Origin of the sequence: Collinsella aerofaciens ATCC 25986 (assembly GCF_964239575.1) — a bacterium.
Taxonomy (GTDB): domain Bacteria; phylum Actinomycetota; class Coriobacteriia; order Coriobacteriales; family Coriobacteriaceae; genus Collinsella; species Collinsella aerofaciens_BQ.
Genome location: NZ_CAXSQQ010000013.1, coordinates 1 through 47053 on the forward strand (window position 1 = coordinate 1; position 47053 = coordinate 47053).

38 protein-coding genes and 1 tRNA gene are annotated in these 47053 nt (G+C 61.0%); 17 read left to right on the top strand and 22 right to left on the bottom strand.

Annotation, left to right across the window (positions count from 1 at the left end):
* The first annotated feature begins 162 nt into the window (after positions 1-162).
* Positions 163-1344: a pyridoxal phosphate-dependent aminotransferase gene (locus ACESUZ_RS06900; protein ID WP_373199213.1), complete on the top strand. Its 1182-nt coding sequence runs from the start codon at positions 163-165 to the stop codon at positions 1342-1344.
* Between the two features lie 140 nt (positions 1345-1484).
* Positions 1485-2375 (top strand): ROK family protein, encoded by an 891-nt coding sequence (locus ACESUZ_RS06905; protein WP_373199215.1) that lies wholly within the window; start codon positions 1485-1487, stop codon positions 2373-2375.
* Between the two features lie 114 nt (positions 2376-2489).
* Here ACESUZ_RS06905 and ACESUZ_RS06910 read toward each other — a convergent pair whose 3' ends face one another.
* The 4 genes from ACESUZ_RS06910 to argS all read right to left on the bottom strand — a co-directional run bounded on the left by ACESUZ_RS06910 (position 2490) and on the right by argS (position 9616).
* Positions 2490-2939: a VanZ family protein gene (locus ACESUZ_RS06910; protein WP_373199217.1), complete on the bottom strand. Its 450-nt coding sequence runs from the start codon at positions 2937-2939 to the stop codon at positions 2490-2492.
* A gap of 7 nt (positions 2940-2946) precedes the next feature.
* Positions 2947-4347: a hypothetical protein gene (locus ACESUZ_RS06915; RefSeq protein WP_373199218.1), complete on the bottom strand. Its 1401-nt coding sequence runs from the start codon at positions 4345-4347 to the stop codon at positions 2947-2949.
* Positions 4348-4660: 313 nt separating this feature from the next.
* Positions 4661-7078 carry a transcription termination factor Rho gene (gene rho, locus ACESUZ_RS06920; RefSeq protein WP_373199220.1) on the bottom strand — a complete coding sequence of 806 codons (2418 nt, stop codon included), beginning with the start codon at positions 7076-7078 and terminating at the stop codon, positions 4661-4663.
* 684 nt (positions 7079-7762) lie between these two features.
* Entirely contained in the window at positions 7763-9616 is a 1854-nt protein-coding gene (gene argS, locus ACESUZ_RS06925) for an arginine--tRNA ligase (protein ID WP_373199222.1), read from the bottom strand.
* Between the two features lie 342 nt (positions 9617-9958).
* Between argS and ACESUZ_RS06930 the strand changes: the two genes are divergently transcribed.
* Entirely contained in the window at positions 9959-10444 is a 486-nt protein-coding gene (locus ACESUZ_RS06930; RefSeq protein ID WP_006235480.1) for a CarD family transcriptional regulator, read from the top strand.
* A gap of 355 nt (positions 10445-10799) precedes the next feature.
* Positions 10800-11558: a transposase gene (locus tag ACESUZ_RS06935; protein WP_158567237.1), complete on the top strand. Its 759-nt coding sequence runs from the start codon at positions 10800-10802 to the stop codon at positions 11556-11558.
* Between the two features lie 169 nt (positions 11559-11727).
* Here the strand turns inward: ACESUZ_RS06935 and ACESUZ_RS06940 are convergent, their stop codons facing one another.
* Positions 11728-12327, bottom strand: coding sequence for an HD domain-containing protein (locus ACESUZ_RS06940; RefSeq protein WP_373199224.1), 600 nt, complete (start codon positions 12325-12327; stop codon positions 11728-11730).
* 171 nt (positions 12328-12498) lie between these two features.
* The gene (locus tag ACESUZ_RS06945) at positions 12499-13785 is read right to left on the bottom strand and encodes a glutamate-5-semialdehyde dehydrogenase (protein WP_373199225.1); all 1287 of its coding nucleotides are present in this window, start codon (positions 13783-13785) and stop codon (positions 12499-12501) included.
* A 113-nt stretch (positions 13786-13898) separates the two neighbouring features.
* On the opposite strand from ACESUZ_RS06945, the gene ACESUZ_RS06950 reads away from it, so the two are divergent.
* Positions 13899-15317, top strand: coding sequence for an alpha/beta fold hydrolase (locus tag ACESUZ_RS06950; RefSeq protein WP_373199227.1), 1419 nt, complete (start codon positions 13899-13901; stop codon positions 15315-15317).
* 287 nt (positions 15318-15604) lie between these two features.
* Here the strand turns inward: ACESUZ_RS06950 and proB are convergent, their stop codons facing one another.
* The 5 genes from proB to ACESUZ_RS06975 form a co-directional block, all read right to left on the bottom strand.
* Positions 15605-16732 carry a glutamate 5-kinase gene (gene proB / locus ACESUZ_RS06955; protein ID WP_373199229.1) on the bottom strand — a complete coding sequence of 376 codons (1128 nt, stop codon included), beginning with the start codon at positions 16730-16732 and terminating at the stop codon, positions 15605-15607.
* A gap of 121 nt (positions 16733-16853) precedes the next feature.
* Positions 16854-18359 carry a nicotinate phosphoribosyltransferase gene (locus tag ACESUZ_RS06960; protein ID WP_373199231.1) on the bottom strand — a complete coding sequence of 502 codons (1506 nt, stop codon included), beginning with the start codon at positions 18357-18359 and terminating at the stop codon, positions 16854-16856.
* Positions 18360-18440: 81 nt separating this feature from the next.
* Entirely contained in the window at positions 18441-18899 is a 459-nt protein-coding gene (locus tag ACESUZ_RS06965; RefSeq protein WP_373199233.1) for a hypothetical protein, read from the bottom strand.
* 64 nt (positions 18900-18963) lie between these two features.
* Positions 18964-19036 (bottom strand) — tRNA-Ala (locus ACESUZ_RS06970).
* Between the two features lie 151 nt (positions 19037-19187).
* Positions 19188-20126 carry a radical SAM protein gene (locus ACESUZ_RS06975; protein WP_373199235.1) on the bottom strand — a complete coding sequence of 313 codons (939 nt, stop codon included), beginning with the start codon at positions 20124-20126 and terminating at the stop codon, positions 19188-19190.
* Between the two features lie 524 nt (positions 20127-20650).
* Between ACESUZ_RS06975 and ACESUZ_RS06980 the strand changes: the two genes are divergently transcribed.
* Positions 20651-21850 carry an MraY family glycosyltransferase gene (locus ACESUZ_RS06980; RefSeq protein ID WP_055310678.1) on the top strand — a complete coding sequence of 400 codons (1200 nt, stop codon included), beginning with the start codon at positions 20651-20653 and terminating at the stop codon, positions 21848-21850.
* A gap of 159 nt (positions 21851-22009) precedes the next feature.
* Entirely contained in the window at positions 22010-23059 is a 1050-nt protein-coding gene (gene trpS / locus ACESUZ_RS06985; protein ID WP_152067982.1) for a tryptophan--tRNA ligase, read from the top strand.
* Positions 23060-23452: 393 nt separating this feature from the next.
* On the opposite strand, the gene ACESUZ_RS06990 is transcribed toward trpS, so the two are convergent.
* The 6 genes from ACESUZ_RS06990 to ACESUZ_RS07015 form a co-directional block, all read right to left on the bottom strand.
* Entirely contained in the window at positions 23453-23773 is a 321-nt protein-coding gene (locus ACESUZ_RS06990) for an MGMT family protein (protein WP_035137247.1), read from the bottom strand.
* Positions 23774-23853: 80 nt separating this feature from the next.
* Entirely contained in the window at positions 23854-24708 is an 855-nt protein-coding gene (locus ACESUZ_RS06995) for a DegV family protein (RefSeq protein ID WP_373199236.1), read from the bottom strand.
* Between the two features lie 119 nt (positions 24709-24827).
* Complete coding sequence (locus ACESUZ_RS07000) at positions 24828-25277, bottom strand: MarR family winged helix-turn-helix transcriptional regulator (protein WP_196032736.1); 450 nt, start codon at positions 25275-25277, stop codon at positions 24828-24830.
* Between the two features lie 170 nt (positions 25278-25447).
* The gene (locus ACESUZ_RS07005) at positions 25448-26167 is read right to left on the bottom strand and encodes a B3/B4 domain-containing protein (RefSeq protein ID WP_373199258.1); all 720 of its coding nucleotides are present in this window, start codon (positions 26165-26167) and stop codon (positions 25448-25450) included.
* Positions 26168-26394: 227 nt separating this feature from the next.
* Positions 26395-28065, bottom strand: coding sequence for a phosphoenolpyruvate carboxykinase (ATP) (pckA, locus tag ACESUZ_RS07010; protein WP_373199238.1), 1671 nt, complete (start codon positions 28063-28065; stop codon positions 26395-26397).
* Positions 28066-28343: 278 nt separating this feature from the next.
* A complete protein-coding gene (locus ACESUZ_RS07015) occupies positions 28344-29915 on the bottom strand; it encodes an L-lactate permease (RefSeq protein ID WP_373199240.1) in 1572 nt (523 codons plus the stop codon).
* A gap of 180 nt (positions 29916-30095) precedes the next feature.
* Between ACESUZ_RS07015 and ACESUZ_RS07020 the strand changes: the two genes are divergently transcribed.
* Positions 30096-31676 (top strand): lipopolysaccharide biosynthesis protein, encoded by a 1581-nt coding sequence (locus ACESUZ_RS07020; protein ID WP_373199242.1) that lies wholly within the window; start codon positions 30096-30098, stop codon positions 31674-31676.
* 316 nt (positions 31677-31992) lie between these two features.
* On the opposite strand, the gene ACESUZ_RS07025 is transcribed toward ACESUZ_RS07020, so the two are convergent.
* Positions 31993-32832: a metallophosphoesterase family protein gene (locus tag ACESUZ_RS07025; protein WP_373199243.1), complete on the bottom strand. Its 840-nt coding sequence runs from the start codon at positions 32830-32832 to the stop codon at positions 31993-31995.
* A 253-nt stretch (positions 32833-33085) separates the two neighbouring features.
* Here ACESUZ_RS07025 and ACESUZ_RS07030 point away from each other — a divergent pair, with 253 nt between their 5' ends.
* From ACESUZ_RS07030 to ACESUZ_RS07050, 5 genes are all read left to right on the top strand, one after another.
* Positions 33086-34687: a potassium/proton antiporter gene (locus ACESUZ_RS07030; protein WP_373199245.1), complete on the top strand. Its 1602-nt coding sequence runs from the start codon at positions 33086-33088 to the stop codon at positions 34685-34687.
* A 226-nt stretch (positions 34688-34913) separates the two neighbouring features.
* Positions 34914-36038 carry a 3-phosphoserine/phosphohydroxythreonine transaminase gene (gene serC, locus ACESUZ_RS07035; protein ID WP_373199246.1) on the top strand — a complete coding sequence of 375 codons (1125 nt, stop codon included), beginning with the start codon at positions 34914-34916 and terminating at the stop codon, positions 36036-36038.
* Positions 36039-36107: 69 nt separating this feature from the next.
* Positions 36108-37271 (top strand): phosphoglycerate dehydrogenase, encoded by a 1164-nt coding sequence (locus tag ACESUZ_RS07040; protein WP_373199247.1) that lies wholly within the window; start codon positions 36108-36110, stop codon positions 37269-37271.
* Positions 37272-37448: 177 nt separating this feature from the next.
* On the top strand, positions 37449-38669 hold the full coding sequence (locus ACESUZ_RS07045) for a M20 family metallopeptidase (RefSeq protein WP_373199249.1): 1221 nt from the start codon (positions 37449-37451) through the stop codon (positions 38667-38669).
* Between the two features lie 39 nt (positions 38670-38708).
* Positions 38709-39389, top strand: coding sequence for a DUF1015 family protein (locus tag ACESUZ_RS07050; protein WP_195445930.1), 681 nt, complete (start codon positions 38709-38711; stop codon positions 39387-39389).
* Positions 39390-39518: 129 nt separating this feature from the next.
* Here the strand turns inward: ACESUZ_RS07050 and ACESUZ_RS07055 are convergent, their stop codons facing one another.
* From ACESUZ_RS07055 to ACESUZ_RS07065, 3 genes are all read right to left on the bottom strand, one after another.
* Positions 39519-40154: a histidine phosphatase family protein gene (locus ACESUZ_RS07055; RefSeq protein ID WP_138374914.1), complete on the bottom strand. Its 636-nt coding sequence runs from the start codon at positions 40152-40154 to the stop codon at positions 39519-39521.
* Positions 40155-40171: 17 nt separating this feature from the next.
* On the bottom strand, positions 40172-40714 hold the full coding sequence (locus ACESUZ_RS07060; protein ID WP_035137274.1) for a histidine phosphatase family protein: 543 nt from the start codon (positions 40712-40714) through the stop codon (positions 40172-40174).
* Between the two features lie 82 nt (positions 40715-40796).
* Positions 40797-41468, bottom strand: coding sequence for a nitroreductase family protein (locus tag ACESUZ_RS07065; RefSeq protein WP_195445928.1), 672 nt, complete (start codon positions 41466-41468; stop codon positions 40797-40799).
* 235 nt (positions 41469-41703) lie between these two features.
* Between ACESUZ_RS07065 and ACESUZ_RS07070 the strand changes: the two genes are divergently transcribed.
* Positions 41704-42306 carry an HdeD family acid-resistance protein gene (locus ACESUZ_RS07070; RefSeq protein ID WP_035137275.1) on the top strand — a complete coding sequence of 201 codons (603 nt, stop codon included), beginning with the start codon at positions 41704-41706 and terminating at the stop codon, positions 42304-42306.
* Complete coding sequence (locus tag ACESUZ_RS07075; RefSeq protein ID WP_055310731.1) at positions 42307-42789, top strand: YaiI/YqxD family protein; 483 nt, start codon at positions 42307-42309, stop codon at positions 42787-42789.
* Between the two features lie 169 nt (positions 42790-42958).
* On the opposite strand, the gene ACESUZ_RS07080 is transcribed toward ACESUZ_RS07075, so the two are convergent.
* Entirely contained in the window at positions 42959-44053 is a 1095-nt protein-coding gene (locus ACESUZ_RS07080; RefSeq protein ID WP_373199253.1) for a putative manganese transporter, read from the bottom strand.
* Positions 44054-44224: 171 nt separating this feature from the next.
* Between ACESUZ_RS07080 and ACESUZ_RS07085 the strand changes: the two genes are divergently transcribed.
* Together ACESUZ_RS07085 and ACESUZ_RS07090 are read left to right on the top strand one after the other, a co-directional pair.
* Positions 44225-45193 (top strand): 3'-5' exonuclease, encoded by a 969-nt coding sequence (locus ACESUZ_RS07085; RefSeq protein WP_373199255.1) that lies wholly within the window; start codon positions 44225-44227, stop codon positions 45191-45193.
* Between the two features lie 351 nt (positions 45194-45544).
* Positions 45545-46735, top strand: a complete 1191-nt coding sequence (locus ACESUZ_RS07090; RefSeq protein WP_373199257.1) for a putative endonuclease domain-containing protein — start codon at positions 45545-45547, stop codon at positions 46733-46735.
* The last annotated feature ends 318 nt before the right edge of the window (positions 46736-47053 follow it).

The window sequence follows — 47053 nt, forward strand, 5'->3', positions numbered from 1 at the left end:
GAGCTATTTCCGCGTTGCGCTAGCTGCGGAAACGCGGGGTCCGTTCAGGCTGTTGCGTTGAGATTGAAAATCAACCAAAGAGTTTTTCGGATCCATTTCGAGCATTTCCCACCGGTTTCATAGGAGTAAACTTGCCCCACCCCGATGTTCGAAAGGACAACCATGAAAGAACTCTCCAATCGCACGGCAACGTTTACCGATTCGGTCATCCGCCGCATGACGCGCATCTCCAATAAGTACGACGCCGTCAACCTCTCGCAGGGCTTCCCCGACTTTGATCCCCCGGCGCAGCTGCTCAATAGCCTGAGCACCATCGCCAGCGACCCCAAGCCGCTCTACCATCAGTACTCCATCACTTGGGGCTCCCAGGCCATGCGCGAGGCGCTTGCCGCCAAGCAGGAGCACTTTATGGGCATGCCGATCAACCCCAATGAGAACATCGTGATCACCTGCGGCTCCACCGAGGCAATGATGGCCGCCATGATGACGGTCACAAACCCCGGCGACAAGGTCGTCATCTTCTCGCCGTTCTACGAGAACTACGGCGGCGACACGATCCTTTCGGGGGCCGAGCCCATCTACGTGCCGCTCAACCCGCCCACATTCGACTTTGACCGCGAGACACTCGAGGCGGCCTTCCGCGACAACGACCCCAAGGCCATCGTCCTGTGCAACCCTTCCAACCCCTGCGGCAAGGTCTTTACACGCGATGAGCTCACCTTTATCGCCGACCTCTGCAAAAAGTACGACACCTACTGCATCACCGACGAGGTATACGAGCACATCGTCTACGCGCCCCACGAGCACGTCTATATGGCCACGCTGCCCGGCATGTTTGAGCGCACCATCAGCTGCAGCTCGCTGTCTAAGACGTACTCCATCACCGGCTGGCGTCTGGGCTACACTATCGCCCCTGCCGAAATCACCGAGCGCATCAAGAAGGTCCACGACTTCCTCACCGTGGGCGCCGCCGCTCCCCTGCAGGAAGCCGTCGTCACCGCCCTCAAATTCGACGACAGCTATTACGATGAGGTCCTCGACCTCTATACCGCCAAACGCGACCTGTTCTGCCAGGGACTCGACAGCATCGGTCTTGAGCATAACGAGCCGCAGGGCGCCTACTACGTGATGATGGATATCTCAGAGTTTGGCTACGACAGCGACCTCGAGTTCTGCGAGGACCTGGCCTCAAAGGTGGGCGTGGGCGCCGTGCCCGGCTCGAGCTTCTTCCGCGAGCCCGTCAACCATCTGATTCGTTTCCACTTTGCCAAGCGAGACGAGACGCTTAACGCGGCGCTGGAGAACCTCAAGTCGCTACGTGATAAAATCAAGCCGCGCGGGTAAGGACGGCCCGCAACTAAAGCAACCAAAGAAGCCTCGCACCGCCCGCCGCGTTGCGAGGCTTCTTTCTATAGCGCTTTCTTAAATGGTTTAGAGCTCTATACTTTAGTCACGGAGCAACTCGTCCCAGAGAGAGGAATACTATGGCAGAGCAGCAGCTTATCGGAGCGCTCGAGGCCGGTGGCACCAAGATGGTCTGCGCCACGGGCTATGCGGACGGTACGGTCCTAAAGCGCGAGCAGATCGCGACCACGACCCCGCAGGAGACCGTCGAGGCCGTCAACGCATGGTTTGCAGACAAGGGCATCTCCGCCCTGGGCATCGGCGCCTTTGGCCCCACCGCGGTCAACCCCGCCTCGCCCCAATACGGCAAGATCCTGGAGACGCCCAAGACCGCATGGCGCTACTTTGACCTGCTGGGCACCATCCAAAACGAGCTCAACGTCCCCTGCGGCTACGACACCGACGTCAACGTCGCCTGCCTCGGCGAGGTCACCTTTGGTTGCGCCCAGGGCCTCACTGACGTTGTCTACCTGACCATCGGCACCGGCGTGGGCGCCGGCGTGCTCTCGGGCGGTCAGCTCGTCCACGGCATGATGCACCCCGAGGCCGGTCACATCCTGGTCACACGCGACCCGCGTGACACCATCGGCGAGCACAGTGCCTGCCCCTTCCATGACAACTGCCTCGAGGGCCTCATCGCCGGTCCCGGCGTCAAAAAGCGCTGGGATGGCAAGAGCGCCGGAGACATGGCCGATGACCCGGAGGCCATGGATCTGCTCGCGGGCTATCTGGCACAGGCACTCATGACCTACACGCTGTGCTACGCGCCGCAAAAGATCATCATCGGCGGCGGCGTGGCCGACCACACCCCCATCGTGCCGCTCGCGCGCAAGAAGTGCGCCGAAATGCTCAACGGCTATATCGTCACGCCCGAGGTCAACGACATCGATAACTACATCGTCAACAACAGCCTCGAGGGCAAGCAGGGCATCATGGGTTGCCTGGCCCTGGGCGCACAGGCGCTTCAGTAGCAGACGCACCCACAGGGCGTGGCGCGCCCGGTAAATCCGACCTACGGAACGACGCCACCACGCCTCATATAAGCCCTCAAATAAAAAAGGCCGCCTAGGACCAAACAATACGTCCTAGGCGGCTTTTTTGGCGTACATCAGCGACCGTAAGAAATATCGGAGCACAACGCCCGTTGCCGCTCCACAGCAGTCGATCATCACATCGGTGATCATGCCGGCGCGTCCCGGCACAAAGAGCTGAATCGTCTCGTCGATCGAGGGAATCAGCAGCAGGAACACCGCCGTGGGCAGCAGCACGTCAAAGGTGCGCCGGCCCTCAAAATCAAAGGCGTGCGTTGCCAGGATGCCGAGCACCATATACTCGGTAAAATGCGCACACTTGCGAACAACAAAGTTGGTCACCCATTCATATGGAAGTCCCACGCCGTGCAGGAAACCGCGGATAGCTTCCATGACCGTTAGGCTCAGCGAGCCCGACCCCGAGCCGGGAACCAGCGAATTGCCCCAGATCAAGAGCGCCATCAGGCAGGTCACGACCGCCCATTTTCGATTGATCTTAACCATGCAGAAGTTATGCCTCCGCGCGGAGCGGCGCGAAGCTGGCGGTACCGCCCTCGATAACGCTCAGATAGGCACGACCCGTACGCTTGGCGGTAGAGGACTGTAGGCGCTCGATCTCTTCCTCGAGGATCTGATTGACGCGCTCGTGACGACGATTTTCCATAATGCCGACGGCAATAGCCTCGGCCCGCTCGATGCTCTCGCGCGAGATGCGGGCGGTATCCTCGGGGAACACAGCGCTGTGACGGCCGACATAGGCGGGGGCAGCAGGCTGAGGGGCAGCGACGGGAGCGGGCGCTACAACAGGAGCGGGCTCGTCAATCTCATCCAGAATCGCGGTGGCGGCGGCCCACATGTCCTCGTGGCCCGAGTAATCGGCCATGGGGACATCAACCTCGAGCGAGGCGTCCGGAAGGTCGCCGGTGTCGATGCGATCTTGGGCATCAATCGATGCGGTGATGGCTGCAGGCTCATCGAGGTCATCGAGATCGATGTCCGCGGCACCGGAAATGATAGGCATGCTGGCGAGGTTTGCATTGTACGGCGCAGCCTCAGCCGCCTGCTGCTGGGCAGGAGCGCCCCAAAGCGAGCTTTCGGCGGCACGGCGGGCGGCAACGGCCTCCTCGTCCGCGGCCATGGCTTCATCAACGTACGAATTGTCGGCAGAAGTGTTCGCGTCCGCCGAGGTAACGTTGTAGGCGTTATTGGCTGCCGCGTTGGCAACGAGTGCCACGAAAGCCGCCGTGCTGCCCGCAGGGGCGGCCTGGGAACCAGACACGGCGCGTGCCGCGGCGGCGATGTCGTCGCGATTGAAGGAGCCGGTCTGCCCGCCGTTGGTGAGCTCGTCGATGGCGACTTGATAGACGTCGCGCGAGTGTGCAGGGTCGCAGCTCACCGGCGAATCGTCGTCGAGCATACTGTCGATCATGGACCAAGCCTCGGCCTCGTCCATAGCATCTGCAGCTCGAGCGATGGTAGGGACACCATCATCGGCATGACGGCGCTGGAACGCACCAGTCAGGCCGGAAAGGAATGCCGAGGTAGACTGCTCCGCCTGAGCCTGAGAAGCAGAAGCCGCAGCGTAAGGAGTCGCATCCTGCTGCTGAGCTGGAATCGAGGCGGTCTTGAACTCGCTTTGATGCTGATTGAGATTGGCGGCACCGCCCATGGCATCGGGCTGGAACAGACGCTCTTCACGCTGCGCACGATACTCGGAGATACCCAGCGAGGCGGCATAGATACCCACGCCCGCCACCGCGCCCACGGCGAAGGGAACCGCACCCGCCACGACCGTCTCGTTCACAGACGAAAACGGCAGCGTCGCGGCATACATAACCACGGGAGCGGCAAGGCCGATCCCGCACGAAAGTCCGGCAAGGACTGCTCGTTGTGTTGCATCAGAAGAAGCCATGAGCTCTCCCCATCTTCCAGCACCCAAATCGCATCATTCAGTTGGCTGCGCGAGAGAAGATGAAGCGGGGCTATGCCCCAAAGCAACGGTATATGGTTCGTTTCATCTGCGTTTTCCGTCGCGAAGCTTAAAAGCTATTATGCGAAACCGCCCCGTCGATTGCAAGCGACGATGTCGGATTGAAACGGGAAACCTGCTGCTCGTCGGTCTTGTGGTCAAAAATAAGCGCGGAGCGGCGATATGGAAAAGGGCCGAGGCTCAAAGCACCGACCCTTTATCGCATTGATGGCTATCGCTGCGTGTGGATGACAACCTAGAACGTCTGCTCGTAGTCGCTGTGCTTTTTGGCCGAACGCACCAGGAACTCCTGGTTGGTGTTGGTGCCCTTAAGACCCTTAATAAACGACGCCGCCGCGCGCTCGGTGTTGTTCATACCGGCGAGAATGCGACGCAGGCCGAAGACAAACGGGCGCATCTGCTCGTCGACCAGCAGGTCCTCGTTGCGCGTACCGGAGGCAACGGGGTCGATGGCCGGGAAGATGCGGCGATCGGCAAGATCGCGGTCGAGCTTGAGCTCCATGTTGCCGGTGCCCTTGAACTCCTCAAAGATGACCTCATCCATCTTGGAGCCGGTGTCGATAAGGGCGGAGGCGAGGATGGTGAGCGAGCCGCCGTTTTCGATATTGCGGGCTGCACCCAGGAAACGCTTGGGCGGATAGAGAGCTGCCGAATCGACGCCGCCCGAAAGGATACGACCCGAGGCGGGTGCCGCCAGGTTGTAGGCGCGGGCAAGACGCGTGATGGAGTCGAGCACCACCACGACATCGCCGCCCAGCTCCACAATGCGCTTGGCGCGTTCGATGACGAGCTCGGCCACGCGGGTGTGGTTCTCGGCAGGCATATCGAAGGTCGAGGCCACGACCTCGCCCTTGATGGAGCGCTGCATATCGGTGACCTCTTCGGGGCGCTCGTCGACGAGCAGGCAAATGAGGTGCACCTCGGGGTTGTTGATCGAGATGGACTGGCAGATCTTCTTAAGGATCGTTGTCTTGCCGGCCTTGGGCGGCGACACGATCAGGCCACGCTGGCCCTTGCCGATCGGCGACACGATATCGATGGCGCGACCGGTGATGGAATCCTTGCCGTGCTCCATGCGCAGCGGCTCGTTGGGATAGACCGGGGTAAGGTCGCCGAACTTGGGGCGGTTGCGGATCTGCTCGGGATCCATGCCGTTAACGGTCGTGATCTTGGCGAGGCCGGCTCGCTTGTCGCCGCCGCGCGAGGGGCGCAGCGAACCCTCGATGACATCACCCGTGCGCAGGCGTGCGGAGCGGATGAGGTAAGCGGGGACGAAGGCGTCTTCATTGGACTTCATGTAACCGTGGGCATGGATGATGCCGGAGTTGTCCGGGCGAATCTGCAGGATGCCCTTAATATCGCGGAAGCCCTCGGCCTTCGCGGCGGTCGTGTAGATCTCCTCGACAAGCTCGGCCTTCTTCTTGCCGGTCGTCTCGATCTCGAACTCTTTTGCCTTCTCGCGCAGCTCGGCTACCTTCATGGCCGCAAGCTCCTCGCGCGAAAGCGTGGGCTCGGTGGGGGCGGCGTTGCGCTCCTTGTTGCGCTGTTTGCGGTCGCGCTGACGGCTGCGGCGGTCGTTGTTGCGGTCGTCCTTGCGCTCATTGCGCTCCTCGTTGCGCTTGTGCTGGCGACGGTTGGGGCGAGCGCCGTCTTCGGCCTCGGCGGGCGCGGCGCCATCGGTTGCGGCGGCATCGGCGTTAGCCGCAGCGGCGTCATTGGCCTCGGCGCCGGAATCGACCTGTGCTTCGACATCAGTCTGCTGCTCGGACGCCTTAGCCTTAGCGGACTTCTTACGACCGCGCTTGGGCTTCTCGGACGCAGACTGTTCGACGTCCTGGGGCTCGGCGGCATCAATCGATGCATCGACGGTCGTCTCGGCGGAATCCTCGGACGCACCCTTCTTGGCAGCTTTAGCCTTGGACGTGCGCTTAGCAGCAGTGCGACGGCTGCGACCGGGACGGACGTCGGCAGGCTTGGCATCGGCGGGAGCGGCCTCGGAAGTCGTAGCATCCTGGACGGGTGCGTCGGCAGCGGTTGCAGACTCGGCAGCCGCAGCAGCATCCCGAGCGGCTGCGGCCGCGGCTGCGGCCTTCTCGGCCTCGACGAAGGCCTTGGGCTTACGACCGCGACGGTGCGGGCGCAAAGCCGGATCGACAACGGGAACTTCGCTGGCCTCGACAGGCGCAGCGGGCTCAACAGGCGATGTGCCCTCCCCTGCCGCGGAACGGACCGAAGCCTCAGTGAGCTCGGGGGTTACCTGATCGGCAACCTGCTCGGCCTTAGCAGCCGTGCGACGGCGTGTGCGCGGTACCGGCTTCTCGGTCGGCTGGTCGGCGACAGGGGTCTCGGTGGCGGCAGGCGTCTCGGGCACAGACGGAGCTGCGAGCTCGGTCAGAGCCGCGGCCTCGCGCTCGGCAGCACGACGGCGGGCGCGCACCACCTGAGCCTCGCTAATCTGCGCCAACGCACGTGCCTGCGCGACCTCATCGGAAATCGGCGCCGAGGAGTCAGCTGCAACGGTGCGCTTGACGCGCGTCGTGCGCGTGGTACGGCGCTTGGGCTTGGTGACCTCCTCGCCGTCAGCAGCAGGCTTGACCGTGCGGCGCGTACGCTTGGGCTTTGCCGGAGCAGCCTCCTCACCAGTTGCAGGCACGGCCTTCTCAGCCGCTGAAGGCGTAGGCGTCGAAGCAGCCTTAGGCGTCTCAGGAGCCGAGGCTTGCGCGGGCGCCGCGACCTGGTCCAACGCAACCGGTGCAGCGGGAGCGGCTTGCGTCGTCGTTATTTCGTTTTCTTGCTGTTGATCAGACACAGTGTTTGCTCAACTTTCTTTTCAAGCCCTGTGATCACATGCTCCCTGCATAAACCTTCAGGGCGGCTAAACAGTCTAGCTCCGTCAAATACCGACGGACATCATTGATCTGTATCGAGATATTTGCGTCATATACGCAGCGTTAGTGTAACACAACCGCAACCACCTGCAACTTAGTCATTGAGGACGTTCTTAAACGACTAGTCAAAAGGGACAATCTTTGGTTTAACACCCACAAATCTGACTGCCTCCGCCAAAACTGTGGCGGTTTACTACGATGAATCGCTCAACCGCGATCACTCCGAAACTTGTTGAACTAAAACCGCAGGTAGATGCCTTGCGCTTTTTTGCGAAAAGCCGGCGTAGTTGGAATTTCTCATTTCATCGTAGTAAACCGGCATAGTTTCGTATTTCCAGCAGTTCCAAATTCGTCAATACGTCGGCGTTTGCAAAAAGCCCGACCTCCGTGGGAGATCGGGCTTTCAAGGCTTAGTTAAACCAAGTCTGTACGGTCAAATGACCCGTAGCTTACATCTGCTCGGGCGCGGAAACGCCAACGAGGGTGAGCACCAGGGCGAGCGTCACGCGGACGGCGTCGCAAGCGGCCAGACGGGCGCGCGAGAGCTCGGGGTCGACGGGACGGCCCTCGCTCGGCAGAACCTGGCAGGCAGCGTAGAAGCTGTGGAAGTCGCCGGCGAGCTCCTCGGCAAAGTGCGTCAGGCGGAACGGGGCGCGATCGCGAGCGCAGCTACCGATGAGGTCGGTGAGCTCGTTGAGCTTACGCGAAAGGGCAAGCTCGGTCGGGTCGGTCAGCAGCGAGTAATCGACGTTCTCGCCGATGGCCTTCTCGGCGACGGCCTTCATGCCCATCTCAGCGGCCTGCTCGGCGGTAACGTCTGCGGCACGACGCAGGATGGAGCACACGCGGGCGTGAGCGTACTGCACGTAGTACACCGGGTTGGAGTTGTCGCGCTTCTTGACGGCCTCGATATCGAAGTCGACCATCTGGTTGGAGCTCTTGGAGATGAGCGTGTAGCGAGCGGCGTCGGAGCCGACCTCGTCGACGAGCTCCTGCAGGGTCACCATGGTGCCCTTGCGCTTGGACATACGGACGGGCTTGCCGTTGCGTAGCAGGTTGACGAGCTGGCCCAGCAGAACCTCGAACTTGCCGGGGTAACCGAGAGCATCGCAGACGCAGCGGACGCGCTCGATGTAGCCGTGGTGGTCGGCGCCCCAGATATCGATGACGTGGTCGACGCGCTGGAACTTATCCCAGTGATAGGCAACATCGGAGGCGAAGTAGGTGTACTCGCCATCGGACTTGATCAGGACGCGGTCCTTGTCATCGCCCAGGTCGGTGGAGCGGAACCACAGGGCACCGTCCTTGGTGTAGAGATAGCCCATCTTGTCGAGCTTCTCAAAAGCGCGGTCGACGGCGGAGGTGCCGGCGGTCTCGCCCTCGGTATCCTTCACATACAGCGAGCGCTCGGAGAACCAACGATCGAAGTCGCAGTTGACGGCATGGCAGAGGTCGCGCATGTTGTCGACCATCTTTACGTAGCCGCGCTCGCGGAAGCTCTCCATGCGCTCCTGCGGATCGGCGTTGACCCACTTGTCGCCGTCGGTGCGCCAGAACTCGGCAGCCTCGTCGATGATGTAGTCGCCGCCGTAGGAGTCCTTGCCCAGAGTCTCGGCAAAGTTGTCCTGATACGGATGGGTCTCGGGGTGCTCGTCGCCCTCGTCGGCAACAAAGGCGTCGCGGTCGGCGATCAGAAGCTTGTGAGCCTCGTCGATATCCACGCCCTGCTTGGCGATGATGTCGGCAAGCTGCATATAGCGCGTGCTGATGGAGTTGCCGAAGGTGTTCATCTGAGAGCCGTGGTCGTTGATGTAGAACTCACGCTGGATGTCGTAACCGGCGTGGTCCATCACGCGGCAGAGGGAGTCGCCCAGAGCGGCCCAGCGGCCATGGCCGATGTGCATGGGGCCGACGGGGTTGGCGGAGACGAACTCGACCTGGGTCTTCAGGCCGCCACCGACGTTGGACTTAGCGAAGTCCATACCCTTCTCGCGGGCCTCGCCAAAGATGGCGTTCTTGACGGCAACGGAGAGGTAGAAGTTGATGAAGCCAGGACCGGCGATCTCGACCTTCTCGATCGCGGGGTCCTCGGGCATATGGGCAACGACGGCCTCGGCGATCTTGCGCGGGGCGCAATGAGCCAGCTTGGCGGACTTCAGGGCCATGGTGGAGGTCCACTCGCCATGAGAAGTATCGGCCGGTCGCTCGATAGCGCAATCGTCAAGTTCAAATGCGGAAAGGTCGCCGGTCTCCTGGGCCGCAGCAAGCGCAGCGCGTACCAGCTCTTCAATCTTCTCGGGCATAGATCCTCCTTGTGTTAAAGCCCCCGAGCTCTTGGTCACTCGTAGGGCAAAAGCCAGAGTTTGTAGCACTCTATCACAAGCGGTAACTACTGTCGCAGGGTAAAGCTAATAGATATTGCATATGCACAAAAATGACTACCGCTCTTGCGCTGCTGTACAAAGTTGGCGGTTTGCCTGCAGTTTATACACGTTCTGGAAATGCATGAACGTATGAATAAGCCGTTCTATTTATCGAATACTCTAACCTATCGGAGTTGTGTGCTTTTCCTGCATAAAGTAATGGTTTGCGCACGTCAGCGTGGTATTCTTAACATACGTAAATTCGTATAAGTTGGAGGTAGCATGTTCTCAATCGGTCAACACGTCATTCATCCGGGTCAGGGAGTCTGCACCGTCGTCGGTTTTAGGGACGACACGCCGCAGCCCATGTTGCTGCTCGAGACCAAGCAGGGACATGCGCAGACGATTCTCATGTACCCCGTGGCGCAGGCCGACCGTCTGCATGCCGCCATCTCGCAGCAAGATGCCGAGCACCTGTTGAGCCACTACGACGAGCTGGAGTGCGACACCTTTACCGAGCGCAACAGCTCGCTCGAGGAGACACACTTTAAGCAGCAGCTCAAGCTAGGCGCGCCCGAGACGGTCCGCGTGGCAAAAACCATGATGCACCGTATCCGCCAGGCCGAGGAAGCAGATAAAAAGCCCAGCTCTTATTACATGCGCGTACTCAAGGAAGCCAAGCGCCGCTCCATCGAGGAGTTCGCCGTGGCCCTGGGCGTCACCGAAGAGGCCGCCGAAGCCCGCCTAGCCCAAGCCGCCCTCAACTAACCTGCCAAAAAGGGACAGGTTTATTTTGGCAGGTTTTATCTGGCCAAACGTCAACAAACAATCAGTAAATGGCCGGGTGCTCCGTTTTGTTTGTGAGCGCCCGGCCATTTTTCTATATCCGTAGAATACGTGAAGCCCATTTGCGATGACATCACGCGGGGGCCGTCCAGATCGACGCAACCAACGGCCGCATCCACAACAAGCGCGCCTGTCTTGCTCAATTACCATTAAAAAGCATCAATTTGAAAACGCAATAACATTTCGGCAGGTAGCAGCTATAGTCGGTGAACTGAATCTCGACAACCGAAGCCTCCGAATGAGGTATCTTCAGCCCATCCAAGCTAAAGGAGGGGCCATGCCGAGAAAACCTCGTTCAAAGTCACCAACCGGTTATTTCCACATCACGTTGCGTGGAAACGGAGGGCAATTGCTGTTTGACGATGCCGAGGACCGAATCGCCATGCTTCAGATCCTCGATGCGATCCTCCCCAAACACAATATCGAGCTTATCGCTTGGTGCCTTATGGGAAACCACATTCATCTGCTCATCGACGATCCGGACGACCGCAAGAGCGACGCGATGCACGCGGTAGCAGTATCGTATGCGGGCAGGTACAATGCGCGGACGGGGCATATCGGCCACGTGTTTCAGGAGCGGTTTTGGGATTCGCCCATTAAGTCAGAAGTATATTTACTCGAGGCAATTCGATACATTCATCTGAATCCACAAAAAGCGGGACTGGCGGCATACGACGAATATCCCTGGAGCAGCCATCGCGAGTATCTAATGAGTGCCAGGTCACGGCCGCATGTTACCGGCAGCGTTGTCGGTGTTTTATTCCCAACACCTCGCTCATACCTTCGGCTCATGGAAAGTACGCCGTCGCTTCCCTATCGCCCCAGCGCAACAGCCAAGGTTCGCGAGGAAGATCTATGCGAATTTGGCACGGCAATCGTGCAGAGTGTCGCAGGATGTGCTCCGACGGAACTCAAATCCGTCTCCAAGCCACTTCGCAATGAGGCGATTCTCGCGCTTCGAAAACAAGGGCTAACGGTTAAGCAGGTTCAGCTGCTGACCGGACTGGGAACATGGATTATCAAGAACGCGTCGTAGCGTCGCGTTTGCCGAGTTACGGATACGGCGAAGCGCAGCTGTCTGCCGCGAGGCGCCGCCATTCGCCAGCGTCACCATGTCAAACAGAAAACGCTTCCGCTGAATAACATCCAACGGAAGCGTTTTCCCAGATAAAACCTACCAAAATAAACCTGTCCCTTTTTGCAGGTTAGGCCTGGAAGGTGTCGCGGTCGGGCGCGAAGGACTGCATGGCCGCGATGGTGCGGTCGAAGAGCTCGGGAAGCTCCCAGCCCAACATCTCGGCGCCCTGCGAAATCACGTCGCGCGAGCAGCCGGCGGCAAAGCGCTTGTCCTTGAACTTTTTCTTGAGCGACTTAGTCGTAAAGTCCATGACGCTTTTGCTCGGACGCATGATCACGGCAGCACCGATCAGGCCGGTGAGCTCGTCGCAAGCAAACAGGATCTTCTCCATCTGAAGCTCGGGCTTGGGCAGCGAGGCATTGAAATCGGACGTGTGCGTCTGAATAGCGCGAATGAGTTCGGGCGATGCGCCCTCGCCCTCGAGGATTTCTGCCGCATAGATGGTGTGGTTCACGGGGTCGTCCTCATGCTCCTCCCAATCCAAGTCGTGCAGCAGGCCGACGATGCCCCAAAACTCCTCGTTCTTGGGATCGAACTCGCGCGCAAAGTAGCGCATGGTGCCCTCGACCGTCTCGCCGTGGGTGATGTGGAACGGGTCTTTGTTGTGCTCGTTAAGCAGTTCGAACGCACGGTCGCGGGTGATTCCGGCGGAAAGCATCTGGGACATGGCAATACCTCCAGGTGAGTCGGTGCTAGGACACGGTGTCATTATCGTATATCGCCGTAGCTCAAGCCGAAAGGCAGAAAAGGTATACGGAGAAAAAAGCCGGGCAAACGTGTCGCCCGACAAAACCGCAGATAAAACCTGCCAAAATAAACCTGTCCCTTTTTGGTAGGTTTAGGGGCGAACCTGACCGGTGCCGCGGAGCTTGTATTTGTAGGTGGTGAGGGCCTCGGCGGCGAAGGGGCCGCGAGCGTGGAGCTTTTGGGTCGAGATGCCGATCTCGGCACCCAGGCCAAACTCGCCGCCGTCGGTGAAGCGCGTGCTGGCGTTGGCGTACACGGCCGAGGCATCGACCGCATCCAGGAAGCGCTCGCAAGCATCCGTGTCCTCGGCAACGATGGCCTCGGAGTGCATCGTGCCGTAGCGGTTGATGTGTGCGATGGCCTCGTCCTCGTTTGCCACGACCTTCACGCTCATCTCGAGAGCCAGGTACTCGCGACCCCAGTCCTCCTCAGTCGCGGCGACGTAGTCATCACCCTCGGCAAGCCCGGCATCGGCGCATGCGGCGCAGGTTGCCTCGTCGCCGTGAATGAACACGCCGTGGTCATGCAGCACGGCCACGACCGCAGGCAAAAACGCATCGGCCACAGCACGGTCGACCAGCAGCGACTCGGCGGCATTGCACACGCCTACGCGCTGGGTCTTGGCATTAACGATAATGTTGAGTGCCTTATCAAAGTCGGCGGATTCATGCACGTAGATGTGGCAGTTGCCCGTACCCGTCTCGATCACCGGCACGAGCGACTCGCGCACGCAGCGCTGGATCAGCCCTGCACCGCCGCGCGGAATGAGCACATCGACGATACCGCGGAGCTTCATGAGCTCGCCAGTGGCCTCGCGGTCGGTGGACTCGATCATCGACACGGCCTCGCGCGGGAAGCCCTTGGCCTCGAGCGCATCGGCCAGCAGCTCGGCGATCATGGCGCACGAGTGATAGGCCAGCGAACCGCCGCGCAGAATGCAGGCGTTGCCAGTGCGGATGCAGATGCCCGCAGCATCGGCCGTCACGTTGGGACGCGCCTCATACACCATGGCGACCAAGCCCAGCGGCACGCTCACGCGGGTCAGATCCACGCCGCTTGCAAGCACGCGGTGGTCTAGTACGCGGCCGACAGGATCGGGCAGCTCAGCGAGCTTCTCCAGGCCGGCGGCCATGCCCTCGACGCGCTCGGGCGTCAGCAGCAGACGGTCGAGAAGCCCCGCCGAGGTGCCCGCATCACGCGCCGCGGACATATCGAGCTCATTGGCGGCAACGATGGAATCGACGCCGTCGCGCAGCGCCGCGGCCATGGCGCGCACGGCCTCCTGGCGCTGGACATCGCTCGCCGTGGCAAGCGCGCCCGAAGCGGCCTTGGCCTCAACGGCAAGATCGTGAACGTAGGTGGCTATATCGACCGACATGAACGGCCCTTTCTCTTAGATGTTTGCCAACCATGGTAGCCGATTTGCACGCATCCTCGCAGACGGCGGTAGAATTGGTCAACCCGAAACACCGCAACGAATGGAAGCATCACATGGCGCTCATCACTTCGTACCACGTCCCCGGCCTCTACGTCGAGGACCACAGCATCGACGTCCCCCTCGACTGGCGCGGCCTGGAGCCCATGCTTTTGGCCGTCGGCAGTACCATGCGCCGCGGCGCAATGCCGGCGCCCATCGCCGGTGCACCCGAAAGCATCAAGCTCTTCTACCGCGTGGTTTGCGCGCCCGACCGCATTAACGACGACTTGCCGCTCCTCCTCTTTTTGCAGGGCGGCCCCGGCGGCGAGAGCCCGCGTCCGCTGTCGCCCACAAGCGATGGCTGGATCGAGGAGGCCGTCAAGCATTTCCGCGTCGTGCTGCCCGACCAGCGAGGTACCGGGCGCAGCAGCTGCGTAGACGGGCGTACGATCGCGGCTCTGGGCGATCGCGCCGAGGCAGCAGGAGCCGATGCCGCACGCTCGCAGGCGGACTTTCTCAAGCGCCACCTCGCCAGTTCCATCGTGCGCGACTTTGAGTACCTGCACCTGGTGGGCTTTGGCGGCAAGCCCTGGGTCACACTCGGGCAGAGCTACGGCGGCTTTTTGACGTTGAGCTATCTATCGCTTTTCCCCGAGGGCGTAACGGCAAGCTTTACCTGCGGCGGCATTCCGCACGTGCCGGCGAGCGCCAGCGAGGTCTACGCGCACACCTTCCCGCGCATGGCGGCCAAGACCCAGCAGTATTATGACCGCTACCCCGCCGACGTCGAACGCGTGGCGGCCCTGGCAGATGCCCTCGAGGAGCAAAAGCCCGCACTGCCCGACGGCTCGCCGATGACGGTCGAGCGCCTGCAGCTCATGGGCAGCGACTTTGGCATGAAGCCGAGCTTTGAGCGCATGCACTGGATTATCGACCACGCGTTTGTTGATGGCGACGGTACGTTGAGCTGCGGTTCCTCGGTATCCGACAGCTTTTTGATGCACGCCTTCGAGCGCACCAGCACACGCACGAATCCGCTGTACTGGACGCTGCAGGAGTTCATCTACGCCGATGGCGACACCATGCCCATCCGCTGGGCCGCGGCAGAAGAGAAGGCACACCGCGCCGAGTTCGACACGCTCGCGCGCCCGCTCATGTTTACCGGCGAGGCCATGTTCCCGTGGATGTTTGAGCAGATGCCTGAGCTCAAGCCCTTCAAGCTCGCCATGGATCTGCTGATGGAAGACACCAGCTGGGACAAGATCTACGACCCGCAGCGCCTGGCGTGCAACGAGGTGCCACTCCAGGCCGCCGTGTACTTCGATGACATGTACGTGGATTCGGGTCTGCAGCTCGACACGCTCAGCCGCGTGGGCAACTCGCATGCCTGGGTGACGAACGAGTTTGAGCACGACGGCCTGCACGGTAGCGTGGTGTTCAAGCACCTCTTCGGCGAAGCCCTCAACCGCGGAGACCTGCGCCGGATCTTCTAGCGAAGGAGTGTCCCCGTCCACCGGCACAAAAAGAGCGTCCCCTAGTGCAGAATAAGTGCCGGCAACAACAATGCCGCAGGTAGAGGTCGGAAAGCGAAAACGCCCCTAAGCGAGCAAGGTGACGTGAAAGAGGAGGGCATTGACCTTTTGGTCATGCCCGACGATTGAACGTCAGATTGCCGCTTAGGGGCGTTTGCAGCGTCAATTGGTTAGGCATAGATCTGTTGGTCATGCCTCGCCTTTTGAATGACAAATTGTCGCTCTGGGCGGCGCGCAGCGTCGACCCGTTAGGCGAAGACGATCAAATTATCTCGATGAATCGCAGGCTTTTCGGCCAGGTCAGCCAACAGACGGTTGCCGGCAATCTGGTCCTGGCGGCGTCCTGCCGCAAGTTCCAGCACGTCCGAATCGGCCTCGGCGATACCGCGGGCGACGACCATACCGCTCGGGTCGCACACGTCGAGCACATCACCCTCGGCAAACTGACCATCGACCTCGTGAATACCCACCGCGAGCAAGGACGAGCCACGGCTGACCAGCGCCTTCGCGGCGCCGTCATCGACCGTCACCGAGCCATGCGCCTTGTCGCCCAGCGCGATCCACAGCTTGCGGGGCGCAATGTCCAGACGCTCCGCCGGCGGATCGAACAGCGTGCCCACACTCTCGCCGCGAGCGAGGCGCACGAGCGCATCGGGCTCCTCGCCCGAGCAGATCACGCTCTGAATGCCCGCCGTCATCAGAATGCGGCTCGCGCGGATCTTGGTAATCATGCCGCCCGTGCCCACCGATGTGGAAGAATCGCCCGCCGAGGCGATGATCTTGGCATCGATCTTATGCACGACCGGGACAAACTCGGCCGTGGGGTCCTCATGCGGATTGGCGGTATAGAGGCCATCGATGTCCGAGAGCGTCACGCACAGATCGGCAGAAACCAGGCAGCTCACAAGCGCCGCCAGCGTGTCGTTGTCGCCAAACTTGATCTCGTCGACAGTAACGGTATCGTTCTCGTTGACAACAGGAACCACGCCAAGCTCCACCAGGCGCAGCAGGGCGTCGCGTGCGTGCAGGTAGGACGTGCGGCGGGCCGTATCGTGGCGCGTGAGCAGCACGAGCGAGGTGAGCAGGTCGCGCGCATGAAACTCCTCGTCGTAGGCCGACGAGATGATACACTGACCGGCCGAGGCGCAGGCCTGCAGGCTCGGCAGGTCGCCGACCGGTTTGCGGTCGAAGCCCAACACGGGATAGCCGCAGGCGATAGCGCCCGAGCTCACCACGACCAGGCGCCAACCGAGTTTGCGCAGGGCTGCGGCCTGATCGGCAAGCCCGCCGATAAAGGCGCGGTTGACCTTGCCGTCGGAGCCCACCACCGTGGACGAACCGATCTTTACCACCATCGTTTTATAAGAAGTCGTCATACGTCAAACCAATCGAATGTTGAGCAGGCGGGCGAGAAAATGATCCGTTTTCCTCCGTCGAATGCGGATCACCGGAGGAGCCGCAAGGCCAACTGATCCGTTTTCCTCCGTCCCCTTCGGATCATTTTGCCCAGGGGAAGGCCGAAGCCGCGGCCATGTTCTTGCGCACGAGCTCGTCGCGCACCTGCGCCAGGCCCTGCTCCATGCCCACCACATAGGTCTGCGGGTACAGGAAGCGCTTGTAGACCGGATCAAGATGGTCCAGTGCCCAGGTGCAACGCTCGCGTGCGTCCTCAATGCTCTCGCGCGGGGCAACGGCGTTGCCATCGCGCACGATCGGCGCCAGCAGCTCGCGATACTCGAGCTCGGACACATCGGTCACCAGGGCGGCATCGTTCACGGCCACGAGGGTATTGCCACGCGCGGCGCCCTCCCCCGCCAGATGGTCCTCGTCATAGATCATGTCGCAGATCGGGCCGCCAAAGCCGTCGTAATAGCGGCGCACGCGCTGCACGCCCGGGATCGTGCGCTTGTAGGGCTGCTCGGAGAGCTTGACCACCGGCGTCCACGGGTCCTCCTCGCTCGCACGGCGGGCGGAAAGCTTGTACACGCCGCCCAGCGCCGGCTGGTCATAGCAGGTCGCGAGCTTGGTACCCACGCCAAAGCTATCGATAGGCGCACCCTGGTCGAGCAGCGACTGGATCGTGTACTCGTCCAGGTCGTTGGAGACCGAAATCCCCACATAGGGCAGGCCCTCAGCATCAAAACGGCCGCGGACATACTTGGACAGCTTGGCGAGGTCGCCCGAGTCGATGCGAATAGCCGACAGGCGCTCGCCCACCGCCTCCATCTCCTTGGCAACCGTAATGGCATGCTCGCAGCCCTCGCGTACATCGTAGGTGTCGATGAGCAGCGTACAGTTCTTGGGGCTCGACTTGGCAAATGCGCGGAAGGCCTCGAGCTCGGAATCGAAGCTCATCACCCAGCTGTGCGCATGCGTGCCAAAGACGGGAATGCCGTAGCGGCGGCCGGCGAGCACATTGGACGTAGAGGAGCAGCCGGCAACGTAGCTCGCGCGTGCAACGGCCAGGCCGCCATCGGGACCCTGGGCTCGGCGCAGGCCAAACTCCGCCACGGGGCGACCGTCGGCGGCGAGCACCACGCGCGCCGTCTTGGTGGCGACAAGCGTCTGGAACCCGACGATGTTGAGCAGCGCCGTCTCGAGCAACTGGCACTCCAGCGCGGGGCCGGTGACGCGCACCATGGGCTCGCGCGGAAAGACGAGCTCGCCCTCGGGCACGGCGTCGATGTTTACATGCGCACGAAAATCGCGCAGGTAGTCGAGGAATCCAGGCTTGAACATCGCGCCGCCGGCAGGGGCCTGGAGCGAGGCGAGGTAGTCGATGTCCTCGGGCGTAAAGCGCAGATTCTCGACCAGCTCGGGCAGTTCGGCGGTGCCGCACATGACGGCATAGGCGCTGCCAAAGGGATGGTCGCGGTAAAACGCGGTAAAACAACCCTGCTCATTGGCCTTGCCGCTCTCCCACAGGCCCTGGGCCATAGTGAGCTCGTACAGATCGGTGAGCATTGCAATGTCGGTGGGATGCGAGATGTCGGTCAAAGCCATGGGGCGACCTTTCGGATGTGTTGTGCAGAGGTTGAGGGTTGGCGAGGCGGGCGTGCGGGCATGGAGCCCAGCGCGAACAGGCTAGTGCAGACCCATGCTGCCCGTGATCGTGTAGACCATAAAGACGATAAACGCGATGAGGGCGAGCACGATGATGATTTTTTGAGCCGGCGCCATGCCAGGGATCTCGTTCTCGCCCGTAGGTTCCTTGGAGGTAACCATGCGCTGGGCAAAGGTCATCTCGTCACGGCTCGACTTGGGCTCGACGGACTTGGGACGAGCGGCCTTTTTAGGCTGAGGTTTGGGCGCGGCAGGCGCAGGCTTCGCAGCAGCGGGCTTGGGTGCGGGCGCGGGCGCCGATGCGGATGCGGCGTTCGAGGCGACCTCCTCGGCCTTCGCACGCTCGGCACGCAGGGTAGCCAGCTCCTCACGCTCGCGACGGGCCTCTTCCCGAGCCTCGCGGCGGGCCTTCTCAGCGCGGAGCTCTTCCAACTCAGCGCGCTCCTCGTCGGACAATGGTTGGGACTCAAGCTCGGCCATGGTACAGCCCTTTCTTTTAAAAAAAGCCGCCGACACAATGTCAGCGGCTTATCAAATCCAAGGGTGGAGACGAAGGGAGTCGAACCCTCGGCCTCTGCCATGCGACGGCAGCGCTCTCCCAACTGAGCTACGTCCCCAGGACAAGTCGATATTTTACCTACGGCTCGCCAACTGTCAACGCCCAATAACCAGTCTTTTTGGGGCGCGGCTATTTTGACAACTTTTCGAGCAGGCAATCCTCTCGATGATTTTTTAATCCCCGTCCCAGAAAAATCATCGACGAACGCACTACTTTGCGCTGGTAAGAACACCGGTGGTGTCGAAGGCCGGGGTGAAGCTCTCGTCTACCGCGCCGCCCTCTTGCCAGAACATCGTCGTAAAACCCAGGTCGTCGGCATGGTCGAGCACCTGCTCGTACTCCTCACGCGTCACGGCGCGTGCCAGGTCGCCGCCCTGCTCGCGCATGAGCGCATTGGGCGTGTACTGGTTCATAACCGAGATCGGCACGTCGCCCACCGTCTGCCACACCAGGTCCAGCACGCGACGCGAATCGTCTGCATGCCCCGGAAGCACCAGGTGACGCACGATCATGCCACGCTTCATAAGCCCGTCCTCGTCCACCAACTCTCCCCCGCGGCGCTCGATCTCGCGCGCCATCTGGGCCAGACCCGACACGGCCACACGCGGGTAATCCTTTATATGGGAGAGCGACTGCGCAAGCCCGGCATCGGCATATTTAAAGTCGGTGAGCCACACATCGACCAGGTCGCCCAGCGCCGCCACGGCACTCGCGCGCTCGTAACCACTCGTGTTGTAGACGATTGGGATAACCAGTCCGCGCGCCCGCGCCGCGGCAATCGCGGCAGGCAACAGGTGCGCATAGTGCGTCGCCGTCACCAAATTGATGTTGTTGGCACCCTGGTCCTGCAGTTCCAGCATAATCTCGACCAGGCGCTCAGGCGAAATCTCAAGGCCAAAATTGCCGGTCGAGATCTCGTGGTTCTGGCAGTAGATACATTTGAGCGAGCAGCCGCTAAAGAAGATCGTGCCCGAACCGGCCTCGCCCGAGATAGGCGGCTCCTCCCACATATGAAGCGCGGCGCGGGCCACCTTGAGCGTGTCGTTAGCACCGCAGACGCCGTGCGCGCCCTCATCGCGCGCCGCACCGCAACGGCGCGGACACAAATGGCAGGCGGGCGAAAAAAGTTCGGTCAACGACGTCGGCATAAAACCATGCTCCAAAACAACGATTCAGCAGCTCAAACGTAAAGGGATCAACCCCACAGACGGCTCGAGCCCAAGGCGCCGTAATCGTCCGACACGATTTTTGTAATGTCAAGACTGGAATCGATAAAGTGCCGCTTTATGATGTAGGTATTCCGCCCCCCGCGGAGCAACTGGGTGAACCGTCGCGTTTATTTAGGGAGCCCACACAGTCGTACCTAGTACAGGTATCCTTCGTTGTTAAGGACGCTGGAACAGTCGATGAGGGCACCCACCTGTTTTAGGTGGGTTCATTTTCGTAACGTGGGGGGTGGTTTTCTTTTGCCGAAAATCACCATACAGTCCATATGGATCCCCGCCGGCATCCCGACAAGCCATCGACAACATCCCAATATCTGGTAAGCGCGTGATTATCGCTGCGTGCAATTACATGCACCCCCCTTGGTCGAGTATTATGGTTCGGCTATGCCCTTTGCGCATGGCGTTCTTCTGACCTTTTCCTTCGACGCTTGGCGGTTTTTAGATTCATGGCTTCATCCCCGAGCTACATACCGTACCTATGCGTGGCAGCGGCGGCTTTTATCACGACCTTCCTCGCGGTGCCCCTGGTCAAGCGCTTGGCAATTAAGCTCGATGCCGTCGACTATCCTTCTAAGCGCCGCATCAACACCAAGCCCATCCCGCGTTTGGGCGGAACGGCGGTGTTTTTGGGCCTGGTCGTTGCCTGCATTGTGCAAATCCTAGGCACCTGGTACCTAGGCTGGCCACCCGTCCTGGTACCGCACCCGCGCCTTCACATTAGCTATCCCATGCTGGCGCTCTCCTTTACCGTCATCTTTGCGACCGGCGCTATCGACGACGTCTTCCAGCTCACGCCCAAGCAAAAGCTGGCCGGACAGGTCCTCGCCGCGCTTATCGCCTGCATGGGCGGCCTAAAAATCGGCGTCATCGTCAACCCGTTTGCTCCCGGCGAGATCATGCTCGGATGGCTCGCCTACCCCATTACCGTGATCTATCTGGTGGCATTCACTAACATCATTAACCTCATCGACGGCCTCGACGGCTTGGCCACGGGCATCTGCGGCATCGCGTCGTTCACCATGTTTTCGATGGCCGTTCTCTCGGGCCGCATCGACGCCGCCGCGCTCTCCATTGCGCTCTTTGGCGCCTGTCTGGCCTTTTTGCGCTACAACTTCAACCCCGCAAGCATCTTCTTGGGCGACTCGGGGTCGCTGCTTCTGGGCTTTGCGCTGGGCTCCATCTCGCTGCTCAACGTGAGCCGCACCGCCGCACTCACCTCGCTTATCATTCCGCTCATCGTTGCCGGCGTGCCCATCATCGACACGTTCAGCGCCATCGTGCGCCGCAAGCGCGCCCACATTAGCATCGGACAGGCCGACAAGGGCCACATCCACCACCGCCTGATCCAAGAAGGCTACAACCAAAAACAGGCCGTGCTGCTCATCTATGCCTGGTGCATCATGCTTTCGGCCGGCGCCGCCGCCATCAATCAGGTCGAGGTGCCCATGCGCGTGCTCATTTTTACCGTGCTCGCCATTGGCTCGGCTGCCTTCGCCAAGCATCTGCATCTGTTTGAGCCCGTGCTGCGCCACCATTACAACAAGCGCACGCACGAGGACGAGCTCGTCACCCCCGACGACCCCGCCTTTAAGCAGGAGGAGCAGGCAGCTGAGGAACGTAAGGAAGAGCGCCACCACAAGCTCTAGGGCAAGCTGCCGAGGATGTGCCAAGGCGTTGGCAGCCGTTCGCGCGAACGCCGCGGCGGACTTGAAAGCCGGCCCCTGGCAGTCCCTCACCCACTCACGCCCACCCCTCTCAATAAACACGCTATCATCAAAACCTGCGAACGAACGTTAGGAGCAATCATGCCAAACGAGAACAGCTACGAAGTCGCGCTGCAAAAGAGCAACGCCATTCGCGAGGGCCTGGCCAAGACGCCCGAGAAGTTCACCATGCTTACCGGCGACCGCCCCACCGGCCGTCTGCACCTGGGTCACTACTTTGGCACCCTCAAGGGCCGCGTGGAGCTGCAGAACATGGGCGCCAGGACCAACGTACTCATCGCCGACTACCAGGTCATCACCGACCGCGACACCACCGAGCACATCCAGGACAACGTGTACAACATGGTCATGGACTACCTTGCCTGCGGCATCGACCCCGACAAGACCATGATCTACGCGCACTCCGCCGTACCCGCCGCAAACCAGCTCATGCTGCCGTTCCTGTCGCTGGTCTCCGAGGCCGAGCTGGCGCGCAACCCCACGGTCAAGGCCGAGATGGAGGCCTCGGGCCACGAGCTCACCGGCCTTCTGCTCACCTACCCGGTGCACCAGGCCTGCGACATCCTGTTCTGCAAGGGCAATGTGGTGCCCGTCGGTCGCGACCAGCTGCCGCACATCGAGCTCACCCGCACCATCGCCCGCCGCTTTAACAACCGTTACGGCAAGGTGTTCCCCGAGGTCGACGCGCTGCTGTCCGAGACCCCGCTGCTGCCCGGCCTGGACGGGCGCAAGATGAGCAAGAGCTACGGCAACGCCATCAACATCTCGATGACCGCCGAGGAGACGGCCAAGCGCATCAAGAAGAGCCAGACCGACTCCGAGCGCATGATCACGTTCGATCCCGAGAATCGCCCCGGCGTGTCCGGCCTGCTTTCAACCGCCGCCATCTGCACCGGCCGTTCCGAGGTCGAGATTGCCGAGGAGATTGGCATGGGCGGCTCCGGCCAGCTCAAGAAGTACGTGACCGAGGCCGTCAACGAGTACTTCGCGCCGATCCGCGAGCGTCGTCAGCGCTATGAGAACGATCTGGACTATGTGAAGGACGTGCTGCACGAGGGCAACCGTCGCGCCAACGAGATTGCCGAGCAGACCCTGGCCGAGGTTCAGGACGCCATGGGCATGGTGTACTAGACCGATTTGCTGGCTTGAGTTTTCGATTGCTTTAGGGCGGGCGCTACGGCGTCCGCCTTTTTTGGAGCCGGACCGCTTCGGCTCCGTCCATCGCACCCCCTCGACAAACAGGAACAGGCCCGCCGGCAGCTAGTTGCCAGCGGGCCTGTTCCCGAAGTACACCGTTGAATCGCACAGAGGGGAGGAATGCGAATCAAACTCAACAGGGCAGGCTTTTTCATCGCCTATTGCCTGCTCCGTTGCTGAAACCAATATAGTTCACCGTGGTTTACTTTCTGACGGCAAAGTACGCCACCACACCTTCTCCATAAGTTAGCTCTGGTAAACCTACAGCGTAAAACCACCACAAAGGGGACAGGCGCCTTTGTGGTGGTTTTCGCCACGGCAGAACCGCTAGAGCCCGGCAGGCCAGCGACAGGCGGCCAAGTCGACGTGCATGTCGTCCTTAAACGCCACACCTTCCCCTAGCAAAAGCTCACGTTGAGCATCGGGACCGCCAAAAGCGAAGCCCTCGCATATGTGCCCGTCGGCAAACACCACGCGGTGACAGGGAATCTCGCCGGGGCGCGGATTACTATGCAGGGCATACCCCACGTACCGCGCACTTCGTGGACGACCGGCAAGCAGCGCCACCTGGCCATACGTGGCGACCATCCCCTCGGGGATCTGCTCGACCACCTCGTACACCCGTTCAAAAAAGCCCTCAGACGCCATTGCTCGCTCCCTTCCACCCGGAAAAGCATAAACCACCACAAAGGTGCCTGTCCCCTTTGTGGTGGTTTGTGGCAGGTCGGTTAGTTGGCGGGCTGGAAGAAGGCTACGGCGACGGCGCCGGGGCCTACGTGGGTGCCGATGGTGGCGCCGATGGTGTGAACGGGCAACTCGCCCTCGGTGTGGCCAGCCCACAGTGCCGCGCTGTCCTCGACATACTTCTTGAGCACCGCATCCGAAAGGCCCGTATAGCCCAGCGCCAGCGGCATGGAAAAGTCGATGCCGCCTGACTTTTCGACCTTTTGGTTCAGCAGGTTGCGGCCGTTCTTGGAACCGCGCGCCTTGCCCAACTGCACGATAAGGCCGTCCTCGACAGCCACCACGGGCTTCACGTTGAGCAGCGTGCCCACGGCGCCGGCCGCAGCAGATAGACGACCGCCGCGAACCAGGTACTCCAGCGTCTCGAGCAGGCCGATAACCACCACGCGGTCGCGCACGGCCTCGACCGCTGCCGCGATCTGGGCCGCACTACGGCCCTCATCCACCAGGCGCAGCGCATACTCGACCAGCACGCGCTCTCCCAAGGTCACGTTATTGCTGTCCACGACGAACACGTCGCCGCCCGGCGCCTCGGCAAGTGCGGTACGGGCGCTCTGATTGGTGCCCGAAAGCTTGGCGCCCACGGTAATAATCACGGCCTCGTCGCCGGCCTCACGCGCCTCGGCAATCGCCTGCGAAAACGCGTACGGGTTGACCTGGCCGGTCTTGGGCAGCTCATCGCGCTCCACGAGCATCTCGTAAAAGCGCTGGTGATCGATGTCGACGCCATCCATGTACACATCGGTGCCAAAGGTGACGGACAGCGGCAGAACACGCAGAGCGGGGTGCTCCGCCGGCGACATATCGCTTGCGGAATCGGTAATAATGCGGACGGACATAACAAATCCTTTCTTGCGCAGGTCTCGCGCGGGGAATTTAGACAGCATTGCCCCGGCACGGTATACGCGCTCAAACGGGACTATGCAGTTGTTAATGGGAAGCAAATGCCTTGGCGGCCTTAGATCTCGCGCAGGGTGTTGAGAATCGTACGCAGCGACGCATACATCTGCTCGCGCTGCTCCACGCCCATGGCCTTACCGGTGGTGTCGAGCACGTCGTGGATGATACGGTCGGCCTCGTTCATGCTCTCGCCACCCAGCGTGGTCAGGCGAACCGGTGCGCGGTACTTGACGGCAGCATCGCCCGAGTCATCAACCTCGACAAAGCCGCCCTCCTCCAGGTGCGCCAGCGTGCGCGAAACGGCAGCGCGCGTCACGCCGGCCACGCGAGCCAGATCGGCGCCGGTCATGCCGTCCTTGCTGCGCTCCAGGTAGTACAGGCACATAACGTCGGAGCCCTTGAGGCCCAGCCTTGCGCCCTCAGACGTCTTAATGCGCTGGATCTCCTTGTACAGCCCGCTAATCAGTCCGACAAAATCCTCGAAACGTGTCTCGTCGTTCTGCTGCATGGGAGACGACCGCCTTTCGCTTGCATGATGCTAACGGGTAAACATCTTAGCCGTACTCAGCGACTGCCGCCTCCACGCGACCCAATTGTTAACCCATCAACATAAAAACCACCACAAAGGGGACAGGCACCTTTGTGGTGGTCTGGGGCATCAATAGGTTCTAGGCGCCGCTACAGCTCCACGCAGGGATTGTCGCGGGTCACAAGCGTCTTAACGACAACCGTCGCTCCCAGATAGCGCTCGAGCAGCTCGGCCAAGCGATCGATGGCGGCCTGGCAATCCCCCATCCGCTCGGGCTCCACGCACTCAATCGCCAGAAATGCGTCCGCCGAATCGTCGGACAGCGCCGTGCGAACGCCATCGCGCCAGTTCCAGCAACGGCACACGGCGCCCGCATCATCGATATAAGCAAGCTCACCGGGCAGCGTCGGATCATCCGCCTCCTCGCCAAGTGGCAAGAACGCGTCGCCGCCGTCGGTCACCTTCAAGCGAAGGTCTCCCTCAATCGCATGCAGATCCTCGCCTCCCACGGGCAGCGCATAGGTCAACGACACCGTGTTGTAAATATCCACCGCCGGTGTGATATGACCGACCGGCTTGCCCTTGAGCACGCGCTTGAGCAAGTTCTCGATCGAGCAGCGGGCGCCCTTTTTAGTCTTGAACAGCCGGTACGCGTCACGCCAAGCCTTCACCGGCGCGTTCTCGCTGATGGTATCGCTCGTCAGGTGACGCTCCGCTTCGATATTGGCGCGGTCGAGCAACGCGGCAATGGCATCCACGTCCTCCTGGGGAATCTGAGCCGCGGGCTTCATGCCCTTTACGACCACGACGCCGACCGCCGCCTGTGGAAACAGCTCCCAAAACGAATTCTCGGCAGCAAAGCCCTTCATACGCTCTCCCTTCATTGTGCGCGCCCGAGTGAGGGCGCCTAAACAAAAAGCGCCCTCACAGCGGCCACCTTCAAAGTCCTACGGTGCCGCCACAAGAGCGCTTGCGCTGCCCCCATCCGGAGAAGGGGGCGATATGTCAGGCGTATTGTAACCTGAGTCATCCGCCCAAGCAAAACCACCACAAAGGTAACTGTCCCCTTTGTGGTGGTTATGGACTTGCGGCGACGCTAGTGGCGGAGTCCCAGCAAGCCGCGGCCGCGATGACGGGCCTCGGCGGACACCTGGGCGTGCGGGCCGGCGGCCTTGACGGACTCGGGAAGGTGCGAGTACTTCTTCTCGAAGTTCTCCTCGAACATCACCGCCAGGTTGTGCGCTGCCTCGTCGTAGCGCGCGGTGCTCTGCCAGTACTGGCGCGGCACCAGGATGCCGTCGGGCACACCGTGGCACGTAGTGGGAATGTCGACATTAAAGATATCGTCGTGCACAAACTCGCTGTCCTCGATGGTACCGTCGAGGGCGCAAGCGACCAGGGCGCGCGTGTAGGCCAGCTCGATGCGATGGCCCACGCCATAACCGCCGCCAATCCAACCGGTGTTGACCAGGTAGACGCGCGTGCGGCCGTCGGCGATGCGCTCGCCGAGCATCTTAGCGTAGACCATGGGGTCGAGCGGCATAAACGGCTCGCCAAACAGCGAGGAGAACGTGGGCGTGGGCTCGGTGACGCCAACCTCGGTGCCGGGGATCTTGGCCGTAAAGCCCGTCACAAAGTGATACATGGCGGCGTCGGCCGTCAGGCGCGAGATAGGCGGCAGCACGCCAAAGGCATCGCAGGTCAGGAACAGCACGACGCTGGGAGTGGTGCCCATGCCCTTGGTCCACGCGTTGGGGATATGCTCGACGGGATAGGCCACGCGCGTGTTGTGCGTGATCGAGATGTCGTCGTAGTTGGGCTTGCGGTTCTCGTCGAGCACCACGTTTTCGCAAATGGCGCCAAAACGGACGGCGTTGAAGATCTCGGGCTCGTGGAAGGCGTCCAGGCCCTCGCATTTGGCGTAGCAGCCACCCTCGATGTTGAAGATGCCCATGTCGGACCAACCGTGCTCGTCGTCGCCGATCAGCAGGCGCGTGGGATTGGCCGAAAGCGTGGTCTTGCCGGTGCCGGACAGGCCAAAGAACACGGCGGTCTCGTGCGTGACGGGATCCATGCTGGCCGAGCAATGCATGGGCAGCACGTCGTCCTCGACAGGCAGCAGGTAGTTCATGACACTGAAGATGGACTTTTTGATTTCGCCGGAGTAGCCGGTACCCGCGACCAAAATCACGCGCTCCTGGAAGTTGATGACCACGGCGGCGCTGGAGTTGAGGCCCTTGATGGCAGGGTCGCATTGGTAGCCCGGCGCGGCGAGCACGCAGAAGTCCGGCTCGCCGGTGCGCGCGATTTCGCGGGCGAGCGGGCGGGCGAGCATCTGCTTAATGAAGAGCGCCTGGCTGGCACGCTCGCAGGCGACGAGCAGGCGGCGCGTATGGTTGCGGTCGGCGCCGGCCATGCCGCGGGTGACGAACACATCGCGCTCGTTGAGATAGTCGACGATGCCGGCTTTGATGACCTCGTAGCTTTCGACGGACAGCGGGCGGTTGACGGCGCCCCAGGCAATCTTGTCGTGGACATCGGGGGTGTCAACGATAAAGCGGTCGTTGGGCGAACGTCCGGTACGCTCCCCCGTCTCGATCACCAGCGCGCCGTTGGATGCCATGCGGCCTTCGTTGCGGCGGATGGCATGCTCGACGAGCTCTGCCGCCGGCAGGTCCACCAGCAGACGGGGTTGATTCTCGGCGGGATCTTCAACGAGCGTAATACCAAAGTTGGACAGAACTTCTGCAGGGGTAACACCAGGCATGGGGCCTCCTTTAAAAACGCGACACGTTGACGCGACGCGCACTTTACTCACGTAAAGCCCGTTGTACCCGATATGCAAAAACGTTTTTGCGGCAAGGGCGGCAAGCCCGCCCAACGGTCAAAAATCGCAGGCAAGCGGCCTAGTCATTGGGGACGCTTTTAAACGACTAGTCATTGGGGACACTCTTGAACAGACAACATTCAAGGAGTGTCCCCAGATGCCGGCACTTAGGGACGTTCCCAAAGTGCCGGCACATAAGGAACGTCCCTAAGTGCCGACTACAGCGGCAGGCCTTGGCCGAGCATGGCTATGGCGCTCATCAGGACCAGCATGCCGGCGGCGTAGGGCAGGACGGCGCCCAGGAGTTCGGCATCCTTACCGCGCACGAGCACGGCGGCAAGACCAATGGCGAGGGTCTGCGGCGAGATCATCTTACCGGCGGCGACGCCCAGGGCGTTCAACGCGACCATCCAGTAGTCGCTCACACCCAGCGCAGTGGCAGCCTGGCTCTGAATGGGGCCAAACAGCATGCCCGAGGACGTGCCCGAGCCGGTCACAAACGCACCGACTGCGCCGATCCACGGAGCCAGAATCGGGTACAGCCCACCGGCGACGGCGATGCAGAACGCGCTGATCGAAGAGATCATGCCCGCATAGCCCATCACCTTGGCACAGCCCAGCACCGAAAGCATCGTGATCACCGTCGGCATCATCTGCTTCACAGTCGCGGCCAGCACCTCGCCCATCATGCGTGGCGAAGCACCCTGAATGGCACCGCCGACAAACGCCGCCAGGAAAATCCAGACGCCTGGCGTGTTGATCCACGAAAACGTAAGCATACCGGGATTCTCACCGCAATACACCTGCACATGGCTCGCAAACGGCGCGAGCGCAGCATGTACAGCGGGCACCAGATTAGACGTGCCCAGCAGCAACACAAAGATCAGGATGAAGCACGACCAGGCCGAAAGCGCCGACTTAACGGTGAGCTTCTCCCCCGCCTCGATATTCATGTGAAAGCGTGCGTCCAGATGCCCCGACTTCTCGGCACGCATGGCAAGCGCAGCTGTCAGCGCGAGCGAAACGATGGATCCTACGACCACGGCCAGCTCGGGGCCCACAAACATGGCAACGACCAGAGCCGCGCCGACAAACGACACGCCGGAGAGCAACGCCACGCCGGCAACACCGTGCAGACGCTCGCCCACACTCGCGGCATTGCCCTGGTCATCGGCAACACGGCCCGCAACCAGCACAATAAATAGCGGCATCACCACAAAGAACGGTGCGAGCTGCACCAGCTGAACGGTCGCTAGGTGAAGGGAATCCAAACCCACCAGGTCGGCAACGGACACCGTGGGGATGCCGATGGAGCCGTAGGGCGTGGGCACGCCGTTGGCCAGCAGGCAGATGAGCACGGCAGGCACGGCCTCAAAGCCCAGGCCCGCGAGCATGCCGGCGGGAATGGCGACAGCGGTACCGAAGCCGGCCATGCCCTCCATAAAGCCACCGAAGCACCAAGCCACGAGCAGCGCCAGCAGACGGCGGTCGCTGCTGATGGAGGTGATCATGCTGCTGATCACGTCCATGGCGCCCGTACGAACGCACAGGTTATACGTGAACACCGCGGCGATGATCACCAGGACGATGGGCCACAGAGCCATCAAAAAACCTTCGAGCGAGGCGGTCGCGATCTGCGCTGCCGGCAGGTGCCACCATGCGAAGGCAAGCAAGCACGAAAGGACAAACGATCCGATAGCGGCCTTCCAAGCTGGCCATTTAAAGCACAGCAGCATCACGACCAGCCAAATAATCGGCACAAGAGCCAGTAAGAATGCGGCGACGTCCATAGGTAGAAGCTCCTTGGTACCGCGTGGGCGGCATCGGGGGTGTCACAAAACTTCAACAGGATACCGCACGTTTACCGACAAATTACAGCCGCCCGCCGAAATTATTGAACAATCCGTTCAAAAACACGAACGAACACCGTCGCGTCTATACTAAAGCGCAGCAATAGAAAGGACTCCGCTTTGAGCATCACGCCCCTCGATAGCATTCGCCGCGCCATCGCCCGCCGCAACGGCGTCTCCAACCCCGCTGCATCGAGAGACGGCGCCGCGAAGGCCCAGGGCGGCCGCATCGAGAACGGCCTCTTCCCTGCCTCGCACACTGCCGAGGAACTCGCACGCATCCAAGAGCTGAGTCAGCGCAACGCCGGCGGGCCCGATAGCAGCCAAGCCACACGTCGCCGGCGCGAACGCGATCGCAAGCCCGGCCCCGTCCGCCGCATGGTCAACGCTTGGTGGAACCGTCTGCTCGGTGCCGTCTACGGCGGCGGCTTCTCCATGCAGGAAGCGGAATACGAGGAGCACGCCACCCGCCGCGATTACCTTTGGAACGCTCTCGGCACCGCCGTGTGGGGCTTGGCGTTTCCGCTGCTCACCATCGTGTCCACACAGCTCGTGGGCGCCGAAGAAGCCGGCAAGTTCTCCATCGCCTTTGTCACCGGCACGCTCATCATGATCGCATGCAACTACGGCGTGCGCAATTTCCAGGTCTCGGACATCGACGAAAAGACGTCCTTTGCCTCCTACCAGCTCAACCGCTGGCTTTGCGGAGCGCTCGCCCTAGGCTGCGGCCTCATGTACAGCAGCGCCCGCGGCTATGACACGCAGATGGCGACGATCGGCCTGGGCGTCTACCTGTATAAGGTCATCGACGGCGTCGCCGACGTGTACGAAGGCCGCCTGCAGCAGGCCGACAAGCTCTACCTGGCTGGCATGAGCCAAACGCTACGCTCCGTCGGCGTCATCGCGGTCTTCAGCGTGGCGCTGTTCCTCACGCGTAGCATGCCCATCGCGGCCATGGCCATGGGCATCGCCGCGATCGCCTCGCTCGTGCTGGTCACCGCGCCGCTCGCCCTGCTCGAGACCGAAAAATCGCGCCGCGTAAGCCTGCGCGAGGTCGGCCACCTGTTTGTCCAGTGCGCCCCACTCTTTGGCGCGCTATTCCTGTTCAATCTTATCGAGAGCATGCCCAAGTTTGTGATGGAAGGAACACTGGCCTACAAATACCAGCTGTACTTTAATGCCCTGTTCTTTCCGGCGCAGGCTATTTTGCTGAGCATTGGATTTATCTATAAACCGCAGCTCCTGCGCTTGTCGAGCATTTGGGCTAATCCTCGCAAGCGTCATCGCTTTGACCTGATTATTATTGCCGTTATGGCGCTGATCGTGGTCATCACCGGCGTGTGCGCCGCATTTATGGCAGGTCCCGGTATTCCCCTCATGAGCTTTATGTACGGTCTCAGCTTTGAGCGCTACCGTACGCTGGCGCTGCTGATGGTCGTCGCCGGCGGCGTCACCGCGGCCATCGACTTTATCTACGCCATTATCACGGTGCTGCGCCATGCCGGTGACGTCACCAAGGTCTACCTGATTTGTTTTGCCGTGAGCGTGGTTTTGCCGGTGATTCTGATCAACCTGCTCGGCCTGATGGGCGCCGTCGTGAGTTACCTAGCCATCATGGCCCTACTGCTGGTACTGTTGATTATCGAGTACGCCCACATCCGCCAACGCATCGAACGCGACCGCAACCCATACGGCGCCTAATTAGCTGCCCGGTCACCGGAATTTGCGATGGAATCACCCCAGCTGGGGTCTCGTTGCGGACAATATGCATCACGCAAAACTAAGTGAGTAGACTTTTACCGAATCCCCGACCACACCGACAAAACACAAATCTGTGACCTGCGGTTTTATTGAAGTAAATATGTTGGGTGTTCGGCATTTCCAAAAAAGTCTACTCACTTAGCCAGCGGGCAGCCAAATGATTTTAAAATCCCCGTCCCAGAAAAATCATTTGGTGGGCAGAAGGGCAAAAGTAGTCAAAAAAGCCCCGTCCCAAATTAGCTACCACTTGCACCGATTATTCGCCCGGGTTGATGTTCGCGTAGAACTCCGCCCCATCATCGAGCCGCAGGATGCCCACGCGACCGAACTCGGAGCCGGTGGCGGCAGCGCAGTCGATGTCGATGCGATCGGACACGCCGGCAGCGTCCTCGCCGCCCAAGCGCACGATCTGCCCTCGTCCCGATTCCTCATCGAGCCCCGCCAGGCCGCCTACCTCGCAATAGCGCCCAAGCGATACCGTGGGCGTGTGGCCGCTCACCACGACCGGACCCTTGCCCTCGGCAGAAAGCAACCCCGTCAGCACATCCCAATAGCCATGGCGAATCCAGAGCAAGTCATCGGACGACTGTACGGCGAGCATTTGCTGCAGCAGCTCGCGATCGGCATCGACCGCTCCCCTGCCGTCGCCGCAATCGACACCATGCTCAAGCAAAAACGCCCGCGCCGCCTCGGTCTGAATGCCGGCGTGCACCAGCAGGTACGGCCGCTCGGCAGTCTCGACCACCGCGTAGAGCGGCAGCGCGGCCATCCATCGCACGAGCTCCTCGTATGCCTCAAATTCCATGTCGTTGAGTTGCTCGCGCGTCGTCCAGCCACCGTTGATATCCCAGGTCTCGGCATCGAGCGGATCCTGGCCAATGATGGCATCGAGCATGATCTGCTCGTGATTACCCTTGAGCACGCGGGCGTTGGGCAGCGAGCGCACGAGCTTAATAACGCCGATCGGATCGGGCCCGCGATCGATCATGTCGCCCAGCACGTACAGTGTGTCGTCGGACGTCAACGAGATCTTAGACAGGGCCTCGTCAAGCGCACGCACGTGCCCGTGAGCATCAGATGTCACATAGATCGCCATGGTACGCCTCTCCTTGCATTGCGGCCGAAGCCCGGCGCCGCAACTAAAACTTCAAGTTGAACTTAAACGTTACCCATTGTACTCCGTTGCAATAAAGCTGGAAAGGGTTTCCGAGCAGAGGCAAAGACGGCAGCCGTCTATGACGATATCGCGCACGCCCGCAATCCAACCCCATAAACCCACCATCTTTGGGTACAAATAACCGCAGACAACTGACCGTGCCACGCCAACCACCCAGGAGCGGACACTATCCATGAACCAGATACTTCTTTTTATCGGCCTCGTCATCATTTTGTGCCTGACCATCAAACCCGTCGGTAAAAAGCTCCCCTTCCCCACCCTGCTCATCTTTATCGCACTCGGCATGCTGTTGGGCGTCAACGGCCCGGCGCACATCGACTTTAGCGACTACGCACTTACCGAAACCGTCTGCAGCACGGCGCTGCTGTTCATCATGTTCTACGGCAGCTTTAACACCAACATCGACCGCGCCAAGCCCGTCGCCGCGCCCGCGGTACTGCTGAGCACGCTCGGCGTTATCATCACCGCTGGTATCACGGGCGCCTTTGCGCACTTCGCACTGGGCTTCGACTGGATCGGCGGCCTGCTGCTGGGCTCGGTCGTTGCGTCGACCGATGCGGCGAGCGTCTTTAGCGTGCTGCGCGAGCACAACCTGTCGCTGAGGGGCGGCACCGACTCGCTGCTCGAGGTCGAATCGGGCTCCAACGACCCCGTCGCCTACATGCTCACCGCGGTGTTCGCGACCCTCGCGGCCGGCGGCAATATCGACATTCCCGTGCTGCTGGCCAAGCAGATCATCCTGGGTGTTGGCCTGGGCCTTGCCATCGGCTGGGCGGCGGGCCGCCTGATTGAACGCGCGCACGCAACGGCCAAGGACGCGCAGACCATCTTTTTGTTCGCCGTGGCGATCGTCGCCTACGCGCTACCAAGCTATCTGGACGGCAACGGCTTTTTGGCTGTATACCTGGCCGGCATTGTGCTGGGTGCCAGCGACATCACCGGCAAAGTCGAGATGGCGCACTTCTTTGACACCCTCACCGAGATGGCAGAGATGACCATCTTCTTTTTGCTGGGCCTGCTCGTTACACCCGCACGCCTGCCGCAAATGCTGCTGCCGGGCCTGGCGCTCATGGCGTTCATGCTCTTCGTGAGCCGCCCCATCGCCGTCGGCGTGCTCCTGGCGCCCTTTAAGACGAATCCCCACCAGGTCGCGCTCGTAAGCTGGGCGGGCCTGCGCGGAGCAGCTTCGGTCGTCTTTAGTCTCTTTGCCGTGGTGGCCGACGTTCCCGGCGGACACGACCTGTTTGACCTGGTGTTTGTGATTGCCGTGTCGAGCATTGTGGTGCAGGGCTCGCTGCTGCCGGCGGTGGCGAAGAAGCTCGATATGATCGATGCGACCGGCGACGTGCGCCGCGCCTTTAACGACTACCGCGACGAGGACGGCATGTCGTTTGTAAAGCTCAAGGTGGGCGCTGGACATCCGTTTGCCGGACGCTCGCTCGCCGACATTGGCAGCGCCACGGACATGCTCGTCGTCCTGGTGCTGCGCGATGGCGCGCATCCGGTGCTGCCCAATGGCGATACCGTGATTGAGGAAGGCGACCTATTGGTGATGGCTGCCCCGACGTTAGAAGAGCGTGCCGAGGTTACGCTGCGCGAGGTCACCGTGACGCCCCACGGTCGCCTGGCCGGCCAGCGCTTGCGCGACGTGCCGCAAGGCAAGCATCCGTTTATTGTGGTGATGCTCAAGCGCGACGGCCAAACGATCATTCCCGATGGCAACACCCTAATATACGCCGGCGACGAAGCCGTCATTGCCACGCTGGCGTCGTAGTGACCAGGAGGTAGCTAATTTGCGACGAAGAGATCAAGCGCCTAGAGAACCTCATGCCTTCGCTCGCAGATTCGGATTTGCCTGAGGATTAAAGCACCCCTCCCCCATGTAACCATCCTGTAAATCATAGCGGCGCAGTCGAGTTTTACCGTGATGCGGTCGCGCCTAGCGCTCCACTGTGCTAAAGTATCCCGAACGTTCAAACGACTACGAGGGGAACAAGAAGATGGCACGTGTGCACAACTTCTCAGCTGGCCCGGCCGCGCTGCCTACAAGCGTGCTCGCCGAGATCGCCGACGAGATGATGGACTACCGCGGTTGCGGCATGTCCGTGCTCGAGATGAGCCATCGATCTAGCATGTACCAGCAGATCATCGACGACGCCGAGGCAACCCTGCGCCGCCTGCTGAGCATCCCCGACAACTACCGCGTCCTGTTTTTGCAGGGTGGCGCCACGCTGCAGTTTGCGGGCATCCCCATGAACCTCATGCGCCGCGGCCGCGCCGGCTACGTCGTGACCGGTAACTTTGCCAACAAGGCGTACAAGGAGGCCGCCAAGTACGGCGAGGCCGTGCTGCTCGCGAGCTCCGAGGACACCAATTTCGACCGCATACCCACCATGGCCGACGTCAACGCGCGCATTGCCGCCGAGGCCGCGGGCGACGGGCTCGACTACGTCTACATCTGCCAGAACAACACCATCTTTGGCACCATGTACCACGAGCTGCCCAACTGCGGCGACGTACCGCTGGTCGCCGATGTCTCGAGCTGCTTTTTGTCGCAGCCGCTCGACGTCGAGCGCTACGGACTCATCTACGCCGGCGCGCAGAAAAACGCCGGCGCCGCGGGCGTCACCGTGGTTATCGTGCGCGACGGCCTGATCGCTGACGGCCCGGCCTTTGCGCAGACGCCGCAGTACCTGGACCTTAAGACCCAGGCCGCCAAGGGCTCCATGCTCAACACGCCCAACACCTTTGGCATCTACGTGTGCGGCAAGGTGTTCCGTTGGGTGGAGCAGACCGGCGGACTTGCCGCCATGGCCGAGCGCAACTGGGCCAAGGCCAACCTGCTCTACGACTTGCTCGAGAACAGCAAACTATTCCACGGCACCGCGCAGACAGACAGTCGCTCCATCGCCAACGTCACGTTCCGCACCGGCGACGCCGACCTCGACGCCGCCTTTGTTGCGGGCGCGGCAGAGCACCAGATCCAAAACGTCAAGGGCCATCGCCTCGTCGGCGGCATGCGCGCCAGCGTGTACAACGCAGTCACCATGGAGGACGTACAGGCGCTGGCCACGTACATGAAGGACTTCGAAGCGCAGCATAGTTTGAGTCCGCGATCTAACTAGCCCGCAACACACGGGCCGACCAGCCACTTCAAACCACTTGTTTTAGACAAACCTGCTAAGGAGTTTTCCATGCGCAAGATTAAAACCATCGATGACATTACCAAGGACGGCAAAGTCGAGTTTGGCGAGGGCTACGAATTTGTGAGCACCGCCGACGAGGCCGACGCGATCCTGATGCGCTCGACCGACCTGCACGGCTACGAGCTGCCCGAGGGCATCCGCGCCATCGCCCGCTGCGGTGCCGGCGTCAACAACATCCCCGTCGAGGAATACGCCAAGAAGGGCGTCGTCGTCTTTAACTCCCCCGGTGCCAACAGCAACGCCGTCAAGGAGCTCGTCCTAGGCATGCTGGTGCTCTCGAGCCGCGGCGTGGTGCAATCGATGAACTGGGTGCGCGACAACGCCGACGACCCCGAGATTCAGGTCGATGCCGAGAAGGCCAAGAAGGCCTTTGTGGGCCGCGAGCTCAAGGGCAAGCGCATCGGCGTCATCGGCCTGGGCAACGTGGGCTCCAAGGTCGCCAACGCCTGCGTCGACCTGGGCATGGACGTTTACGGCTACGACCCGTTCATTTCCGTCGAGCACGCGTGGGTGCTGAGCCGCGAGGTGCAGCGCGTGGGCACGCTCGAGGATCTCTGCCGCGGCTGCGACTACCTCACCGTGCACGTGCCCAGCAAGGCCGACACCATCGGCATGATCAGCACCGAGCAGATTAACCTGCTGGCACCGGACGCCGTGCTCATCAACTACGCGCGCGAAACCATCATTGACGAGGACGCCGTCGACGCCGCCCTGCGCGAGGGCAAGCTCAGCTGGTTTAGCTGCGACTTCGCCACGCCCAAGACGGTCAAGATGTCCAATACGTTTATCACCACGCACTCGGGCGCCGGCACCGGCGAGGCCGAGGCCAACTGCGCCGACATGGCCATCAGCGAGCTCAAGGATTACCTGGAGAACGGCAACATCGCACACAGCGTCAACTACCCCGCCTGCAGCATGGGCAAGGCGCGCGCCGCAAGCCGCATTGCCTGCCTGCATGCCAACGTGCCCAACATGATCGGCCAGATCACGGCCATCCTGGCCAAGGACAACGCCAACGTGCAGCGTATGACCAACGAGTCCGCCGGCGAGAACGCCTACACCATGTTCGACACCGACGAACACCTAGACAGCAGCACCATCGAGGCGCTCAAGCAGATTCCGTCGATGTATCGCGTGCGCGTGATCAAGTAGCGCCGACTGACCTGACGGGCAGCTCCCCATGTGGCCTGCCCGTCACTGACATTGAATGCCCGCGGGGGTGCCTTTCGCACGAGAGGCGCCCCCGTTTTTGTGAGCGCTCCATTAAATGCACCGAGCCGCTTCTTGGCATACAATCTGTATGTTTACCTAACTATCTGTGAGGTGCCTATGGTTGATACAGATTTTGCCTGGCGGCTTACGCAAGGGCTCGTGCGGATCGACAGTTCCGACCCAGGTGCGTATGAGGGCGAGATTGAACGCTATATCAAAGCGTTGGTTGAGGAACGGTTGGCGCAGCTGAGCCATCCGGTACTCGATGCCGTGCAGGTTGAGGAGCTCGAGGTGCTGCCCGGGCGCCGCAACCTTATGGTCACCGTGCCGGGACTGAGCGACGAGCCACGGCTCGTCTATATCTGCCATATGGATACCGTTACACTGGGCGATGGCTGGGACGCGGACATTCCGCCGCTCGGAGCGATCGTGCGCAACGATAAACTCTATGGCCGCGGTGCCTGCGATATGAAGGGTGGCCTGGCCTGCGCCATTGCCGCACTGGTCCATACGCTCGAGCTCGTGGCGGCAGAAGGCAAGCTGCCCCGCCGTGTCTTCTCACTCATTTGCTCGGTCGACGAGGAGGACTTTATGCGCGGCTCAGAGGCCACGATCGATGCTGGCTGGGTCGGCTCGCGTGAATGGGTGCTGGACACCGAGCCCACCGACGGACAGATCCAGGTGGCGCACAAGGGGCGTACGTGGTTCGAGATTGAAATGACTGGCGTGACGGCGCATGCGAGCCAGCCCTGGAAGGGCGCGGATGCCGTCGCCGCCATGGCCGAGGTCGTGTGTTCGCTCCGTCGCGCGTTTATGGCGCTGCCCGCGCACGATGAGCTGGGGCCTTCGACCATCACGTTTGGCCAAATCGAGGGCGGATATCGCCCCTACGTCGTACCCGACCGCGCCAAAGCCTGGGTCGACATGCGTCTGACGCCTCCGACCGATACGGCCGCCGCGACGCGCATGGTAGAGCAGGCCATCGCCGTCGCCGAAGCCGCCGTTCCCGGTTGCCATGGCAGCTACACCGTGACGGGCGACCGCCCCGCCATCGAGCGCGACCCGAACTCTCCCCTTCTAGCAGCGCTCAAGCGTGCCGCCGATGACGTGACGGACGCGGACACGACCGTCGGCTTCTTTACCGGCTACACCGACACCGCCGTCATTGCCGGCAAGACAGGTAACCGCAATTGCATGAGCTACGGTCCCGGGTCGCTCGCGCTCGCGCACAAGCCCAACGAATATGTGCCCCACGCCGATATCGTTCGTTGTCAGCAGGTGCTAATCGCGCTCGCCGATAACGTGCTCTGGGACGCGAGCGGCCAAGTTGGGGCATAATAAGCCGCGAACAAACCGACTCGTGCGTTAGGACCGCCCATGAAAGCACTTCCGTTTCCCTGCATCCGCCCGGCTCAGGACCGCGTGCTCGAGGCGCTGCCTGCAATGGGCAGCATCCTGAGCGGCAACGATGCTCTGCGCGGAGCCATTGCCGATGGTCTGATGCTCAAGGACCCGGGTGCGGCGTATTACGTGTACGAATGCTCGGGCGAGCCGGGACGTGTGACGGGTGTCGTGGCGATCTGCCCGGTTGGTGCGCTGGCGGGCGGCGACGCGGTTGCCGCCGATACGACCGCCGCTGCGCGCGCAATCGCCGACCTCAAGGTACAGCCCCGTCCCGTAACGCTTGTCTACGAAGCCTCTCCCGTCATGGATATCATCCTCGGCGCCGCAAAAGAGGGCGCTTCACTCTATGCCGTCACCGACCCCGCCGGCATTACGCACCGCGTGTGGGAGGTCAAGCGCGAGGACGCCGTCGGGGCCATCCGCGCCATGCTCGACCAGGCGCCGGAGCCGGCACTGGCCGACGACCCTGCCTACGCTGTCGCACTAGTCGAGGCATCACAGCTCCTGACCGACGATGCACGTGCCGCCGGCACCTACACGGGCAAAGAGCCGTTCAACTTTGCCGTAGCTGCGCTCTTCCCCGCCGCGCAGGTCAGCGGCGGCGCGGCGCAGGTTCCGACGGGTCTGCTCACGCACCAGGTCGCGCGGTTCTAGCAAGACCAGACCGTCCAGCATAAAAATCGGCAGCCCAACAAACAGGGGGCGGAGATGCAGCAGGTACATGCATCTCCGCCCCTTTTGCGTCGAGAAGTTATGCCGACGACCCGTGCCGCCGCGCTCGCGTTATCCGCGCTGCGGACCCGCAGTAGCCACGAGCGGTTCAAGCCCCAGCTCGCGCGCGTAGTCTTCCTGCGTAAAGACTTCGACCAGCTCAAACGTATCGGCCGCATCGTCAAACGCAAAATGCAGCACTGAGCAGTTGCCCGGCACGCGTTCGCGCTCGTCGGCCGCCGCGCCCCGCACGTGGTCCAAAAACTCCTTGATAGCCGAACCGTGGCTCACCGCGAGCACGCACTCGTGGTCCGGACGTCGCATAAGATCGGTTATCGTCGCCGCCATGCGCTCGCGCACCTGCATCTGGCCCTCGCCGCCAAACTGACGATAGAAATCTCGCCACGGGCGCTCGGGCATAAGCATCACGCGCTCGGCCTCAAAGTCGCCAAAGAACCACTCACGCAGACCGTCCAGGCGCTCGTACGCCAAGCCCGGCCACAGGTTGGCGATAGTCTGCTCGGTGCGATGAAGTGTGGAGGTGTAGGCATGATCGGGTTCAATGCCGCGCGCACGCAAGAACATGCCGGCACGCGCCGCCTGGTCGCATCCCAGCTGCGTGAGCGGCGAGTCACTCCAACCCTGAATAATGCGCTTAAGGTTGAATATTGTCTGCCCATGACGAACCAGATACAGGTCTTTATTCATAGGGGTCCTTTCGTTCGTTACCAATCAAGGAGCGAAAACGCACCGTCGCAATAGCCAAAATGAAGCACGGCACCGTTGTCGGGTAGCTCTCCCCTGCCAGTCACATACTCAAGAAACTCCTGGCAGGAAGAGCCGTGGGAGACTGCCAGCACACAGTCGTGCTGCGGCCTGGCCATGATGTGGGACAGCGCCGCGACCATGCGCGACTGGAGCTCGCCTTCAGACTCGCCACCAAAGGCCACCGGATAATCACCCCAGGGCTGCGGCGGCATCTCGCGATTTGATGTACCCTCCAGCGAGCCCAAATGCCACTCGCGCAGGTCATCGACCAGCTCTATCGAGCGGCCCTCACCAGCAATTAGCTCAGCCGTACGCCGCGCCCGGCCCAACGGGGAGGAATACACACGGTCAAAGGTCACGCCACGCGCCTCAAACGCCGCGCGCGTCGCCAGCGCCTGCTCGCGCCCGCGCGCCGTAAGCGGCGAATCGTGCCCACCCTGCAAAATGTTCTGCACATTGAGCTCAGTCTGCCCATGCCGCACCAAATACAAATCTGCCACACGTCCTCCCCTCGCACCACCGCAAAGGGGACAGGTACCTTTGTGGTGGTTTACCGCCGGATCACACCGCGGTGACGCTCAACTACACCAGTACGTCGACAAGCGAGCGCTTGGGTACGTGGTGCACCTGCGCCTCGTCGCGCCAATAATTGATGGAGCCGTCGGGGTTGGAATCGATCGCATCGATCACCTGTGTCTCGGCCGGAACGCCAAACGCCATGATCAGCTTGAGCTCATACTTGTCGTTATCGAGCCCCATGGCATCGATCGCGTGGGGCGTAAAGGCCTTGAACATGCAGGCTGCCACCTCGGGCGTGGCGCTGCGGGCGGCGAGCATCATCGTCTGCGCGGCAATGCCCGTGTCGACCTCGGTAATGGGAGCGGCTGGCTTGCCCGGAACGGCGCGCTCAGCAAGAATCGCGATGTAGCCGGTCGGGCGCTCGCCCTCATCGGGACCCGGCCAATCCTTGAGCGCACCGGCCCATGCAAGCTCGTCAAATACACGCGCGCAGTCCTCTGCACCGCTTACCACATGAAAACGCAGACGCTGAGCATTGGCACCACAGGGAGTCAGGTGCGCCAGCTCCGCCAGCTCAAGCAAAAGCTCACGCGGCACGCGCATGGACTCGTCAAAGCGACGGCACGTGCGGGCGCAGCGAACCAACGCATCAAACGCGTCCAAGCCGAGCTTTTCGCAACCCTGCTTTGCCATCGACTCAGCGCTTACCGGCGCTGCGGGAACTGCTTCGTTCATAGGGACCCCCAATTTCGGGCAATTGTTCTTAGGAAAATCTAACCTAAAACGTAGGCAATAACGAACAGGGCTGCAATGTTCTACACCTGTTGAATAGAAAATCGCGACGTGGGGAACAACGGAAACAATTCGGGGCCTTTGGGTTACGTTTCGCCCTCCCCGACCCATACGCCAGCGCCTTTAGGCGATACTGGTTGTAATGATCAAGGCTTACGCCGCACGGAAAGGAGACATTATGGGCATCTTTAAGAACGATGACCAAAAATCGAGCCAGTTTGGATTTGACGAGAAAAGCATGGCGGGCAAAGCCGTCAAGGCCGTACGCTGGATTTACGCCATCACGGGCGTCTTGGCGCTCGTCGCCGGCATCGCACTGCTGTTTGCGCCCGCCAAGTCCCTCGTCTTCCTAACGACCGTCTTGGGCTTCTACTTTGTGATCACGGCCGCGATCAGGCTGTTTACCGCTGTTTTCGAGCCACTGCTGCCCACCGGCTGGCGCGTGACGAGCATCATCTCCAACCTACTCATTATCTTGGGCGGCGTCATAATCCTGCGCAACCAGGCCTTCTCGACCGCGACGCTCACCACGATGGTGGTTATCGTGGCCGGCTTTGGCTGGATCGTCGAAGGTGTCATGTCCATTCTGGAGTCCGAGCTTTCGTCCAACCGTGCCCTCGCCATCCTGAGCGGCGCGCTCTCCATCATCGCCGGCATGTTCGTGTTTATCTATCCGCTGTGGTCGGCCAAGATGCTCGTCATCTTTAGCGGCGCCGCACTGCTGGTGTTTGGCGTAACGCTGATTGTTCGCGCTATTCAATTTGGCAAACTGGTGCACTAGATGCCGCGAACGCTCTTTATTGATGCAGACGCCTGCCCGGTCACGCGCGAGTCGATTGACTGCGCGCGGCGGGCGGGCGTCGCCGTCGTTATCGCCGGCAACAGCACACAGAACCTGGAACGCCACATTCGCCGCGACGATCCGCGCGACGTCGAGCATGCGCGACGCGGATTTTGGGTCACGACGCTCGATGTGAGCGTGGGCGCCGACAGCGCCGACTTTGCCATTGTCGAACGCCTGCAGGCGGGCGACGTAGTCGTGACGCAGGACATTGGCTTGGCGAGCATGGTGCTCGGGCGCGATGCCGCCGCCATCGGCGTACGCGGGCGCGTCTACGATAAGGCGACCATCGACATGCAACTGTTTATTCGCCACGAGGAAAAGAAGGTGCGCCGCGCCGGCGGTCGCACTCGCGGTCCGGCGGCATTTACCAGCGAAGACCGGGCCCGCTTTAAGCGCAACCTCACCGAGCTGCTGCGCTAACCAAGGTAGATTTTTGGGACATGCCCGGAAATCTACCTTTTTGTTTTGAGCGGTGTGAGCGCTCAGGATCCATGGCTCAACAAAAAAAACGAGCTTCAAAATGCCATGCGTCGCCGCATTGTGCAAGCGCCGTGCATGGCTATTTTGAAGCCCGTTTTGTTAGGCCTACTTAGAGGCCAAAGGCAGATAGGACGAGGCCCCAGCCAGCGCCGATGACGTACATCATGACCAGGAACACGGCGTTTTCGCGAGCGCTGCGGTTGGTGCGGAACAGCACCAGGTAGCCCACACCGGCAGAGATGAGCGTGCCGGCGAGCATCGGCGCCAGCTGCAGCGCGCCTTCCAGGTACAGTTGTGTGATGACGACGCTGGCCGAGCAGTTGGGAATCAGGCCGACAAGCGCCGAACCCAGGACGGCGAGCGTCTCGTTGCCACGCAGGAACTGCTCGATCGCGGACTCGCCGAAGGTCTCGAGCACGGCGACCAGAATCAGCGTCACCAGAAAAATGAATACCGATACCTGCACGGTGTGCGAGATGGCGCTGCGAATAATCGACAGGAGGGGCGCGCCCTCGTGAGAGTGGGAGTGACCGTGGCCATGATGGTGTTCATGATCGCCCTCATGACCGTGATCGTGGCCATGTCCGTGTCCGTGTTCGTGCTCGTCCTCGTCTTCATCACAACCGCAATGGTCGCGCTCGCACAGCTCGTGGATGTGGTCGGCGCTCACGCCCGCCTCGGCCACCTCGTCGATGATGTCACCGCCAGTGTGGTCGTCGTGCGCGCAGTTCACGTGGGCCGGGTTGGCCGCGGTTCCCAGCACGGTGCGGCGAATCGCCGCATGCGCGCGAGCGTTACGACGCAGGCCGCGAATGGCGGCGTCCACGATAAAGCCCGTGACCAGCGCGATCAGTGCCTTCGAAGCCAAAAGCATCGCCATGGTCTGCACGGGCACCTGCTCGGCGAGCAACAGCGGCAGCATCTCATCGGAGGTCGAAAGGAACACCGCCACCAACGTACCCAATGTCACGACACGACCGGCATACAGCGTGGCCGCCATTGCCGAAAAGCCGCACTGCGGCACCATGCCCAGCAACGAGCCAACCACGGGGCCCGCGGCACCGGCGCGCTTGATGGCGCCGTTAACGCTGTCGCCCGCAACGTGCTCCAGGGTCTCGAGGGCCAGATACGTCACCAACAAAAACGGCACCAGCGACAGCGTGTCCTTGCCAGCGTCGAGCAAAATATCAATCAGCAAATCCATGAAGGATGGAACCTTTCGTGTCTTTCGGCAGCATTGTAAAAGTCCTAGCGGTCAACTAGGGTATTGTAGTTGACCTAGGCGTGGTGCCAATAGTTGCCCATGGTAAACTATCATCTCGCCATAACTCAATGCCACCGAACCGCGCGACGCGGCCCGTCCAAGGAGCAGTCTATGAACGTTTCGCAAGCACTCGAATACGAGCGCCAGCCGTTTATCCCCATGTTTATCTATGGCGATCACGGCGCCATGGAGTCCGAGCGCCAGAAGGGCGAAGAGGCCCTTAAGGTGCTCGAGACCGAGTACTTTACCGCCGAGGGCGACCCCGGCTTCGACTTTGCCACCGTGCGCGACCTGGCCGACCGCAACCGCGACCTGTGCGACCAGATTGGCGAGGCACGCATGCGCAACGTGACGCCCGCGACGCTTTCGCGCGGCCTGTCCGATGCCGACACCTGCGCCGCCATCGGCAAGATGCAAAAGCGCACCGCCGCGTCCGTCATGCGCGAAATCCGCGGCGACCGCGACGCGCTCGGCGTCGCCTACGCGCGCAAGCCCATCCAAGGCACCGTGCTCGGTATCGATATCGAGACCACCGGCCGTGCACCCGAGCGCGGCTACATCATCAACGTGGGCTGGGAAATCATGGAGCTCACCAGCGACGCCGTGCCGCATGACGCCGAGGCGCACTACTGCGGCCTGCCCGACATCTATCGCGGCGAGGACGTGCCGCTGTCGAATATCCACCACATCACCTGGGACGACATCGACGGCAAAAAGCCGTTCCGCGAGAACAAAGAATTGCAGAAGCAGCTGCTCAAGCTTATGAAGAAGTACCCGTACATGGCGCATAACGCCGCGTTCGAGGACAGTTGGTTCAAAATTCATCTGGACGGTTACGCCGAGGCACGCCGCGCCGGCAAGATTATCGTCATCGACTCGCGCCAGATCTGCCGTAGCCTGGATGCCGACGTCCGCTCGCTCCCCCGCGAGTCCGCCCCCGCAGCGCTCGAGAACTGGGCCCGCCGCCGCGGCACCCTCGCCGCCGACGCCAACGAGCAGCATCTGGGCCTGGACGACACCGACCTCATGCTCCGCACCGTCCAAGCCGAGTTCAACCTCAAGAACCTGTTTGCCAAGTAGAAACGTCTACGACAAACTCCGGCGTAGATCACGGGCGGCCTCGCAGCGGGAAACCCCGCAGCGGGGCCGCCCTACGTTCCACAAATAAACCTGCCATCACAAATTCTGAACACTCATTGCGAACGATTTCGGCCAATTCCCGACACGTAATTCGTTGTCGGATGGTGATGCATCACTATCAAATGTGCGGCAATTGAGTATTTATATGCTATAGCTAAGCTGCGAAAACTTTTATTTAGGGCATACCAACCCATAATTGCGTCAAGCTTTTTGACAGCATTTGGCTAGACCTCTAAAACGGCTTTTCCACTCAGCGCCGTCAACACGGCATTAGCTGACACGATATATATCATGAGTATCGTATTGTCACATACCACTGCAAAAGCGGTCTACCAGGCCGCGCATTCGGTGTCTGCGAAAGGCATCGAGTCCTGTAGCCCTGCCGCGATTTACGGATCATGTCCCACCGGAACGCTCCTTGACGCAGTCGCAGAATGGCTCACCAAACATGATGTTTCCCTCGACGCAAATGATTCCCTCGAGGTGATGGTGTTTGATCGCAGGAATGCGCGCTATGCAATGAACTGTCAATGCCACGTTTCTTCAAAACGATTCTCGAACTCACGCTTTATAGAGCTCAAAGATGGCATCTTCATTGTTGGCGTTGAGCTTTGCGCACTTCAGGCCGCCACCTATCTTTCTTTTCGCGAACTAGTGGAGTACTACTTTGAACTGTGCGGCGCTTATTCCCTTGGAACCGACTCTTCCACCTCCTATACCGAGCGTTTCGCGCTCACCTCGACCGAGAGGTTAAAGCAGTTCTTTAATTCCATTACCAGATGCGACGGTCTGGCCCTTGCCCGAAAGGCGATCCAATGTGTGCGCGACGGATGCCGGTCTCCCATGGAAACGGCATTTGTCATGATGCTAACGCTGCCCAAAAGCAAAGGAGGGCTTGGTATTAAGGGAATTGAGACCGATTACGAGGTGCAGGTCACCACTGCCGCAAAGAATCTCACGAGACGCAAAAAGTTCTTTATGGATGCGTATCTAAAGAAATCTCGCACAGACATTGAATACAACGGTTTTTATCATGACGCGGAAGAAGACCGCGCCATCGATGAGGAGCGCAAGAATGCACTTGCGTCCATGGGGTACGGAATCATCACCGTCAGTCGTTATTCCTTTATGCATGCCAGCTCTTTTGTTAGGGTCATGGAAGCAATCCAGCGGAAAGAGGGCGTACGCCCCTCGCGTCTGCCAAAAGACTTTCAAATCATGCAAGAGGACCTGAGACAGTTTGTGCTCAGAAGGTTTATAGAAGAGAAAAAGCGAATTCAGAAGCAGCTTCGCCAGGATTCCGAAGATCGTCAACGAATCGACCTCGAAAAAGCAATGCTCGAAGGCACTACGTTGGATGATCCAACGATTAACGAAGCGCCGGCAATCGATGACATGCAAACAGTCAAAATCGACAGCCCATCATTTGCTCAAACAAGCAGCCTCGCGCCCGAGGGCAGGATCTTCGGGGCCGGAGACTAGGCCGGCTAACAAGGTGGGTACCCTAGCGATGTGCAAAATTGCGAGTATTCAGCAGGGTCGGGTGTCTATCACCCTCGAGTGGATCCAAATGTGAAGCGAAATCACTCTTGCGTGAGAGCGTTAGGCAACATTTGAGGAAGAACTCATCGGATTAACACCCTAAGATAACTCTTGAACTGCATTATATGACCTGCAATAGATTAACGGACCCCCTATAGTTGCAGAATACTCCATTTTTTGCACGCCTTGATTCTCATTTTCATTGCAACAGCCTCAGGACTCAGCGCAACGCGTTGCGCTGAGTCCTGAGGCGCGAAT

Bases quoted from the DNA above. Each gene is read 5' to 3' on its own strand.
- argS (WP_373199222.1), bottom strand. From the start codon at position 9,616: ATGCCCGAGAAGATTGAAGAGCTGGTACGCGCTGCGCTTGCTGCGGCC.
- ACESUZ_RS06980 (WP_055310678.1), top strand. From the start codon at position 20,651: ATGGCTTCATCCCCGAGCTACATACCGTACCTATGCGTGGCAGCGGCG.
- ACESUZ_RS06965 (WP_373199233.1), bottom strand. From the start codon at position 18,899: ATGGCCGAGCTTGAGTCCCAACCATTGTCCGACGAGGAGCGCGCTGAG.
- ACESUZ_RS07005 (WP_373199258.1), bottom strand. From the start codon at position 26,167: ATGAAGGGCTTTGCTGCCGAGAATTCGTTTTGGGAGCTGTTTCCACAG.
- ACESUZ_RS06960 (WP_373199231.1), bottom strand. From the start codon at position 18,359: ATGGCTTTGACCGACATCTCGCATCCCACCGACATTGCAATGCTCACC.
- ACESUZ_RS06950 (WP_373199227.1), top strand. From the start codon at position 13,899: ATGGCGCTCATCACTTCGTACCACGTCCCCGGCCTCTACGTCGAGGAC.
- ACESUZ_RS06910 (WP_373199217.1), bottom strand. From the start codon at position 2,939: ATGGTTAAGATCAATCGAAAATGGGCGGTCGTGACCTGCCTGATGGCG.
- ACESUZ_RS07080 (WP_373199253.1), bottom strand. From the start codon at position 44,053: ATGGATTTGCTGATTGATATTTTGCTCGACGCTGGCAAGGACACGCTG.
- trpS (WP_152067982.1), top strand. From the start codon at position 22,010: ATGCCAAACGAGAACAGCTACGAAGTCGCGCTGCAAAAGAGCAACGCC.
- ACESUZ_RS06990 (WP_035137247.1), bottom strand. From the start codon at position 23,773: ATGGCGTCTGAGGGCTTTTTTGAACGGGTGTACGAGGTGGTCGAGCAG.
- ACESUZ_RS06935 (WP_158567237.1), top strand. From the start codon at position 10,800: ATGCCGAGAAAACCTCGTTCAAAGTCACCAACCGGTTATTTCCACATC.
- ACESUZ_RS06945 (WP_373199225.1), bottom strand. From the start codon at position 13,785: ATGTCGGTCGATATAGCCACCTACGTTCACGATCTTGCCGTTGAGGCC.
- serC (WP_373199246.1), top strand. From the start codon at position 34,914: ATGGCACGTGTGCACAACTTCTCAGCTGGCCCGGCCGCGCTGCCTACA.
- pckA (WP_373199238.1), bottom strand. From the start codon at position 28,065: ATGCCTGGTGTTACCCCTGCAGAAGTTCTGTCCAACTTTGGTATTACG.
- ACESUZ_RS07090 (WP_373199257.1), top strand. From the start codon at position 45,545: ATGAGTATCGTATTGTCACATACCACTGCAAAAGCGGTCTACCAGGCC.
- ACESUZ_RS06900 (WP_373199213.1), top strand. From the start codon at position 163: ATGAAAGAACTCTCCAATCGCACGGCAACGTTTACCGATTCGGTCATC.
- ACESUZ_RS06930 (WP_006235480.1), top strand. From the start codon at position 9,959: ATGTTCTCAATCGGTCAACACGTCATTCATCCGGGTCAGGGAGTCTGC.
- ACESUZ_RS07040 (WP_373199247.1), top strand. From the start codon at position 36,108: ATGCGCAAGATTAAAACCATCGATGACATTACCAAGGACGGCAAAGTC.
- proB (WP_373199229.1), bottom strand. From the start codon at position 16,732: ATGACGACTTCTTATAAAACGATGGTGGTAAAGATCGGTTCGTCCACG.
- ACESUZ_RS07045 (WP_373199249.1), top strand. From the start codon at position 37,449: ATGGTTGATACAGATTTTGCCTGGCGGCTTACGCAAGGGCTCGTGCGG.
- ACESUZ_RS07055 (WP_138374914.1), bottom strand. From the start codon at position 40,154: ATGAATAAAGACCTGTATCTGGTTCGTCATGGGCAGACAATATTCAAC.
- ACESUZ_RS07065 (WP_195445928.1), bottom strand. From the start codon at position 41,468: ATGAACGAAGCAGTTCCCGCAGCGCCGGTAAGCGCTGAGTCGATGGCA.
- ACESUZ_RS07015 (WP_373199240.1), bottom strand. From the start codon at position 29,915: ATGGACGTCGCCGCATTCTTACTGGCTCTTGTGCCGATTATTTGGCTG.
- ACESUZ_RS07030 (WP_373199245.1), top strand. From the start codon at position 33,086: ATGAACCAGATACTTCTTTTTATCGGCCTCGTCATCATTTTGTGCCTG.
- ACESUZ_RS06940 (WP_373199224.1), bottom strand. From the start codon at position 12,327: ATGTCCCAGATGCTTTCCGCCGGAATCACCCGCGACCGTGCGTTCGAA.
- ACESUZ_RS07025 (WP_373199243.1), bottom strand. From the start codon at position 32,832: ATGGCGATCTATGTGACATCTGATGCTCACGGGCACGTGCGTGCGCTT.
- ACESUZ_RS07070 (WP_035137275.1), top strand. From the start codon at position 41,704: ATGGGCATCTTTAAGAACGATGACCAAAAATCGAGCCAGTTTGGATTT.
- ACESUZ_RS06905 (WP_373199215.1), top strand. From the start codon at position 1,485: ATGGCAGAGCAGCAGCTTATCGGAGCGCTCGAGGCCGGTGGCACCAAG.
- ACESUZ_RS07000 (WP_196032736.1), bottom strand. From the start codon at position 25,277: ATGCAGCAGAACGACGAGACACGTTTCGAGGATTTTGTCGGACTGATT.
- ACESUZ_RS06915 (WP_373199218.1), bottom strand. From the start codon at position 4,347: ATGGCTTCTTCTGATGCAACACAACGAGCAGTCCTTGCCGGACTTTCG.
- ACESUZ_RS07050 (WP_195445930.1), top strand. From the start codon at position 38,709: ATGAAAGCACTTCCGTTTCCCTGCATCCGCCCGGCTCAGGACCGCGTG.
- ACESUZ_RS07075 (WP_055310731.1), top strand. From the start codon at position 42,307: ATGCCGCGAACGCTCTTTATTGATGCAGACGCCTGCCCGGTCACGCGC.
- ACESUZ_RS06995 (WP_373199236.1), bottom strand. From the start codon at position 24,708: ATGTCCGTCCGCATTATTACCGATTCCGCAAGCGATATGTCGCCGGCG.
- ACESUZ_RS07085 (WP_373199255.1), top strand. From the start codon at position 44,225: ATGAACGTTTCGCAAGCACTCGAATACGAGCGCCAGCCGTTTATCCCC.
- ACESUZ_RS06975 (WP_373199235.1), bottom strand. From the start codon at position 20,126: ATGCCGACGTCGTTGACCGAACTTTTTTCGCCCGCCTGCCATTTGTGT.